At 67.6% G+C, this 56,329-nt stretch carries 52 protein-coding genes (2 of these 52 running past the window's edge); 25 read left to right on the top strand and 27 right to left on the bottom strand.

Annotation, left to right across the window (positions count from 1 at the left end; translation table 11 throughout):
* The 6 genes from QM789_RS15645 to QM789_RS15620 all read right to left on the bottom strand — a co-directional run.
* Positions 1 to 268, bottom strand: partial view of an ABC transporter ATP-binding protein gene (locus QM789_RS15645; protein ID WP_420353324.1) — the start only. The gene continues 458 nt to the left of window position 1, outside the view; only the first 268 of its 726 coding nucleotides appear in the window; its start codon is at positions 266 to 268; its stop codon lies off the left edge, out of view.
* A complete protein-coding gene (locus tag QM789_RS15640) occupies positions 258 to 974 on the bottom strand; it encodes an ABC transporter ATP-binding protein (RefSeq protein ID WP_420352773.1) in 717 nt (238 codons plus the stop codon). Before QM789_RS15640 ends, QM789_RS15645 begins: the two co-directional genes overlap by 11 nt.
* Positions 958 to 1,917 carry a branched-chain amino acid ABC transporter permease gene (locus tag QM789_RS15635; protein WP_420352772.1) on the bottom strand — a complete coding sequence of 320 codons (960 nt, stop codon included), beginning with the start codon at positions 1,915 to 1,917 and terminating at the stop codon, positions 958 to 960. Before QM789_RS15635 ends, QM789_RS15640 begins: the two co-directional genes overlap by 17 nt.
* Positions 1,917 to 2,792, bottom strand: a complete 876-nt coding sequence (locus QM789_RS15630) for a branched-chain amino acid ABC transporter permease (RefSeq protein ID WP_420352771.1) — start codon at positions 2,790 to 2,792, stop codon at positions 1,917 to 1,919. Before QM789_RS15630 ends, QM789_RS15635 begins: the two co-directional genes overlap by 1 nt.
* A gap of 22 nt (positions 2,793 to 2,814) precedes the next feature.
* A complete protein-coding gene (locus tag QM789_RS15625; RefSeq protein ID WP_420352770.1) occupies positions 2,815 to 3,972 on the bottom strand; it encodes an ABC transporter substrate-binding protein in 1,158 nt (385 codons plus the stop codon).
* Between the two features lie 385 nt (positions 3,973 to 4,357).
* Positions 4,358 to 5,134, bottom strand: coding sequence for an IclR family transcriptional regulator (locus QM789_RS15620; protein ID WP_420352769.1), 777 nt, complete (start codon positions 5,132 to 5,134; stop codon positions 4,358 to 4,360).
* 354 nt (positions 5,135 to 5,488) lie between these two features.
* On the opposite strand from QM789_RS15620, the gene QM789_RS15615 reads away from it, so the two are divergent.
* The 9 genes from QM789_RS15615 to QM789_RS15575 are packed head-to-tail and all read left to right on the top strand — an operon-like array spanning position 5,489 to position 16,420.
* Complete coding sequence (locus QM789_RS15615) at positions 5,489 to 6,985, top strand: class I adenylate-forming enzyme family protein (protein ID WP_420352768.1); 1,497 nt, start codon at positions 5,489 to 5,491, stop codon at positions 6,983 to 6,985.
* Positions 6,985 to 8,172 carry an acetyl-CoA C-acyltransferase gene (locus QM789_RS15610; protein WP_420352767.1) on the top strand — a complete coding sequence of 396 codons (1,188 nt, stop codon included), beginning with the start codon at positions 6,985 to 6,987 and terminating at the stop codon, positions 8,170 to 8,172. The genes QM789_RS15615 and QM789_RS15610 overlap by 1 nt, the downstream gene beginning before the upstream one ends.
* An 11-nt stretch (positions 8,173 to 8,183) precedes the next feature.
* Positions 8,184 to 10,262, top strand: a complete 2,079-nt coding sequence (locus QM789_RS15605; protein WP_420352766.1) for a 3-hydroxyacyl-CoA dehydrogenase NAD-binding domain-containing protein — start codon at positions 8,184 to 8,186, stop codon at positions 10,260 to 10,262.
* A 4-nt stretch (positions 10,263 to 10,266) separates the two neighbouring features.
* Positions 10,267 to 11,451: an acyl-CoA dehydrogenase family protein gene (locus tag QM789_RS15600; protein ID WP_420352765.1), complete on the top strand. Its 1,185-nt coding sequence runs from the start codon at positions 10,267 to 10,269 to the stop codon at positions 11,449 to 11,451.
* Positions 11,452 to 11,456: 5 nt separating this feature from the next.
* Positions 11,457 to 12,536, top strand: a complete 1,080-nt coding sequence (locus QM789_RS15595; RefSeq protein WP_420352764.1) for an acyl-CoA dehydrogenase family protein — start codon at positions 11,457 to 11,459, stop codon at positions 12,534 to 12,536.
* Positions 12,536 to 12,949 carry a PaaI family thioesterase gene (locus QM789_RS15590; RefSeq protein WP_420352763.1) on the top strand — a complete coding sequence of 138 codons (414 nt, stop codon included), beginning with the start codon at positions 12,536 to 12,538 and terminating at the stop codon, positions 12,947 to 12,949. The genes QM789_RS15595 and QM789_RS15590 overlap by 1 nt, the downstream gene beginning before the upstream one ends.
* The gene (locus QM789_RS15585; RefSeq protein ID WP_420352762.1) at positions 12,946 to 14,760 is read left to right on the top strand and encodes an enoyl-CoA hydratase family protein; all 1,815 of its coding nucleotides are present in this window, start codon (positions 12,946 to 12,948) and stop codon (positions 14,758 to 14,760) included. The genes QM789_RS15590 and QM789_RS15585 overlap by 4 nt, the downstream gene beginning before the upstream one ends.
* 5 nt (positions 14,761 to 14,765) lie before the next feature.
* The gene (locus QM789_RS15580; protein WP_420350338.1) at positions 14,766 to 15,524 is read left to right on the top strand and encodes an electron transfer flavoprotein subunit beta/FixA family protein; all 759 of its coding nucleotides are present in this window, start codon (positions 14,766 to 14,768) and stop codon (positions 15,522 to 15,524) included.
* Entirely contained in the window at positions 15,524 to 16,420 is an 897-nt protein-coding gene (locus QM789_RS15575; RefSeq protein ID WP_420350339.1) for an electron transfer flavoprotein subunit alpha/FixB family protein, read from the top strand. Before QM789_RS15580 ends, QM789_RS15575 begins: the two co-directional genes overlap by 1 nt.
* A 300-nt stretch (positions 16,421 to 16,720) precedes the next feature.
* Here QM789_RS15575 and QM789_RS15570 read toward each other — a convergent pair whose 3' ends face one another.
* On the bottom strand, positions 16,721 to 19,510 hold the full coding sequence (locus tag QM789_RS15570; protein ID WP_420352761.1) for a bifunctional aconitate hydratase 2/2-methylisocitrate dehydratase: 2,790 nt from the start codon (positions 19,508 to 19,510) through the stop codon (positions 16,721 to 16,723).
* 585 nt (positions 19,511 to 20,095) lie between these two features.
* On the opposite strand from QM789_RS15570, the gene QM789_RS15565 reads away from it, so the two are divergent.
* A complete protein-coding gene (locus QM789_RS15565; protein ID WP_420352760.1) occupies positions 20,096 to 21,007 on the top strand; it encodes an AEC family transporter in 912 nt (303 codons plus the stop codon).
* 121 nt (positions 21,008 to 21,128) lie between these two features.
* On the opposite strand, the gene tpiA is transcribed toward QM789_RS15565, so the two are convergent.
* The 4 genes from tpiA to QM789_RS15545 form a co-directional block, all read right to left on the bottom strand.
* The gene (gene tpiA / locus QM789_RS15560; RefSeq protein WP_420352759.1) at positions 21,129 to 21,866 is read right to left on the bottom strand and encodes a triose-phosphate isomerase; all 738 of its coding nucleotides are present in this window, start codon (positions 21,864 to 21,866) and stop codon (positions 21,129 to 21,131) included.
* A gap of 94 nt (positions 21,867 to 21,960) precedes the next feature.
* Entirely contained in the window at positions 21,961 to 22,311 is a 351-nt protein-coding gene (locus QM789_RS15555; protein ID WP_420352758.1) for a HesB/IscA family protein, read from the bottom strand.
* Positions 22,312 to 22,341: 30 nt separating this feature from the next.
* Positions 22,342 to 23,436 (bottom strand): alkene reductase, encoded by a 1,095-nt coding sequence (locus tag QM789_RS15550; RefSeq protein WP_420352757.1) that lies wholly within the window; start codon positions 23,434 to 23,436, stop codon positions 22,342 to 22,344.
* A 15-nt stretch (positions 23,437 to 23,451) separates the two neighbouring features.
* Positions 23,452 to 23,817, bottom strand: a complete 366-nt coding sequence (locus tag QM789_RS15545; protein ID WP_420352756.1) for an SUF system Fe-S cluster assembly protein — start codon at positions 23,815 to 23,817, stop codon at positions 23,452 to 23,454.
* A 111-nt stretch (positions 23,818 to 23,928) separates the two neighbouring features.
* Here QM789_RS15545 and prfA point away from each other — a divergent pair, with 111 nt between their 5' ends.
* From prfA to QM789_RS15530, 3 genes are all read left to right on the top strand, one after another.
* A complete protein-coding gene (gene prfA, locus QM789_RS15540) occupies positions 23,929 to 24,984 on the top strand; it encodes a peptide chain release factor 1 (RefSeq protein WP_420352755.1) in 1,056 nt (351 codons plus the stop codon).
* Positions 24,981 to 25,826 (top strand): peptide chain release factor N(5)-glutamine methyltransferase, encoded by an 846-nt coding sequence (gene prmC / locus QM789_RS15535; RefSeq protein WP_420352754.1) that lies wholly within the window; start codon positions 24,981 to 24,983, stop codon positions 25,824 to 25,826. Before prfA ends, prmC begins: the two co-directional genes overlap by 4 nt.
* A gap of 256 nt (positions 25,827 to 26,082) precedes the next feature.
* On the top strand, positions 26,083 to 26,754 hold the full coding sequence (locus tag QM789_RS15530; RefSeq protein WP_420352753.1) for a DUF4167 domain-containing protein: 672 nt from the start codon (positions 26,083 to 26,085) through the stop codon (positions 26,752 to 26,754).
* 560 nt (positions 26,755 to 27,314) lie between these two features.
* Here the strand turns inward: QM789_RS15530 and QM789_RS15525 are convergent.
* Genes QM789_RS15525 through lptF form a run of 7 tightly spaced genes read right to left on the bottom strand, consistent with a single transcriptional unit; the run spans position 27,315 to position 35,111 of the window.
* Positions 27,315 to 27,605 carry an alkylphosphonate utilization protein gene (locus QM789_RS15525; protein WP_420352752.1) on the bottom strand — a complete coding sequence of 97 codons (291 nt, stop codon included), beginning with the start codon at positions 27,603 to 27,605 and terminating at the stop codon, positions 27,315 to 27,317.
* Positions 27,606 to 27,620: 15 nt separating this feature from the next.
* Positions 27,621 to 28,460 (bottom strand): 16S rRNA (adenine(1518)-N(6)/adenine(1519)-N(6))-dimethyltransferase RsmA, encoded by an 840-nt coding sequence (rsmA, locus tag QM789_RS15520; RefSeq protein ID WP_420352751.1) that lies wholly within the window; start codon positions 28,458 to 28,460, stop codon positions 27,621 to 27,623.
* Positions 28,460 to 29,449 (bottom strand): 4-hydroxythreonine-4-phosphate dehydrogenase PdxA, encoded by a 990-nt coding sequence (gene pdxA, locus QM789_RS15515; RefSeq protein WP_420352750.1) that lies wholly within the window; start codon positions 29,447 to 29,449, stop codon positions 28,460 to 28,462. The genes rsmA and pdxA overlap by 1 nt, the downstream gene beginning before the upstream one ends.
* Entirely contained in the window at positions 29,446 to 30,681 is a 1,236-nt protein-coding gene (locus QM789_RS15510; protein ID WP_420352749.1) for a peptidylprolyl isomerase, read from the bottom strand. Before QM789_RS15510 ends, pdxA begins: the two co-directional genes overlap by 4 nt.
* A 34-nt stretch (positions 30,682 to 30,715) precedes the next feature.
* On the bottom strand, positions 30,716 to 32,896 hold the full coding sequence (locus QM789_RS15505) for an LPS-assembly protein LptD (protein ID WP_420352748.1): 2,181 nt from the start codon (positions 32,894 to 32,896) through the stop codon (positions 30,716 to 30,718).
* On the bottom strand, positions 32,896 to 33,999 hold the full coding sequence (lptG, locus tag QM789_RS15500) for an LPS export ABC transporter permease LptG (protein WP_420352747.1): 1,104 nt from the start codon (positions 33,997 to 33,999) through the stop codon (positions 32,896 to 32,898). Before lptG ends, QM789_RS15505 begins: the two co-directional genes overlap by 1 nt.
* Entirely contained in the window at positions 33,996 to 35,111 is a 1,116-nt protein-coding gene (lptF, locus tag QM789_RS15495; protein WP_420352746.1) for an LPS export ABC transporter permease LptF, read from the bottom strand. The genes lptG and lptF overlap by 4 nt, the downstream gene beginning before the upstream one ends.
* Positions 35,112 to 35,377: 266 nt before the next feature.
* Between lptF and QM789_RS15490 the strand changes: the two genes are divergently transcribed.
* Positions 35,378 to 36,829 (top strand): leucyl aminopeptidase, encoded by a 1,452-nt coding sequence (locus tag QM789_RS15490; RefSeq protein ID WP_420352745.1) that lies wholly within the window; start codon positions 35,378 to 35,380, stop codon positions 36,827 to 36,829.
* On the top strand, positions 36,829 to 37,281 hold the full coding sequence (locus QM789_RS15485; protein ID WP_420352744.1) for a DNA polymerase III subunit chi: 453 nt from the start codon (positions 36,829 to 36,831) through the stop codon (positions 37,279 to 37,281). Before QM789_RS15490 ends, QM789_RS15485 begins: the two co-directional genes overlap by 1 nt.
* Before the next feature lie 6 nt (positions 37,282 to 37,287).
* On the opposite strand, the gene QM789_RS15480 is transcribed toward QM789_RS15485, so the two are convergent.
* Positions 37,288 to 37,863, bottom strand: coding sequence for a hypothetical protein (locus QM789_RS15480; RefSeq protein WP_420352743.1), 576 nt, complete (start codon positions 37,861 to 37,863; stop codon positions 37,288 to 37,290).
* A 130-nt stretch (positions 37,864 to 37,993) separates the two neighbouring features.
* Between QM789_RS15480 and tgt the strand changes: the two genes are divergently transcribed.
* The gene (gene tgt / locus QM789_RS15475) at positions 37,994 to 39,121 is read left to right on the top strand and encodes a tRNA guanosine(34) transglycosylase Tgt (RefSeq protein ID WP_420352742.1); all 1,128 of its coding nucleotides are present in this window, start codon (positions 37,994 to 37,996) and stop codon (positions 39,119 to 39,121) included.
* On the opposite strand, the gene QM789_RS15470 is transcribed toward tgt, so the two are convergent.
* Entirely contained in the window at positions 39,118 to 39,813 is a 696-nt protein-coding gene (locus QM789_RS15470) for a hypothetical protein (protein WP_420352741.1), read from the bottom strand. The two genes, tgt and QM789_RS15470, sit on opposite strands and share 4 nt — an antisense overlap.
* Complete coding sequence (locus QM789_RS15465; RefSeq protein ID WP_420352740.1) at positions 39,813 to 40,430, bottom strand: thiamine phosphate synthase; 618 nt, start codon at positions 40,428 to 40,430, stop codon at positions 39,813 to 39,815. Before QM789_RS15465 ends, QM789_RS15470 begins: the two co-directional genes overlap by 1 nt.
* 93 nt (positions 40,431 to 40,523) lie before the next feature.
* Here QM789_RS15465 and QM789_RS15460 point away from each other — a divergent pair, with 93 nt between their 5' ends.
* Positions 40,524 to 41,264 (top strand): RNA methyltransferase, encoded by a 741-nt coding sequence (locus QM789_RS15460; RefSeq protein ID WP_420352739.1) that lies wholly within the window; start codon positions 40,524 to 40,526, stop codon positions 41,262 to 41,264.
* 211 nt (positions 41,265 to 41,475) lie between these two features.
* On the opposite strand, the gene metH is transcribed toward QM789_RS15460, so the two are convergent.
* The 4 genes from metH to QM789_RS15440 form a co-directional block, all read right to left on the bottom strand.
* Positions 41,476 to 44,184 carry a methionine synthase gene (metH, locus tag QM789_RS15455; protein ID WP_420352738.1) on the bottom strand — a complete coding sequence of 903 codons (2,709 nt, stop codon included), beginning with the start codon at positions 44,182 to 44,184 and terminating at the stop codon, positions 41,476 to 41,478.
* Positions 44,181 to 45,212: a homocysteine S-methyltransferase family protein gene (locus tag QM789_RS15450; RefSeq protein ID WP_420352737.1), complete on the bottom strand. Its 1,032-nt coding sequence runs from the start codon at positions 45,210 to 45,212 to the stop codon at positions 44,181 to 44,183. Before QM789_RS15450 ends, metH begins: the two co-directional genes overlap by 4 nt.
* A gap of 97 nt (positions 45,213 to 45,309) precedes the next feature.
* Positions 45,310 to 45,975: an adenosylcobinamide amidohydrolase gene (locus QM789_RS15445; protein ID WP_420352736.1), complete on the bottom strand. Its 666-nt coding sequence runs from the start codon at positions 45,973 to 45,975 to the stop codon at positions 45,310 to 45,312.
* Positions 45,972 to 46,769: an ABC transporter substrate-binding protein gene (locus tag QM789_RS15440; protein ID WP_420352735.1), complete on the bottom strand. Its 798-nt coding sequence runs from the start codon at positions 46,767 to 46,769 to the stop codon at positions 45,972 to 45,974. Before QM789_RS15440 ends, QM789_RS15445 begins: the two co-directional genes overlap by 4 nt.
* 380 nt (positions 46,770 to 47,149) lie before the next feature.
* On the opposite strand from QM789_RS15440, the gene rpsD reads away from it, so the two are divergent.
* From rpsD to QM789_RS15420, 4 genes are all read left to right on the top strand, one after another.
* Complete coding sequence (gene rpsD / locus QM789_RS15435; protein ID WP_420352734.1) at positions 47,150 to 47,770, top strand: 30S ribosomal protein S4; 621 nt, start codon at positions 47,150 to 47,152, stop codon at positions 47,768 to 47,770.
* 145 nt (positions 47,771 to 47,915) lie between these two features.
* On the top strand, positions 47,916 to 49,004 hold the full coding sequence (gene hisC, locus QM789_RS15430) for a histidinol-phosphate transaminase (protein ID WP_420352733.1): 1,089 nt from the start codon (positions 47,916 to 47,918) through the stop codon (positions 49,002 to 49,004).
* Positions 49,001 to 49,918 (top strand): prephenate/arogenate dehydrogenase family protein, encoded by a 918-nt coding sequence (locus QM789_RS15425; protein WP_420352732.1) that lies wholly within the window; start codon positions 49,001 to 49,003, stop codon positions 49,916 to 49,918. Before hisC ends, QM789_RS15425 begins: the two co-directional genes overlap by 4 nt.
* Positions 49,918 to 50,616: an extensin family protein gene (locus tag QM789_RS15420; RefSeq protein WP_420352731.1), complete on the top strand. Its 699-nt coding sequence runs from the start codon at positions 49,918 to 49,920 to the stop codon at positions 50,614 to 50,616. The genes QM789_RS15425 and QM789_RS15420 overlap by 1 nt, the downstream gene beginning before the upstream one ends.
* Here QM789_RS15420 and QM789_RS15415 read toward each other — a convergent pair.
* The gene (locus QM789_RS15415; protein ID WP_420352730.1) at positions 50,604 to 51,518 is read right to left on the bottom strand and encodes a DUF2125 domain-containing protein; all 915 of its coding nucleotides are present in this window, start codon (positions 51,516 to 51,518) and stop codon (positions 50,604 to 50,606) included. The genes QM789_RS15420 and QM789_RS15415 overlap by 13 nt on opposite strands.
* Positions 51,519 to 51,580: 62 nt before the next feature.
* Between QM789_RS15415 and QM789_RS15410 the strand changes: the two genes are divergently transcribed.
* From QM789_RS15410 to QM789_RS15400, 3 genes are read left to right on the top strand one after another with little or no spacing between them, the layout of a single operon-like run.
* On the top strand, positions 51,581 to 52,156 hold the full coding sequence (locus QM789_RS15410; protein ID WP_420352729.1) for a gamma-glutamylcyclotransferase: 576 nt from the start codon (positions 51,581 to 51,583) through the stop codon (positions 52,154 to 52,156).
* A gap of 8 nt (positions 52,157 to 52,164) precedes the next feature.
* Positions 52,165 to 53,346, top strand: a complete 1,182-nt coding sequence (locus tag QM789_RS15405) for a biopolymer transporter ExbB (RefSeq protein WP_420352728.1) — start codon at positions 52,165 to 52,167, stop codon at positions 53,344 to 53,346.
* A gap of 1 nt (position 53,347) precedes the next feature.
* On the top strand, positions 53,348 to 54,715 hold the full coding sequence (locus QM789_RS15400; protein ID WP_420352727.1) for a peptidoglycan -binding protein: 1,368 nt from the start codon (positions 53,348 to 53,350) through the stop codon (positions 54,713 to 54,715).
* On the opposite strand, the gene QM789_RS15395 is transcribed toward QM789_RS15400, so the two are convergent.
* Positions 54,712 to 55,599, bottom strand: coding sequence for a hydrogen peroxide-inducible genes activator (locus tag QM789_RS15395; protein WP_420352726.1), 888 nt, complete (start codon positions 55,597 to 55,599; stop codon positions 54,712 to 54,714). The genes QM789_RS15400 and QM789_RS15395 overlap by 4 nt on opposite strands.
* A gap of 103 nt (positions 55,600 to 55,702) precedes the next feature.
* On the opposite strand from QM789_RS15395, the gene katG reads away from it, so the two are divergent.
* On the top strand, positions 55,703 to 56,329 hold the start of the coding sequence (gene katG / locus QM789_RS15390) for a catalase/peroxidase HPI (protein WP_420352725.1). It continues 1,524 nt past the right edge of the window; the window shows 627 of its 2,151 coding nt (coding positions 1-627); it begins with the start codon at positions 55,703 to 55,705; the stop codon falls past the right edge of the window.

Genomic DNA, 56,329 nt, shown 5'->3' with positions numbered 1-56,329 from the left:
GAAAGATCATCCGGCCCTCGGGGATCATCGTCACCCCGTCCTCGACCAGCTTCCAGGTCTTCATGTTGGTCGTGGGTTGCCCGGCAAAGCGGATCTGCCCCTGCTTGACCGGGATCAGCCCGGTGATGGCGCGCAGAAGCGTCGTCTTGCCGCCGCCGTTCGGGCCGAGGATGCAGGTCACCTTGCCTTCCTCGGCGCTCAGCGAGATGTCCCAAAGCACGTTGATCGCGTCATATCCGGCGCGAACCTTGTCGATTTCAAGCAGCATCGCCACCGGTATAGCTCCTGATAACTTCGGGATTGCGGAAAACCTCGTCCGGGCTGCCATCGGCAATCAGCTTGCCGAAGTTCAGCACCAGCACGCGCGGGCAACTGTTGGAGATCGTCTCGATGTCGTGTTCCACCATCAGCAGCGCAACGCCGAAACGTTCCCGCGCGGCGTTCAGCGTCTTCATGAAGGCGCGCTTGCCGGTGGTCTCCAGCCCGCCCAGAACCTCGTCGAGCATCAGCAGTTTCGGCGAAGTGGCCAGTGCCTTGCCGACCTCCAGCGCCTTCTGCTCCGTCAGCGCGAGAGAGGTCGCCGCATCGCGGTTCGCCTTGTGGCCAAGCTGCGTCAGGTCGAGGATCTCGTCGATCCGCTCCGGGTCGCTGTGGCCGGTGCCGAAGCGCTGCGCGACGATCAGGTTCTCGCGCACCGTCAGTTCGTGCATCGGCTGCGGCACCTGAAACGCCCGGCCGATGCCAAGGCGCGCGCGCTTGTAGATCGGCGTGCCGGTCAGGTCGTGGTCGAGGAAGGTGACCTTGCCTTTGCTCGGCCGCGCAAGGCCGGAGACGACGTTGAAGAGCGTCGTCTTGCCCGCGCCATTCGGGCCGACCAGCCCCATCACCTCGTGTTCCTTCAGCGCGAAGCTGACATCGGAAACCGCGACCAGCCCGCCGAAGGTGACGGTCACATGATCAAGGGTGAGCAGCATGTCCGGCCTCCTTGGTGAAGCGGCGCACGAGCCAGGGCAGCAGGCCGCTCGGCGAGAAGATGACGATGGCGACGAGCAGCGCGCCGAGGATCAGCTGATGACCCGAGGGCATGATCGCCTTGAACACGAACTGATCCACCAGATAGACGACCACCGCCCCCGCCGCCGGACCCCAGAGCGTCCGGTAGCCGCCGAAGATCGCCGAGACGATCGCGAGCGTCGTCCAGCTGCCGTGGAAGGCGTAATCGGGTTCGAGGAAGTTGATGTAATGCGCGTTGAACGCCCCCATCGTCCCGGTGAGGAAGGCCGAGAGCATCAGCACCGCCGCCTTCATCCAGGTTGCGTTGACGCCGACGACAAGGGTCGCATCCTCGCTGTCGTGCATCGCGCGCAGCGCCAGCCCGCCCGCGCTGCGCCGGATCGCCCAGTAGATCAGCACCATCAGCAGCACGAGCGTCAGCACGACGAAATACCCGCCGAGCCGGGAGCCGAAATCGACGCCGAACACCGTGGGCAGCCGCGGGATCGACAAAAGCCCGCCCGCGCCATTGGTCAGCCAGCGCATTTCGATGGCGAGGATGCGGAAGATCTCGGCGAAGGCCAGCATGGCCAGCGCGAAATAGGGCCCGCGCAGCCGCAGCGTCGGCATCGTCAGGACGGAAACCGCCCCCGCCACGATCCCGCCCGCGAGGATCGCCGGGAACACCGGCAGCCCGAGCCGCATCACCAGCAGCGCCGAGGCATAGCCGCCGACCCCGAAGAACGCCGCATGACCAAAGGACACCATGCCGCCGAGGTTGCCCAGCATCGCCCAGGCCACGGCCACCCCCGCCACGGTCAGCGCCGAGACGATGATGCCGATGACATAGGTATTGCTCCCGAAGGCGAGGGGCACCGCCAGATAGGCCAGCGCCAGAAGAACGATCAGGGAAAGATGTTTCATCATCCGCGCCTCTTTGCACGCCCGAACAGGCCCGAGGGCATGACGAGCAGGACGACCAGGAACAGGACCATCGCGACCAGCCCTTGCAGCGCCGAGGACCACAGCGTCGCCGTCAGGCTTTCGGCCACCGCGATCAGGATTGCGCCGACCAGCACGCCGGGAACAGAGCCCAGACCCGCCAGCACCGTGATGATGAAGGCCTTGACCGTCAGCGCATGGCCCAGCGAGGGTTCGATCACCTTGCCGGTATAAAGGGCGATCCCCGCGATGGCGGCCAGCAGACCGGCCAGCGCGAAGGACAGGATTTCCGTCATGCGCGGGTCGATGCCCATCAGTTTGGCCGCGTCGCGGTTCGACGCAACCGCGCGCAGCGCCCGGCCATACCAGCTTTTCGACAGCCACCACCAGATCGCGCCGATGACCAGCACGCCGACGATGCCGAACAGGATTTCGGAATTCATCGCGAACAGCGTATCGCCGATGATCACCGCGTCCAGATACCAGCTCGAACTGGTCGAACGGATATCGGCGGACCAGGCCATCAGGATGCCATTGGTCAGGATGATCGCGATGCCGAAGGTGAGGATCAGGGAGTTGATCTCCCGGTCGGTCTTGATCCGGGTCAGCAGCAGATAGACGATCACGCTGGTCAGCGAAACGATCGCCACCGCCAGCGGCAGCGCCGCGACCGGATCCAGCCCGAACCGCGATTCAGCCGTATAGGCGATATATCCGGCCAGCAGCACCAGTTCGCCATGGGCCATGTTGATGATGCGCATGGTCCCGAAGACCAGCGCCAGGCCCAGGGCGATCAGCGCGTAATAGGCGCCCGCCAGCAGCCCGGAAAAGATGGATTGAGCAACGAGGTCGAACATTCGGCATATCCCGGTTGTGGGGTTACCAGGGCACGGCCGGGAAAAGCGGCTTTGCGGTGGCGTTTTCCTCGGGCCAGACGATGGCGATGGCGCCGTTCTGATGCTGGGCCATGCGGTGGGCGAAATTGGCGTTGTCGCCGGTTTCGTCGAAGATGACCTGACCGATCAGCGTGTCATGCGGCCCCTTGCGCAGCGCCTCCTGTACCCCGCCGGAGTTCAGCGTGCCCGCGTCATAGGCCTCGGCGACGGCGTTATACAGCAACAGCCCCTGCACATAGCCGAAGGTGCCCAGATAGTCGGGTTCCTTGTCGAACATCGCCTTGTAGGCATCGGCGAAGGTCTGTTCCTCGGGCTTGGTGAACTGCGTCGGGAAGGGCAGGGTGGCGGTGCCGTAGGTGGTGTTCACCAGATCGGGGAAATCCTGCCACATTTTCGGCGTGGCCAGCGACCAGGTGCCGATCACCGCCTTCACCCCGGGCTTCAGAACCTTGGCGGCGCGGATGATGCCGACATAATCGTTTTCATAGCCGACCATGACCAGCGCGTCGGAGCGGTCCTGGAGCTTGATCTTGTGCAGGATCGGCTTGAAATCGGTGATCGCCGGGTCGAAGGAATGCACCGTGACCTTCTTGCCCTGCGCTTCCCAGGCCTCCTGCATGATCTGGCCGACTTCCTGCGTCGCCTCGCGGGTGGAGACGACGAGCGAGATCTTTTCGACGCCCAGATCATTGACAAGCCCGATCACCGCCTTGGCATAGCCCGTGGCATTGCTGATCCGGAAGAAGGTCTTCAACCCGCGATGCGCCAGTTCCGTCGCCACGCCGCCCGAGGTCATGTAGACCTTGCCCAGCCGTTCCGCCGCCTCCGAGGCCGGGCCGATGATGTTCGAGCCGTAGCCGCCGGTAAACGCGACCGCGCCCTCGGCATCCAGCTTCTCGATCGCGGCGACGGCCTTCGCGGGCTGGCTTTCGTCGTCGATGGTGATGATCTTGATGGTGTGCTTGCCGTTGGTCTCGTTGAAGACCTTGGCCGCGACCTGAAGGCCCTCGTTCATCCCGGTGCCGACCCGGGCAAGCGCGCCGGTCAGCGGGATCTGCGAGCCGATGACCAGTTCCGCCGCCTGGGCGCCGCCGATCCCCACCGCAAGGGCCAAAACAGAGGCCGCCATTCTTTTCAACATCGGAGTCTCCCCACCTCTCTGGATGTGACGGAGTGCGCCCGGGCCGATGCCCGCTGTTCCTCCGCCCATGTCGTCCCATGCCCCGCACGGCAAGGTGCGGGCCATTCTCGTCACATCGAAAGAAAGATCACTTTGCCCCCAAAGGGGTTTCGCCACGCGGACCTTGCCTGTTGATTTTGGCGTCCCTTCCGCTCGGCGGCCTCCCAAAGCGCGCCTCTCTCCCCACCTGATGCCTGCCATGGCGAAAAGGCTGAGTCAACAAAATTGAACCATCCGTCCGCATTGCGAACGGATGAATGTCTGGCCGCCATCGCTGCCGTGAATGCGAAAATGGGGCCGGCGCCGCGGGCGCCGACCGGATGCGGGGCGTAGGGGTCCGGTTGGGTTATTGCGGGCCGATGTCGGCAAGGGCGTCGAGCAGCCGCGGGCCATATTCCGTGTGCAGCTCCTCGGGCGTCACCAGAAACGACGGCCCGCCGACGTTGACGCCATAGAGCGTGGTGCCATCGGCCGAGATCAGCGGCGCGGCGATGGCGTTGCTCTCCGGTTTCCAGGATCCGAAACTGGTGCAATATCCATAGGTTGCGTAATCCCGCAGGGCGTCGCGCACGCCCTGTTCCATGCGCTCGCGCTGGCCGGGGAATTCGCGGATGCCCTGTGCCAGGATCCGGGCGCGCTTCGCCTCGCTCATCGCCGCCAGGATCGCCCGCCCGATCGCGGAATAGAACAGCGGCAGACGCGCGCCCACCGAGACGGACAGCGAGATCGCCTGATGCGAGCGCAATGCCGCAAGGTAAACCGCCCGCGTGCCGGACTGTTCGGCCAGCGCCACGGTGACATAGGGGTTCGGGCCCTTCGACAGCGCCTGCATGTCCAGCGCGAAGCGTTCGGAAATATCGACCGCCGCCAGAACGCTGAACCCGAGCCGCAGGGCCTTCGGGCTCAGCCGGTATTCGCCGCTGTTCTCGTCACGAATCAGATGCCCGGTCTTCGTGAGCGTATAGGTCAGCCGCGATACGGTCGGCCGTGCCAGCCCGGTGCGGCGCGCCAGTTCCTGATTCGACAGGAAACGATCGCCCTTCTTGTAGCAACTCAGGATATCCAGCCCGCGCGCCAGCGCGGTGACGAACTGCCGGTCGCCGCTTTCGTTTTCTTCGGTCATCCCGCGCTCTGTCGTTCGGTCGGTCATGGTGGGTTCGGTTCCAACTCTCCTGCAAAGGTGCCGATTAGACAACCTTCGTTCGCAGTGCAAACCGCAAATTTGCCCCGTTTTCCGGGGGTGGTGGAAATTTCTTGACTGAAATTTGCTATGCGCATACTCCGTTCGCTATGCAGACTAACCGTTCGCATAGGCTCCGGCCTGTGTCTGGATCGGGATCCGGGCGTGGTGGAGGCAACGCGACGGGCTGGCTGCTGGGGGATCTGATCGGGAATCGGTCACGCGACCGCCGCGCGCCCAGCCGTGAGGGTGCGGTGCTCCGGGCCGGAACCTGACGAAAACGGAAGGGGGGAGGCTTTGAAGCGTATACATGAATTGTTGCGCAACGGTGATCCGTCGCATGTCGCGATCCGGGATCACGATGGCGCCGATTATACCTATGCGGAGCTTGATGCGCTGGCCGGAGACATGGCCGCGCATCTGTCGGCGCATGGCGTGCGGGGCGGCGACCGGGTGATGTTACTCAGCGAAAACAGCGTGACCTATCTGGTGGGGATCCTGGCGCTCAGCCGGCTCGACGCCTGGGTGCTTCTGGCCAATGCGCGGCTGACCGAACCCGAAGTCGAGCGCCTGACCGAGGTCGCCGGTGTCCGCTGCATTCTCTTCACGCCCGAGGCGTCGAAGGCTGCGCGTGACCATGCGGCGCGCCTGAACGCGCTGTCGCTCGGGCATCTGCGCTGTGGCGACGTGCTGGTCACGCCGGTCGCCGATGTCCCCCCCGAGCCGGTGGATCCGGGGCCGGAGCAGACCGCCGTGCTGATCTATACCAGCGGCACGGTGGGAGAGCCGAAGGGTGTCATGCTGAGCCATGCGAACCTGCTGTTCATGGCGGAAACCTCGTCCTCGCTGCGCCGCTTCGTGCCGCAGGACACGACGCTCGCGGTTCTGCCGGGGACGCATATCTTCGGGCTGAGTTCGGTGTTCCTCGCCGCGCTGGCGAAGGGGTCGCGGCTGATCTGCATGCCGCGCTTCGACCCGGACAAGGTGCTGGAGGACATCCGCGAGGAGGTGACGATCCTGCCCGCGGTGCCGCAGATCTTTGCCGCGCTGCTGCGCCGGTTGGGGAAGCTTGGCATCGCCAGCCCCGAACACAGGAACCTGCGCTACATCTACGCCGGGGGCGCGCCGCTCGATCTGGGCCTGAAGCACCGGGTGGAGCGGGTGTTCGGCCTGCCGCTGCACAACGGTTACGGTCAGACCGAGGCCTCGCCCGGGATCGCCACGACACGGCTGGACAACCCGCGCGACGATTCTTCGGTGGGCATCGCGGTTCCGGGGGTGGAGGTCGTGATCCACAACCCGGACGAACACGGCGTGGGCGAGCTTTGGGCGCGCGGGCCGAACGTGATGAAGGGCTATTACCGCAACCCCGAGGCGACGCGCGCCGCGCTGACCGAGGACGGCTTCCTGCGCACCGGTGACCTCGCGCGGCAGGATCCGGATGGCGCGGTGCATATCGCCGGGCGACTCAAGGAACTGATCGTCCATTCCGGCTTCAACATCTATCCGCCCGAGGTGGAGGCGGTGCTGAGCCTGCATCCGGCGGTGTCGACCTGTGCCGTGGTGGGCCGGACCAGTGGCGGCGACGAGCATGTGATTGCCTTCGTCACCGCCCATGACCCGGTGACCGAGGCGGAGTTGCGCGACTGGGTGCATGCCCGCATGGCGGCCTACAAGGTGCCGGAGCGGGTGATCATCGCCGAGGCGCTGCCGCAGGCGGCGACCGGGAAAATCCTGAAGAACAAACTTCTCGAACATTTCCGCAAGGACCTTGAGGAAAAGGAAACGCATTGATGCTGCAAGGGTATATCTACGACGGGCTGCGCAGCCCCTTCGGCCGTCACGCGGGCGCGCTTTCGGGGATCCGGCCGGACGATCTGGCGGTGCAGGTGGTGCGGGCGCTGGTGCAGCGCTCCGAACTGCCGGTGGAGAAGATCGAGGACGTGATCCTTGGCAACGTCTGCCAATCGGGCGAGGACAGCCGCAACGTCGCGCGCTTCGTGGGCCTTCTGGCCGGGGTGCGGATGGAGGCGGGCGGGCTGACCGTCAACCGGCTGTGCGGATCGGCGATGGCGGCGGTGCTGGATGCCGCGCGCTCGGTCACCGTGGGCGAGGCGGAACTGTATGTCGCAGGCGGGACCGAGAGCATGACGCGGGCGCCCTTCGTCGTGTCGAAATCCCCCGCCGCCTGGGACCGTAATCCGCAGATCTTCGATTCCACCATCGGCACCCGCTTCCCGAACAAGGAATTCGGCGAGATCTTCGGCGATTTCTCGATGCCGCAGACGGCGGACAACCTCGCGGCGGATTATGGCATCACGCGCGAGGAATGCGACGCCTTCGCCTATGCCAGCCAGCAGAAGTTCGAGGCCGCCCGCGCCGAGGGCTTCTTCAAGGACGAGATCCAGCCGATTGAGATCGCGACCCGCAAGGGTGTGACCGTGGTCGATACCGACGAGCATCCCCGGCCGGAAACCTCGCTCGAAAAGATGGCCGCGCTGAAGCCGCTGTTCAAGGGCGGCGTGGTGACGGCGGCGAATGCCTCGGGCGTGAACGACGGGGCGGCGGCGCTGATGATCGGGTCGAAGACGCTGGGTCCGAAGCCGCGCGCGCGGATCGTGTCGGGTGCCATCGCGGGCGTGCCGCCGCGGATCATGGGCATTGGCCCGGCCTTCGCGGTGCCGAAGGCGCTGGAACGGGCCGGGCTGACGCTGAAGGACATGGACCTGATCGAGATCAACGAGGCTTTCGCGAGCCAGGCGCTCGGCTGCTGCAAGGAACTGGGGCTCGACCCGAACGACAGCAGGCTGAACCCGAACGGCGGGGCGATCGCGGTGGGCCATCCGCTCGGTGCGTCCGGCGGGCGGATCGTGCTGACCGCGATGCGGCAACTGGAACGGACGGGCGGGCGCTATGCCTGTCTGTCGATGTGCATCGGCGTGGGCCAGGGTATTGCCATGGTCATCGAGCGGCTGGACTGAGGAGTGATGGGATGACGGACGTGACACAGCTTGCGGTCGAAAACGGGATCGGCCTGATCGGGCTCAACAATCCGCCGGTGAATGCGCTTGGCGCGGCGCTGCGGCAGGGGCTGGTGGATGCGATTGCTGCGCTCAACGCCGATCCGGCGGTGAAGGTGATCGCGATCTATGGCGAGGGCCGGGCGTTTTCGGCGGGCGCGGATATCCGCGAATTCGGCAAGCCGCTGGTGCCGCCCCGCCTGCCCGATGTGCTGGACGCGATGGAAGCCAGCGCGAAGCCGGTGGTCGCGGTGGTGCATGGCACGGCGCTTGGCGGCGGGCTGGAACTGGCGCTGGCCTGCCATGCGCGGGTCGGCCTGCCCGGGGCGCGGCTGGGTCTGCCGGAAGTGACGCTGGGGATCCTGCCGGGTGCGGGCGGGACGCAGCGCCTGCCACGGCTGATCGCGCTCGACAAGGCGATCGACATCATCACCACGGGCCGGTTCGTTGCGGCGGATGAGGCGGTGGAGCTGGGCCTTCTGGACCGGATGGGCGAAGGCTCCCCGCGCGAAGCGGCGCTGATCGCGGGGGCGCAGGTGCTGGACGGCAGCCTGCCCACCCGGCGTACCGGCGACATCGTGATCACGCCCGATGCGGCGGTGATCGCGGCGGCGGATGCGCGGCTGCGGGCGAAGCGCCCGGCGCTGGCGGCGCCGATCAAGGCGGTCGAGGCGATCGGCCATGCGGGCGCACCGCTGGCCGAGGGGTTGAAGGCGGAACGTGCGCTGTTCCTCGAACTGATGGACGGGCCGGATCGTCAGGGGCTGATCCATGCCTTCGATGCCGAACGGGTGGCGAAGACCTTCCCCGAGGCCAAGGAGACGCCGCGTCCGGTGAACAAGACGGGCGTGATCGGCGGCGGCACGATGGGCGTCGGCATTGCGACGGCGATGTTGCAGGCGGGTCTGCCGGTCACGCTGGTCGAAATGGCGCCGGAGCGGGCGGAGGCGGCAAAGGCCGCGGTGGCGAAGAACTTCGACGGTGCGGTGAAGCGCGGCAAGATGACCGCCGAGGCGCGCGACGAAATGCTCGGGCGGCTGACGGCGACGGTGGGGCTCGAAAGCCTCGCCGATGTGGATGTGGTGGTCGAGGCCGTGTTCGAGGATATGGCGGTGAAGACCGACATCTTCGGCAAGCTGGATCAGATCTGCAAGCCAGGCGCGGTGCTGGGCTCGAATACCTCTTATCTGGACGTCAACGCCATCGCGGCGGCGACCTCGCGGCCGCAGGACGTGATCGGGCTGCACTTCTTCTCGCCCGCGCATCTGATGCGGCTGCTGGAAGTCGTGGTGGCCGAGAAGACCGCGCCGGATGTGGTGGCCACGGCGCTCGCGCTGGCGGCGAAGATGAAGAAGGTCGCGGTGCGTTCGGGCGTCTGTGACGGCTTCATCGGCAACCGGATCCTCGCGCATTACCGCAAGGTGGCGGATTACATGGTGCTGGACGGTGCGGCGTTCGAGCAGGTGGACCGCGCGCTGGAGGAGTTCGGCTTTGCCATGGGGCCCTTCGCGGTGGGCGACCTCGCCGGGCAGGATATCGGCTGGGCCACCCGCAAGCGCAAGGCGCCGACCCGCCCCGCCGAGGAACGCTACAGCCCGATTTCCGACCGGATCTGTGAACAGGGCTGGTTCGGGCGCAAGACCGGGCGCGGCTACTACCTTTACGACGATCCGAAACACCGCAAGGTGAACCCCGAGGCGGTCGCCATCGTGGAGGCCGAGCGCAAGGCCGAGGGCATCACGCCGCGCACCTTCACGGATGAGGAAATCGTCGCCCGCTACATGACGGCGATGATCTCCGAGGCCGCCCGCGTGGTCGAGGAAAAGATCGCGCTGCGCCCGCTGGACGTGGATGCGGTGTTCCTGTTCGGCTACGGCTTTCCGCGCCATCTGGGCGGGCCGCTGAACTATGCCGACCGGATCGGCGCGAAGGTTCTGGTCGCGCGGATCGAGAGCTATGCCAAGGAAGATCCCCATTACTGGCAGGTTCCCGCGCTCCTGCGCGAGATGGCGGCCACGGGCCGCAGCTTTGCCGACATGAACAAGGAGTGAGCGGATGGATCTCGACTTCACCGACGAAGAACGCGCCTTCCGCGACGAAGTGCGCAGCTTCCTGACGGAGAACCTGCCGCGCGACATCGCCGAAAAGGTTTCGGCGGGCAAGGAACTGGAGCGGGCGGATTTCCTGCGCTGGCAGGCGATCCTGAACGCGAAGGGCTGGCTCGCCACCACCTGGCCCGCGGAATACGGCGGGCCGGGCTGGACGCCGACGCAACGGCATATCTTCTCCGAGGAATGCGCGCTTCTGGGCGCGCCCCGGATGCCGCCCTTCGGGTTGAACATGCTTGGCCCGGTGCTGATCAAATTCGGCACCGAGGAACAGCGGCGCGAGATCCTGCCGCGCATCCTGTCGGGCGAGGACTGGTGGTGTCAGGGCTATTCGGAACCCGGCGCCGGGTCCGACCTTGCCAGTCTGAAGACCCGCGCGGTGCGTGACGGGGACGTTTATGTGGTGAACGGCCAGAAGACCTGGACCACGCTCGGTCAGCACGCCAACAGGATCTTCTGCCTCGTGCGCACGGCGACCGAGGGCAAGCCGCAGGAGGGCATCAGCTTCCTGCTGGTCGATCTCGACACCCCCGGCGTGGAGATGCGGCCGATCAGGCTGATCGAAGGCGGCCATGAGGTGAACGAGGTCTTCTTCACCGACGCGCGCATCCCCGTTGCCAATCTGGTGGGCGCGGAGAACGAAGGCTGGACCATCGCGAAATATCTGCTGACGCATGAGCGCACCAATATCGCGGGCGTCGGCTATGCGATCCGCGATCTGGAGCGGTTCCGCGATCTGGCGGCGCAGATCACCCGCGACGGGCGGTCGCTGGCGGAAAACCCGGTCTATGCCGCCCGCGCGGCGGAGATCGAGGCGGATCTTGAGGCGCTGCGGATCACCAACCTGCGGATGCTGGCCAATACCAAGGACGGCGCGGCGGGAGGGATCGAAAGCTCGCTGCTGAAGCTCAAGGGCACGCAGGTCCGGCAGGCGTTGCAGGATCTGTATCGCTCGGCGCTCGGGCCGCTGGCGGCGCCGAATGCGGATGATCTGTCGGAAAACGAACTGGCGGTTCCGCCGGATGCCGCGCGCGCCGCGCCGGTCTATTTCAACCACCGCAAGCTGTCGATCTTCGGCGGCTCCAACGAAATCCAGCGCAACATCGTTGCCAAAGAACTTTTCCGGGGGTGAGGGCGATGGATTTCAACCTGTCCGAAGACCACAAGATGCTGTCCGACACGCTGCGCCGCTTTCTGGCGGATAAATGCAGCGTCGAGGAGCGCAACAAGGTCGCCTATGCCGCGCCTTATCACTCGGCGGAAGCCTGGGCGGGGCTGGCGGAACTGGGCACGCTGTCGGCCTTTCTGAGCGAGGATGAGGGCGGCTTCGGCGGCACCGCCGAGGATGCGATGGTCGTGTTCGAGGAACTGGGCCGCGCGTTGTGCGTCGAGCCGATGCTGGGCGCGCTGATGGGGCTGCGGCTCTTGGCGGCGTTCGGGCGCAGTGAGCTGACCGAGGCGGTGGCCTCGGGTGCGGCGCGCTGTGCGCTGGCGGTTTACGAGCCGCATGTGGCCTGCGACCTGAGCTATATCGAGGCGAGCGCCCGCAAGGAGGGCGATGCCTGGGCACTGTCGGGCCGGAAATCCGCCGTCTATGGCGCGCCGGGGGCGGATCATGTCCTGATCGTGGCGAAGACGGCGGAGGGGCTGGGCCTGTTCCTCGCCGAAAAGCCCGCGCTGATCGCGGCGGCGGCGGTGGATGGCGGCGGCATCGCCGATATCGTTCTGGATGGGTTGGCGGTGGACTGCCTCTCGACCGATGCGCGGGCGCAGATCGAGGATGCGCTGGACCTTGGCCGGATCGCGCTTTGCGCCGAGGCGGTGGGTGCGATGGCGGTTCTGATCGACATGACGGTCGATTACCTTAAGCAGCGCAAGCAGTTCGGCCGCGCCATCGCGACCTTTCAGGCGTTGCAGCACCGGGTTGTGGATATGGTCGTCGAACTGGAACAGTGCCGCTCGATCACCATCGCGGCGGCGGCGGGCTATGGCACGCCGGATCAGGCGCGGCTGGTGTCGATGGCAAAGAACCTGATCGGGCGGATGGGCACGAAGATCGCCGAAGAGGCGATCCAGATGCACGGCGGCATCGGCATGACCTGGGAATATCCGGGTTCGCATTACGCCAAGCGCCTGGTGATGATCGACCATCAACTGGGCGACCGGGCGGACCATGCGCTGCGGATGGTGCGGCTGAAACCCGTCGAGGCCGCCTGATGCAGGACCCGTCCGAAGACGATCTGCTGCCGATCGACCGTTCCGGATCGCGCAGGCTGGTGGGCTATCGCTCGTCGGTTCCGGACGATCAGACCGGAGTCTGCGCGTTGGAGATCGGGCCGCAGCACCTGAACCGGCTGGGGCTGCTGCATGGCGGCTTCGTGTCGATGCTGCTCGATAACGGCTGTGGCATTGCCGTGCGCGCGGCGATGGGCGACATCGACGGGGCGGCGGTCACGGTGACGCTTGCGGTGAACTTCATCGCCAGCGTAAGCTCCGGCCGGGTAACCGCAACGGGGCGGGTCACCGGTGGCGGGCGCAGCCTGAAATTCGCCGAAAGCGAGCTGCGCGATGAAACGGGGCGGTTGCTGGCAACGGCGACCGCGACCTTCCGGATCCTGGAGAAACGATGACAGAGACTGTTTCCGAGGCTGTGCTGTCTGAACGGCGGGGTCCGAGCCTGATCCTGACCCTGAACCTGCCGCGCAAGCGCAATGTTCTGGGGCAGGATGTCTATGACGGGCTGCATGCGGGGTTCGATCTGGCCCTGTCCACGCCGGAGATCGCCAATATCGTCCTGCAAGGGGCGGGCGGGTTCTTCTGCGCGGGTGGCGACCTGAACCAGCTTGCCACCCGCGCGGCCCTGCCGCCGGAGGGGCGCGCGGAGCGGATCGAGGCGCTGCATGCGGTGGTGCGGCGGATCCGGTCCTGCCCGAAGCCGGTGATCGCCGCCATTGAGGGGGGCGCCGCCGGGGCGGGGGCGTCGATCGCGCTGGCCGCCGACATGATCGTCGCGGCGGACGACAGCTATATGTCGATGGCCTATGTCAAGGCGGGGCTGGTGCCGGACGGGGGGGCGACGGCTTCGCTGCTGCGCGCGCTGCCGCCGCAATTCGCGAGTGAGATCGCGCTTCTGGGCGGGCGGATCCCGGCGCAGCGGCTGGCCGATCTGGGCGTGGTCAACCGGATCGTTCCGGCGGGCGGGGCGCTCGATGCCGCGCTGGCGCTTGGGGCGGAACTGGCGGGCGGCGCACGGGCGGCGCAATCGGCGATCCTGTCGCTGATCGACCGGGCCTCCGAGTGCAGCTTCGACGGCCAGTTGGAGAATGAAAAACGCGCGATGGCCGTGGCCCTTGGCGCGCCCGAGGCGGCGGAGGGTATCGCCGCCTTCCGCGAACGCCGCGCGCCCGCCTTTCCCGCCATGCCGGTCGCGCCTGCGCCCGTGCCGCTGCCCGCGCCGCTGATCGACACGCCGGTGACGCGGATGTTCGGCACCCGGCTGCCGATCGTTGCGGGCGGGCTGATGTGGCTGGCGAATGCCGATTACGTCGCCGCTGCGGCCAAAGCCGGGATCATCGGCTTCATCACCGCCGCGAGCTTCCCGGACTCCGCCGCGCTGCGCGCCGAGATCCGCCGCTGCCGCGAGATGGTGGGGGGGCTGCCCTTCGGGGTGAATGTCTCGATGCTGCCGAAGCTGGTCGAGGGCGAGCGCACCGAAGAGGTCTTTCGCCTGATCGCCGAAGAAGGCGTGCGCTTCGTCGAGACCTCGGGCCGCAGCCCGGAACCCTGGCTGCCGATCCTGCGCGACGCTGGCATCAAGGTGCTGCACAAGGTCGCCAGCCTGCGCCATGCGGTCAAGGCCGAGGCGGTGGGCGTCGATGCGGTCACCATCGTCGGCGCGGAATGCGGCGGGCATCCGGGGCTCGACATGATCGGCAGCTTCGTCAACGCGGGGCTGGCCGGGTCGCGGCTGACGATCCCGTGGCTGATCGGCGGCGGCGTCGGCACCGGCGGACAGGTGGCGGCGATCCTCACCATGGGCGGCGCGGGGGCGGTGGTCGGCACGCGCTTTCTGGTGGCCGATGAGATCTGGGCGCATGCGGGCTACAAGCAGGCGCTGATCCGCGCGAGCGAGAATGACACCGCGCTTGGCATGCACACGATCCGCAACACGGTGCGCGCGCTCGCCAATGACACGATGCGGGAACTGGCCGCGCTTGAGGCTGCAAAGCCCGATGCCACGATCGCCGATCTGATGCCGCTGGTCAGCGGCGCGATCGGGCGGCTGGCCTATGAAACCGGGGACGCCAGCCGGGGCGTTCTGTCCGCGGGCCAGAGCCTGGGTGCGGTCGACCGCGCCGAGCCGCTGGCCGCCATCGTTGTCCGGATGCAGGAGGAGTTGTTCGTGGCCCTGCGCCGCGCAGCTCAGATGACACAGAGGTGAAAGCAATGAAAGTCCTGGTGCCAGTCAAGCGAGTTATTGACTACAACGTGAAGGTTCGCGTGAAGGGGGATGGGAGTGGGGTTGATCTTGCGAATGTGAAGATGTCGATGAATCCTTTTGACGAGATCGCGGTCGAGGAGGCGATCCGGCTGAAGGAGGCGGGCGTTGCGAGCGAGGTTGTCGTTGTTTCGATCGGCGTGAAGCAGGCGCAGGAGACGCTGCGGACGGCGCTGGCGATGGGGGCGGACCGGGCGATTCTGGTGGTGGCGTCCGAGGATGTCGCGACGGATATCGAGCCGCTGGCGGTGGCGAAGATCCTGGCGGCGGTGGCGCGGGACGAACAGCCGGGGCTGATCATCGCGGGCAAGCAGGCGATCGACAACGACATGAACGCGACGGGGCAGATGCTGGCGGCGCTGCTGGGCTGGCCGCAGGCGACCTTCGCGTCGGAGGTGGTGGTCGCGGGCGACCGGGCGAAGGTCACGCGCGAGGTCGACGGCGGCTTGCAGGTGATCGAGGTCGCTCTGCCGGCGATCGTCACGGCGGATCTGCGGCTCAATGAACCGCGCTATGCGTCTTTGCCCAACATCATGAAAGCAAAGAAGAAACCGCTCGACGAAAAGACCGCGGCCGATTACGGCGTGGATGTGACGCCGCGGCTGACGGTGGTGAAGACGGCCGAGCCCGCGGGGCGTTCGGCCGGGGTCAAGGTCGGCTCGGTCGATGAGCTGGTCGCGAAACTGAAGGAAGTGGGGGCGCTCTGATGTCGGTTCTTCTGATTGCGGATGTGGGTCTGGACGCGACGGCAAAGGCGCTGACGGCGGCGGCGAAGCTCGGCCCGGTGACGGTGCTTGCGGCGGGGGTGGACCCGGCGCCGGTGGCGGCGCTGGCGGGCGTGACGAAGGTGCTGGCGGTGGAGGACGCGGCCTGCGCGCATGGCCTGGCGGAGCCTCTGGCCGCGCTGATCGTGTCGCTTTCGGGCTACAGCCACATCGTCGCGCCGGCGACGGCGGTGGCGAAGAACGTGCTGCCGCGGGTGGCGGCACTGCTCGACGTGATGGTGATTTCGGACGTGACCGGGGTGGTCGACGGCGAGACGTTCGAGCGCCCGATCTATGCCGGCAACGCGATCCAGACGGTGCGGTCGTCGGATCCGGTGAAGGTTCTGACGGTGCGCACGACGGCGTTCGAGGCGGCGGGCGCGGGCGGCCCGGCGCCGGTCGAGGCGGTGGCGCCCGCGGCGGACACGGGCGTTTCCGCCTGGGTCGAGGACCGGGTGGCGAAGTCCGACCGGCCCGAGCTGACCTCGGCCAAGGTCGTGGTTTCGGGTGGCCGCGGCGTCGGGTCGGAGGAGAATTTCGCGCTGATCGAAGGGCTTGCGGATAAATTGGGCGCCGCCGTCGGCGCGTCGCGCGCCGCGGTGGACAGCGGCTATGCGCCGAACGACCGCCAGGTCGGCCAGACCGGCAAGGTCGTCGCCCCCGAGCTCTATGTCGCCGTCGGCATCTCCGGCGCGATCCAGCACCTCGCCGGCATGAAGGACTCCAAGGTCATCGTCGCCATCAACAAGGACGAAGAAGCCCCCATCTTCCAGGTCGCAGACTACGGCCTGGTCGCGGATCTCTTCACCGCCGTCCCGGAATTGACCGCGAAGATCTGAGGGCCTGCGCCCGGAAAAACAGGCCCCGCCGGAAACGGCGGGGCCTTTTGCATCGCCGACCGCGCGGCACCACAGGCACTGGCGGACCTTTTGCCCGGCCGACCGGGCTGCACGGTATTCCAGGCGCCGGCGGACCTTCTGCCCGACCGACCGGACCGCGCGGCACAACAAACGGCAGGCCGGGCCGGACGCCCAAGGCCCCGCCGACACGGGCGCCCGCACCATCCCGAAACAGGATCCCCCAGAGCGTGAGAGCCAGGAAGCCCCCTCCGCCCGAGACGGAAGGGGCCATATGTGTCCTCAGAAATGCACCGAATGCGAAACCGCGGGCTTTTCCAGCGGCGGCGCAAAACGCGTCAGGTCAATCCCCTCCACCGCAGCCCGATACTCCTCCGCCGTCGGCGTCCGACCAAGAATCGCGGACAGAACAACGACCGGGGTCGAAGCCAGCAGGGATTCGCCCTTCTTCTCGGCGGAATCCTCGACCACACGGCCCTGGAACAGCCGGGTTGAGGTGGCCAGAACGGTATCGCCCTTCTCCGCCTTTTCCTGGTTGCCCATGCACAGGTTGCAACCGGGGCGTTCGAGATAAAGGATGTTCTCGTATTCCGTGCGCGCCGTGTTCTTCGGGAACATGTCGTCGAATTCGAAGCCGGAGTAGCGCTGGAGGATCTCCCAGTCGCCCTCGGCCTTCAACTCGTCGATGATGTTGTAGGTCGGCGCGGCGACGACCAGCGGCGCCTTGAACTCGACTTTGCCCTGCGCCTTTTCGAGGTTCTTCAGCATCTGCGCGACGATCTTCATGTCGCCCTTGTGCACCATGCAGGAGCCGACGAAGCCCAGATCCACCTTCTTCGTCCCGCCGTAGTAGGAAACCGGGCGGATCGTGTCATGGGTGTAGCGGCGCGACACATCGGCGTTGTTCACATCCGGGTCGGCGATCATCGGTTCGTCGATCAGATCCAGATCCACGACGACCTCGGCGAAGTATTTCGCGTTGTCGTCGGGGGCCAGCGCCGGTTTTTCGCCCGAACGGATTTCGGCGATGCGCTTGTCCGCCTTGGCGATCAGGCCCTTCAGCGTCTGCGCGGCATTGTCCATGCCCTTGTCGATCATGATCTGGATGCGGTGTTTCGCGATTTCCAGCGATTCGATCAGGGTGTCGTCCTGGCTGATGCAGATCGACGCCTTGGCCTTCATCTCCGCCGTCCAGTCGGTGAAGGTGAACGCCTGGTCGGCCAGCAGCGTGCCGATATGGACCTCGATGATCCGGCCCTGGAACACGTTGTCGCCATGCTGTTTCAGCATCTGCGCCTGCGTCGCATGCACCACGTCGCGGAAGTCCATCCAGGGCTTCATCTTGCCCTTGAAGGTGACCTTCACCGATTGCGGGATCGGCATCGTCGCCTCGCCGGTGGCCAGCGCCAGCGCCACGGTGCCAGAGTCCGCGCCAAAGGCCACGCCCTTCGACATCCGGGTGTGGCTGTCGCCGCCGATGATGATGGCCCAGTCATCCACGGTGATGTCGTTCAGCACCTTGTGGATCACGTCCGTCATCGAATGATAGACGCCCTTCGGGTCGCGCGCGGTGATGACGCCGAAGTTGTTCATGAAGGACATCAGCTTCGGGATGTTCACCTGCGCCTTCTTGTCCCAGACGGAGGCCGTGTGACAGCCCGACTGATAGGCGCCGTCGAGGATGGGGGAGATGACGGTGGCCGCCATCGCCTCAAGCTCCTGCGCCGTCATCAGGCCGGTGGTGTCCTGCGAGCCGACGATATTCACCCGCACCCGCACGTCGGACCCGGCATGCAGCACCTTGCCCGGGGTCACGCCCACGGCGTTGCGGTTGAAGATCTTTTCGACCGCGGTCAGGCCCTGGCCCTCGGCGGTGATTTCCTTGTTCGGCGCGAAGACCGGGGTGGCCTCGACCCCCAGCGTTTCCGCCGCGAAGGTTTGCAGCTTCTTGCCGAAGACGATGGCGTAGGAGCTGCCCGCCTTCATGAATTCCATCTTCTGCGGCGTGAAGGCCGCCGAGACATCCACCAGTTCGTTGCCATCCGCATCGCGGAGCTTCTTGTTCTTCACGTCGATGGTCAGAACGGTGCCGGTCGCGACCGAATATTTCTGCTCAAGAACCGGGTTGCCGTCGGCGTTCAGGACCGGCTTGCCCTCGGCATCCGTCTTCTTCACCCAGTTCTTCAGGTTGATGCCGATGCCGCCGGTCACATCGACCGTGGTGGCGAAGATCGGCGAGATGCCGTTCGTGCCCGCAACCACCGGGGCGACGTTGACGAAGGGCACATAGGGGCTGGCCTGCCGCCCGGTCCAGAGCGCGACGTTGTTCACCCCGGACATCCGCGACGAGCCAACGCCCATCGTGCCCTTCTCGGCGATCATCATCACGCGCGCGTCGGGATGCGCGGCCTTCAGCGCCACGATTTCCTTCTGCGCCTCGGGCGAGATCATGCACAGCCCATGCAGTTCCCGGTCCGAGCGCGAATGTGCCTGATTGCCCGGCGACAGCAGGTCGGTCGAAATATCGCCCTCGGCGGCGATATAGGTCACGACCTTGATTTCGTCTTCGACATCCGGGAGCTTGGTGAAGAATTCGGCCTTGGCGTAGCTTTCCAGCACATCCTTCGCCACCGCATTCCCGGCCTTGTAGGCGTCGCGCAGGCGGAACATGTCGGCGTCATACAGGAACACCTGCGTCTTGAGCACCTCCGCCGCCTGCGCCGCGATCGCGGCATCCGTGCCGAGCGCGAGGTCGATCAGCACCTCGACCGAGGGCCCGCCCTTCATATGCGACAGCAGTTCGAGCGCGAAGGCCGGGGTGATTTCCGGCACCACCGCTTCGCCCAGCACGATCTTCTTGAGGAAGGCGGCCTTGACGCCGGCGGCGCTGGTCGTGCCCGGCAGGACGTTGTAGATGAAGAAATTCAGCGAAGCGGCCCGGTGCGGGCTCCCGGCGTCCTCGATCTGGGCGATCAGTTCCTGCACCAGTGCGCCATCGTCGATGGGCTTGGGGTGGAGGCCCTGTTCCTTGCGGGTTTCGATCTCGGTGAGGTAGTCGCTATACAGGCTCATGAGTATCCCTACAATCCGGTGCCGGCTTGCGCTTGGACGCCGAAAGGCAGAAGGTTGGCGAGCGGCGGCAAGCTATTGTATGCACAGGTATGCCGAATAACCGCCGGTGGCAAGAGGTCCGGTGCCCCTGCGCCGCTCCGGCATGATGAAAATCCGGATTATTCCGCGCCGGACCGGGTGAAAACCCTCCTGGGCGCGCGGATCGGATGCCGCCGTGCCTGCGCTGTGGCCGAAAGCCGGGACCGTCCCGACCCGGAACGATGCGGGCTGGGCACTCTGTCGGCGCCGCACTGCGGGGCAGGGCGCCTTCGTCAGGATCGCCGCTAATCCCGCGCGGGGCAAAACGTTGCTCCGGAAGGTAGGTGCCTTCGGAACCGGCCCCTGTCCTCGCGGCGTGGGGCAAAGCGAACCGGCAATCTGGTGCGATCCCCCGGCGATAAGTGCCTCGGCCTGTCGGTGGGGCTGCATGCACACCCTTGGTCCCTGCGCCCCCTTGGGGGCGCGTAGTGACCCGATGGGACATGTCGCCCTTGCCCCGCGCGCGGGAAACGGGGAAGCTGCGCCGTCACCCGCGGGATTCTCATCGTGTCCGACATTTTCCTGGCCCTCCTGCCGATTGCGCTGCTGCTCGCGGCGGGGCAGGTGTTGCGGCGGCGCCGGTTCCTGGCCGAAGGATTCTGGCCGCAGGCGGAGCGGCTGGGCTATTTCATCCTGCTGCCCTCGCTGTTCCTGCATGGCCTTGCCACGGCGGAATTCGGCCGGATTCCGGTGCTCCGTTTCGCCGCCGTTCTGGTGGCCGCGTTGGTCATGGTCGCGGCGCTGATGGTGGTGATGCGGCCTTTCCTGCGGGTGGATGGGCCGGGGTTCACCTCGGTGTTTCAGGGCGCGATCCGGTTCAACAATTACATCGGCGTCACGCTCGCCACCGGCCTCTTCGGCGCGGAGGGGCTGGCCTATGCGGCGCTGTGCAATGCGGTCATCGTGCCGACCGTCAACCTGCTCAGCGTGCTGGTCTTCGCGCGCTATGGGGCGATGCCGGTCAGTGCCCGGGGCGCGCTGGTCAATGTGGCGCGCAACCCGCTGCTCCTGGCCTGTGCCGGGGGGATCGTGTTGCGGCTGACGGGGTTGGGCCTGCCGCCGGGGGTGGATATGGCGCTGAAGGCGCTTGGCGCGGCGGCACTGCCGCTCGGGCTGTTGTGCGTGGGCGCGGCGCTGGAGTTCCGGGGCGCGCGCGGCTGGGGCGTGCCGGTGGCGGTGTCCTCGCTGGCGAAGTTCGGGCTGATGCCGGGGGTGACATGGGCCCTCGCGCGGGGCTTCGGGCTGGACGCGGATGTCACCTTCGCGCTCCTGATGTTCCAGAGCCTGCCGACCGCCTCGTCCTCCTATATCCTTGCGCGGCAGCTGGGAGGCGACGCGCCGATGATGGCCGGGATCATCGCGGCGCAGACGCTGATCGCGGTCGTCGCGATGCCGGTGGTTCTTGGTCTGGCGGGTTAGCTGCGGATCGCCGCCATGCCCCACTTCGTCGGCACGACGATCCGGCCGTTCTTTGGAAAGCGCATGCGTCCGGGCATCGGCAGACGCTCGGACGACAGGCATAGGGCGCGTTGCCCGGGGATCAGCCCAAGGCGGCGATGATCGCGCCGAAATCGGCGGCCTTCAGCGAGGCCCCGCCCACCAGCGCGCCATCGACGTTGGAAACGGCAAAGATCTCGGCCGCATTCGACGGTTTCACCGAGCCGCCGTAGAGCAGCCGGAACCCTTCGGCCTCGGTCCCGAAGCGTTTCACCAATTCGCCGCGGATGAAGTCATGAACCTCGGCGATCTGGTCAAGCGTGGGCGTGCGCCCGGTGCCGATGGCCCAGACCGGCTCATAGGCGATGACAACGGTGGCGCCCGTCGCCGCCTCCGGCACCGAACCGGCCAGTTGCGCGCCGATCACCGTGAGCGTCGCGCCCGAATCGCGTTCCGCCTCGGTTTCGCCCAGGCAGACGACCGCGATCAGCCCCTCGGCCAGCGCGGCGGCGGCCTTGGCGCAGACGATGGCGTCCGTCTCGCCATGGTCGGCGCGGCGCTCCGAATGGCCGACGATGACATGGCTCGCGCCCGCATCCTTCAGCATCTGCGCGGAAATGTCGCCGGTATGTGCGCCCGAGACCTTGGCATGGCAATCCTGCCCGCCGACCGCGATCCGGCCCTTCGCCACCCCGGCCATCGCCGCGACCAGCGTTGCGGGCGGGCACAGCAGCACCTCGCAGCCCGGTGCGGGATGCGCGGCAATCAGCGCCTCCACCTCGGTCAGGCTGGCCGTCAGCCCATTCATTTTCCAGTTACCCGCCGCGAGTTTCTTGCGCATCCGTCCCTCCAGGATTTTCCGGGCAAGATTAGGCGAAGCGGCGCCCGCCCGCAAAGGGCAAAGCGCCGCAGAATTTCTGATAACGCTAGCGGAGTCAGCTGTCGCGGAACTTCACCGATTCGCCGCAGCCGCAGCTTTCGACGACATTCGGGTTGTGGAACTTGAAGCCCGATTCCAGCACGCCGATTTCATAGTCGATCTCGGTGCCGATCATGAACATCTGCGCCGTGGGGGCGATGAGCACGCGGGCAGGGCCGTCTTCGACCACCAGATCGGCAGGTCCGGCCTCCTGCGCGATCTCCATCGTGTATTCCATCCCCGCGCAACCGCCCTTCTTCACCCCGATCCGGAAGCCCGCCGCGTTTTCGCGCGCCATCAGCGCCGCGATCTGCGCGATGGCGGCGGGGGTCAGCGTGACGGGGGGCTTGCCGGGCATGGCGAACATGGGCGGTCTCCTTTTCGCGTCAAGATAGGCTCAGGCCCGGCCCACCGCAACAGGCAGCACGGGATAATCGGTATAGCCCTCGGCGCCGCCGCCGTAGAAGAATTCCTTGCGCGGGGGCGTCAGCGGCACATCGGCCCGCAGTCGCGCCGGAAGGTCGGGGTTCGCGATGAAGGCCCGTCCGAAGGCCACCGCATCGGCCCGGCCCGAGGCGACGGCGGAAACCGCCATCTCGCGCGTATAGCCGTTGTTGGCGATATAGGGCGCCTTGAGCGAGGCCCGGAACGCCGCCAACGTGGCGTCCGGCGTGTCGCGCGGCCCGCCGGTCTGGCCCTCGACGACATGGACGAAAGCGAGGTCATGGGCGTTCAGCACCTCGGCCACGGCGGCGCATAGGGCGGGGGTGTCGCTGTCGAGCCCCACGGCATTCGCATTCGACCAGGGCGAGACCCGGATCCCGGTGCGGTCCGCGCCGATCGCGCCGGTCACCGCGGCCAGCACCTCGCGCAGGAACCGCACCCGGTTGGCGATCGGCCCGCCATAGGCATCCGTCCGGGCGTTGGAGGTATCGCGCAGGAACTGGTCGATCAGATAGCCGTTGGCGGCGTGGATCTCGACCCCATCAAAGCCCGCCTCCACCGCGCAGGCGGCGGCGTGGGCATAATCGGCCAGCGTCGCCTCGATTTCCGGGAGGGTCAGGGCATGAGGCACGCCGGTTTCGGCGAAATTCGTACCGTCAAAGGTCTTCGCCCGCGCGGCGATGGCCGAAGGCGCGACCGGCGTCAGCCCACCCTCGATGATCGCGGGCAGGGAAATCCGCCCGACATGCCAGATCTGGCACACGATCCTGCCGCCTTCGGCATGGACCGCATCGGTGACCCTGCGCCAACCCGCGACCTGCGCGGGCGTGTGGATCCCCGGCGTCCAGGCATAGCCCTGACCCACCGGCGAAATCTGCGTGCCCTCCGAGACGATCAGCCCCGCCCCGGCGCGCTGGCGGTAATATTCCACCATCAGATCGGTGGGTACCCGGTCAAAGGCGCGGTTGCGCGTCAGCGGCGCCATCACGACGCGGTTGGCGATCTCGATCCGGCCAAGGCGGCCCGGGGTGAACAGCTTGTCCGTCATCGGATCCTCCGCAGGTTACATGAAGCCCAGTTCGAGCCGCGCCTCGTCCGACATCATGTCCATCCCCCATTGCGGGTCGAAGGTCATGGTGACGTTGACCGACCGCACACCCGGCACGGATTCGATGGCGTTCTGCACCCATTCGGGCATCTCGCCCGCCACCGGACAGCCCGGCGCGGTCAGGGTCATGATGATGTCGACGTCATTCTCATCGCTGATGGTGACGGTGTAGATCAGGCCGAGGTCATAGATATTCACCGGGATTTCCGGGTCGAAGACCGTCCGGCAGGCGTCGGCGATCGCGTCATACAACGGATGCTCGGTGGTCGAGGGCTTGATCAGCGGCGTGCCTTCGGCTGGCTGCTCGGTTTCGGTGGTCATGGGGTCCGCTCCGGCAAGGGTGACAATTCATATAAGAATACCCGCCGCGCAGGTAAACCCCGCCCCGCGCGGGTCTTGACCCGCAGACGCGAAACCGCCACAGGGTTTGGCATGGTTCCGATGGATAAACTCGCCCAGATCGCGCAGCGCTTCGATTATGTCGGGGCGAAGCTGAACGCGACCACGGCGCCCGCCGAGATCGCCGCCCTGTCGCGCGAATATTCCGAGCTGAAGCCCGTGGTGGACGAAATCGCCGCCTATCGGCAGGCGCTGGAAGATGTGGCGGAGGCCGAGGGCTGGCTTGCCGACCCCGAAATGAAGGCGCTGGCGGAGGAGGAACTGCCCCGCCTGCGCGCCCGCATTCCGGAGATGGAACAGGCGTTGCGGCTGGCGCTTCTGCCGAAGGATGCCGCCGATGCCCGGCCCGCGATTCTGGAAATCCGCCCCGGCACCGGGGGGGAGGAGGCGGCGCTCTTCGCGGGCGATCTGCTGCGGATGTATCAGCGCCATGCCGAGGCGCAGGGCTGGCGGTTCGAGATGATGGAGTTCACGCCCTCCGAGCTTGGCGGGGTGAAGGAAGCCGTCGCGCGGATCGAGGGGGAGGGCGTCTTCGCCCGGCTGAAATACGAATCCGGTGTGCATCGGGTCCAGCGCGTGCCGGAGACCGAGGCGGGCGGGCGGATCCATACCTCCGCCGCCACCGTCGCCGTCCTGCCCGAGGCCGAGGAGGTCGACATCGACATCCCCGCCAGCGACATTCGGATCGACACGATGCGGTCGTCCGGCGCGGGTGGGCAGCACGTCAACACCACCGATTCGGCGGTGCGGATCACCCACCTGCCCACCGGGATCGTCGTGACCTCTTCGGAGAAGAGCCAGCACCAGAACCGGGCGAACGCCATGGCCGTGCTGCGCGCGCGGCTGTATGAGATGGAGCGCGAACGGCTCGCCGATGCCCGCGCCGCCGACCGCAAATCGCAGGTCGGCTCCGGCGACCGGTCGGAACGGATCCGTACCTACAACTTTCCACAGGGGCGGATGACGGATCACCGGATCAACCTGACGCTTTACGCCCTGCCGCAGATCATGAACGGCGACTTGAGCGAAGTGATCGACGCGCTGGTCGCCGACGATCAGGCGCGGAAGCTGGCGGAGATGGAGGGGTGAGGGCGCAGGAGGCGCTGGTTCTCGGCACGCGGGCGCTGCTTGCGGCCGGGATCGCGGGGGCGGCCACCGATGCGCGGCGGCTGATGGCGCATGCGATGGGCGTGCCGCCGGAGCGGCTGACGCTCGCCTTGCAGGACGATCTGAGCGATGCGCAGCGGGCGGTGTTCGATGCTGCGCTGGCCGCGCGTGCGGCGCATCAGCCGGTGGCGCAGATCACCGGCACACGCCGCTTCTGGGGCCATGAATTCCGGGTGACGCGCGCGACGCTGGACCCGCGGCCCGAGACCGAGATTTTGGTGGAACTGGCGCTGGCGGAGCCTTTCGCCAATGTGCTGGATCTGGGCACCGGCACGGGCTGCATCCTGATCAGCCTGCTGAAGGGGATGCCCGATGCGATGGGCACCGGCACCGACATTTCGCCCGAGGCGCTTGCCGTCGCGCGGGACAATGCCGCCCGGCTGGGCGTGGCGGAGCGCGCGCGCTTCGTGCCCTCGGACTGGTTCGCGGCGGTGCCGGGGCGGTTCGACCTGATCGTGTCGAACCCGCCCTATATCGCCGCCGACGAAATGGCGGGGCTCGCGCCCGATGTGCGCGACTGGGAGCCTCTGGCCGCGCTGACGCCGGGGGGCGACGGCCTCGATGCCTATCGCGCGATCAGCCGGGGCGCGCTGGCGCGGCTGCTGCCGGGGGGGCGGATCGTGCTGGAAATCGGCCCGACTCAGGGGGAGGCCGTGTCGGGGATGCTCGCCGCGCAGGGATTCGCCGAGATTGCCGTCCATCCCGATCTGGACGGTCGTTCACGCACAGTTTTCGCGCGCAAGCCCGGCCATGATGATGCCTGATCGCCGCACTTCTGGCGGCTTCAGGCCGAAAACCCGGGGAAAACCGCGAATTCTTTGGATTTCGACCTTGCACGCTGCGGCCCGAAATGCTTAGTCCCTGTTGTGCGGCAGGAAATTCATTTCACCGCACGGCTCAGCTCACAGTGCGGGTCATGGGGTCTCGGCGGAAGATTTCCGCGGCGTAGTCCCTGACCATGGTGCGGGTCCATATTCGACCCGAATTCAGCGCCCGGAAGGGCACAACCGACGAAGGCCCATGAGATCTTCCAAATCCCGTTCGCGCAACAAGTCGAACCGCCAGCGCTCGATCGGCAACATCATCAACCGCGTCTTCGACAGCTCCGGCCCCGAGGGCAAGGTGCGTGGAACGCCGCAGCAAATCATTGACAAATATCTCGCGCTGGCGCGGGACGCGCAGCTTGGCAACGACCGCGTGGCCGAGCAGAATTTCCTGCAACATGCCGAGCATTACACCCGGATGCTGGGCGAGGCGCAGCGCGAAATGGCGCGCGAGCAGGAAGAGCGTCAGCGCAGCTATCAGCAGAATGGCCGCGAGCGGCCGGAGCGTGGCGAGCGCGACGATCAGCCCCGCTACGAAGAGGCGCCGATCGCCGAGCCTCTGGTGACCGAGGACGAAGGCCCGGGCCTGGTCGAAACGCCCGAGGCGCGTGCCCCGCAACCGGTAGAGCCGGAAGCCGAGGCGGCGCCCGAACCCCGGCCGTCCCGCCGCCGCGCGTCCGAACCCACGCCGGAACCGGGCCTGTCCGAGCCGGTCGAAACCGCGGAACAGGCGGCCCCGGTCGCCGAACTCCCCGAGGACGAGGCGGCGCGCCCAAGGCCCCGCACCCGCCGCGGCCCGCGCAAGCCCCGCGTCCCGAAGGGCGAAGAGGCCACCGCCGAAGCTCCGGGCGAAGCCGCCGGCGAATGAAAAAAGGCCGCCTCCGGGCGGCCTTGATCCTATCCGGGGGCAGGTTTCCCCCGCAACGGAAGACCGTTCCCCGCGCGGGCGGGGATGAACCGGCGAGACCTGCGCCCAGATCCCAACCGATGACCCGTTCCCCGCGCGCGCGGGGATGAACCGGTGGCCGACAACATGTCAGAATCGCCGTCGACCCGTTCCCCGCGCGCGCGGGGATGAACCGGCGAGTGCGGCGGCGTTGCAGGCGCTGACCTCCCGTTCCCCGCGCGCGTGGGGATGAACCGCAGTCCGGAATTCCGGCGTCGGTTTGGGCGGGCCCTTCCCCGCACGCGCGGGAATAAACCGGGTGAAATCCAACAGGATGGCACCTGCCTACTCTGTTCCCCGCGCGCGGGGATGAACCGAAATAGGCACCGTGGAGGCCGGATAGGTGGCGCCCGTTGTCCGTCCTCCTCGCGGGGGTGGGGAACGGTAAACTGAGATCGGCTCTGGCGTTGTCCCCCTTGTGGGAGTGGACCGGGGGCGCGGTCCGGCGTGCCGTCTGCAAGCCGGATACGCCTTCGCCGGAGTTACCGCTTGCGGACGAATTCGGTGCGCAGCACCAGACCCTTGATCGTGTCGTGGCGGCAGTCGATCAGATCCGGGTCGTCGGTCAGGCGGATCGCGCGGATCACGGTGCCCTGTTTCAGCGTGGTGCTGGTGCCCTTGACCTTCAGATCCTTGACCAGAACGACCTGATCGCCATCGGCCAGTTCGTTGCCCGACGCATCGCGCACCGTCACCCTGGCCGCGGCCTGCATTTCCGACGCCGGGCGCCATTCGCCGCTGGCCTCGTCGTAGACATATTCCTCGTCGGACATTTTCCCTCCCCGGAGTCAGCGCGCCAGAAGCCGCGCCAGATGGCAGAATTGTTCGAGCGTCACCCGCTCGGCGCGCTCGGTCGGCGGGATGCCGGCTTCGTCGAGCAGCTCTTCGATCCGGGGATGCAGCCCCTTCAGCGAAGAGCGCAGCATCTTGCGCCGCTGGTTGAAGCCCGCCGCCACCACCCGTTCGAGAACCTTCGGATCGGCCGGGTAGCGCGGCGCGGGCAGGGCCTTCAGATGCACCACCGCGGAATGGACCTTGGGCGCGGGGGTGAAGGCTTCGGGCGGCAGGATCATCACGATCCGCGCCTCGCAGCGCCATTGCGCCAGCAGCGCCAGCCGCCCGTAATGGTTGGAGCCGGGCTTCGCCACGATCCGCTCGGCCACCTCTTTCTGGAACATCAGCGTCAGGCTGTCCCAGAACGGTGGCCAGTCGGGCGGGGTCAGCCAGCGCACCAGCAGTTCGGTCCCGACGTTATAGGGCAGGTTCGCCGCGATCCGGATCGGCGGGGTCAGATGCGCGCGGGTATCGACCTCCAGCGCGTCGCCCTGAATCACCTCCAGCCGCCCGGGGTAATGCGCGGCGATCTCGGCCAGCGCGGGCAGGCAGCGGGGGTCCTTCTCGACCGCCAGCACCCGCCGCGCCCCTTCGGCCAAAAGCCCGCGCGTCAGCCCGCCGGGGCCGGGGCCGACCTCCAGCACATCGCAGCCCGACAGATCCCCCGCCGCCCGCGCGATCTTGGCGGTCAGGTTCAGGTCCAGCAGGAAGTTCTGGCCGAGGCTCTTCTTCGCCACCAGATCATGGTCGCGGATCACCTCGCGCAGCGGCGGCAGGCCGTCGATCGCCGCCATCAGCCGCGCCTCGCCGTGCCCATCCGCGCGGCCATCTTCAGCGCGGCGATCAGGCTGGCGGGGTCGGCCCGGCCGGTGCCCGCGATGTCATAGGCGGTGCCGTGGTCGGGAGAGGTCCGCACGAAGGGCAGGCCCAGCGTCACGTTCACCCCGCCGTCGAAATCCAGCGTCTTGATCGGGATCAGCGCCTGATCGTGATAGGCGCAGACGGCGGCGTCATAGCGCGCCCGCGCCGCCGGGTGGAACATCGTATCGGCGGGCAGGGGGCCGGAAACGGCAAAGCCCTCGGCCCGCATCCCCTCCAGAACGTCGCGCATCCAGTCGATTTCCTCGCGCCCCATCGCGCCGCCTTCGCCCGCATGGGGGTTCAGCCCGGCGACGGCGATGCGCGGATTGTCGATGGCGAAATCGCGGCGCAGCCCCTCGGCGGTGATGCGGATCGTGTCGCGCAGCACCTCGGGCGTGAAGGCGCGGGACACGTCTGCCAGCGCGATGTGGATGGTTGCGGGCACGACGCGCAGCGGCGGCTGCGGGCCTTCGGCGGCGAGCATCATCACCACCTCGGCCCCGCCCGCCAGATGCGCCAGGAATTCGGTATGGCCCGGAAAGGCAAAGCCCGCCCCGTCCTTTAGCGCCTTCTTGTGGATCGGCGCGGTGGTCAGGGCCAGCGCCGCGCCCGCCTGCACCAGCCGCACCGCGCGTTCGATCACGGCGATGACAGCCGCCGCATTGGCCGGGTCCGGCTGGCCCGGAATGGCGGCAGCGGGGAAGGGGTGGGGCAGCACCGGCAGGGCCGAGCCCGCATGCAGCATCGCCTCCGCCGGATCGGCGATCTCGCGCAGAGGCGTGCCCTTCGGCAGATGCGCGGGATCCCCCAGCCAGACGAAGGGCAGCGCCGCGCCCAGCACCTCCCACGCCTTGGCGGCGATTTCGGGGCCGATGCCCGAAGGGTCGCCGCAGCTTACGATCACCGGCAGGTCGCGCGTCATGGCCGGGTGATCACCGCATCCGAGACCAGATCGGCCAGGAAATTCTCCGAATAATTGGACAGCCGTTCGTTCAGCAGGTTGTTGCGGATCTGGTCGTCGGTCGGCATCTGCGCTTCGTCCCCGGCATGTTCGCGCGAGCAGAGCATGATCAGATCCTGCTGCCCGCCGCGTTGCAGGGTCGTCGTCTCGCCGATGTCGAGATGCGAGAGCGCCACGGCGATGTCCTGCGGAATGGCGCCCTGCGCCGCCGGTTCCACCCGGCTCAGCACCGAGGCGGGCAGATCCTTCGCGACGGTATACAGATCGTCGCAGCGCTTCGCCCCCGCCGCCACCCGCGCCGCCAGATCGGCGGCCTGCTGCGAGCCCGGCGTGCCAAGCGCCAGCACCGCATAGCCCAGCTTTTGCGGCTGTCCGCCCACCGCGCCGCGCTCATCCAGCGCGCGCAGCATGAAGATCCCCCAGGCGCCGCCCAGTTCGATCGGCTGCGTCGCCTCGCCGGGTTTCAGCGCCAGAATCACCGGGCGCAGCGCCGGGGGCAGGTTCTGCAACGGAACCCAGTCGAGCCGCCCGCCCTGTTCGCGCGATGCGGTGGCCGAAACCTGCCGCGCCGCATTGCCGAATTCGCCCTCGCCGCGCAGGTGCGACACCTGTTCGGCCAGTGCGCGCGCCTCGGCGGCATGTTCGGGCGGGTTGGGAATGATGATTTCCGACATCAGCACCCGCGTCCCGCGCCCGCGTTCGGATTCGACCAGCTTCGCGCGCGCCACATCGGCAGCCGAAACCTGCACCCGGCCCATGTAGCGCGCCCGGATCACCTCGCGCCACAGCATCCCGGATTGCACGAAATCGCGGAAGGTCTGTTCCGAAACGCCCGCCTGCGTCAGTTCCGCCACGAACTGCTCGCGCGTCAGCTTCGCACGACCGGCGAATTCCTCCATCCCCTCCTGGATCTGCTCGGGCTTCAGGGTAACGCCGTCGCGCTTCGCCTGCCATTGCCGCAGGCGGTCCTCGATCAGGGATTTCTCGGCGGCTGCGCGCACATCGCCCGGCTGGCGCAGCAGCTGCATGAAGCGGGCCCGCTGCTCCAGTTCGTAACGCGATATGCCCATGCCGTTCACCGTCACCACCGGGGCGAACAGTCCGGATTGCGCCTGTGCCATGGGTGCCGCCGCCGACATTCCGATCGCCAGAGCCGCGGCCAGCAGCGGGGAGAAACGCACTTTCTTCGTCATTCGTCGTCCGTTCGTCTTGTCCTGCGCCCTCGGATCAGCGGCAGACCTGTTGCGCCGCGCCCGCCCTCGTGCCGCCGCCGAAACCGGCAAGCTGCACCGAGATCCCCACGCTCGTTTCCGGCTCCACACTAGAGGAGGACGTGAACCGACGCGAGAGGGAAAGATCGACCGCCAGGCACTCGTTGGCATATTCAAGCCCGAAGGCCGCCTTCGCGGCGCGTTCGGCGGTGAAGTCGTAGCGGGTGTTGAGCGAACTGCGCCAGCCGTCCGTCCATTTCCAGCCCGCTTCCAGCAGCAATTCGCTGGTCGCGTCGGGCCGGCCTTCCAATGCGTTCTCGCGCATCCACAGATAGCCGAGCGCCAGCTGATAGTCATCGGCCATGTAGCCGATGCGCATCTCCTCGCGCGAGAAGTCGAAATCGTCGTCGAACAGCGCCCGGTTCGCCAGCGTGAAGCCATTCGCCGCCGTCAGCGTGGTGCCCAGAAGCCAGTCGGAACGCGTGCCCGACAGCCCCGAGCCTTCGGGGAACTGGCGCAGGTTCTTTGCCCGCAGCACGCGCCCCCCCGTCACGCCCAGCGACCACCCGGCCGCATCCAGCCGGGTCCAGCTTGCCCCGAGGTTCGCCCGCAGCCCCTGTTCGCGCGCATCCGCCCCCGGAAAGCGCGAGATCGCGAACATGTTGCCTTCGTCGAATTCGGTCAGCAGGCTGTCCTCGTTCGGGACGCGGCGGATGTTGTTCGGGCTCCACAGCACCTGTGCCACGGGTTCGATCACGTTGCTTGCGCGGCCGGAGGCGGCGACCCAGGGCCAGCGGACCTCCGCCCCGAGCGTGGGCAGCACCCGGATCCGGTCGCCGTGCCAGTCGTCATCCTGCCTCACCGAGATCACGTCGGTCGCGACATTGCCCAGTGTCGCCCCGAGGATCCCCCCCGGCAGCAGCCATTGCCGCCGCCAGTCCGCTTCGAGCGAGGTGCGCAGCATGTCGCGCCCATCGGCCACCAGATCGTCATCCCGCGAGGTGTCGAACGGGTCGGTCGAGGACCGGCGGTGCATGTGGATGCCCCAGTCGAGCGCCATCTCCCCGCCGATCCAGTTCGGGCGGAACACCCGCGTCCAGGCGAAATCGCCCGAGGCCATCGGCTGGGTCGCGTTGCTTTCGCCTTCGCGGATCGAATGGGTGTTGCCGATCCGCAGCCAGATCATCTCCTGCCGCTGCACCTTTTCCAGCGTGAGGCCGGACCACAGCCGGTCGTCGTCGGTGATGTCGTAATCGGTCAGGTAGCCGCCATCCGTCGCCATCTGCACCTGCACGCCCAGCGTGAAGTCATCCGGCATCGCGAAGCTGCCGTTGGCGAAGAGGTAGCCGCGGGTGTCGCCTTCGCGGATCGAATCGTTCGAGACCGCGCCCTCGACCGTCAGCATCCCGGGCGCGAAGGCCTGCCGGTAGCGCATCCCCATCGTCCGGGTCCAGTTCGCCGACAGATAGGGCGTCAGCGTCAGGTCCGCCGAAGGGCCGAGCGCGAAGAAATACGGGATCTTCACCCCGGGGCCGAGGTTCGTCGTCGTCCGGAATTCGGGGCGCAGCACGCCGCTCATGCGCTCGACCGTCGGATCGGGCAGGCGCAGCGCGGGGGTCCACATCAGCGGCACGCCCATGAAGCGGAACTGCGCATCCCGGAAATGGAGCTGTTGCGTGGCGGCGTCATGGGTGATGTGCCGGGCGCGGATCTCCCACAGCGGGGTCGGGTCGGAGGCGCAGACCTGGCACGACGAGGCGACCACATTGTCCAGCGTAGTGACGGTGCCGTCCTGCCGTTCGATCCGCGCCGCCGCCAGTTGCAGTTCGCGCGCCATCACCATGCGCGCCCCGGTCATCACCCCATGTTGCAGGTCGCGCGACAGTTCGGCCTGATCGGCGACCAGCACCGAACCGGCCTGCCCGGGCTGTTCGAGCCGCAGCGGCCCCTCGATCACCAGCCGGTCGGCGGACATGTCATAGACCACCCGCCGCGCCGTCAGGTGGTTGTCCTTCCACCAGACCTCGACCCCGCCTTCGGCGGTCAGCCGGTCCTGCCCGGTCAGCACGATCCGGTCGGCGGTGAGGGTTGCGGCCTCGTCCGCCTGACCGGCGGTATAGCCGCCCGGCGGCTCGGCCCTGAGCGGCGCGACCAGCGCCGTCGTCATCAGGGAAGCCAGCAGGATCTTGCGCAGCATCAGCCGTCCTCCCGTGCCAGAACCAGAGCAAGCGCCAACATCAGCGCGATCGCCGGTGGCGCCCAGGCCGCCAGCGCCACCGGAATCTGTCCATTATCACCCAGAACCTGCGCGATATTGCGCAGGAAAAACGCCGCGAGCCCCGCCCCGAGCGTCAGCAGCACCATCGCCCCGGTCTGTCCGAAGCGCACATGCGCCATGTTGAACCCCGCCGCGATCAGCACCATCGCCGCCAGAATCAGCGGCAGCGCCAGTTCCATCTGGAACCACAGCATATGCCGCCGGGCGGAGAAACCGGCGTTCTCCAGCCCCTTGATGAAGCCCGGCAGCTTCCACACCGGCACCGCCGAGGGGGTGCCGAAACTGTCGCGGATCCGCTCCGCCGTCAGGTCGGAGGGCAGGGAAAGACTGTCCGTCCGCACCGCATCGCGTTCGGGGTTGGTCGAGGCGCCGAGCGGCCAGTCCTTCACCCCGGTCAGCTGCCAGGTCCGGCCGGTCAGAACCGCCGCATCCGCGTCGATCCGGCGCACCAGCCCATGTTCGGGCGAGAAGATCAGGAAGGTCACCCCGTTCAGATGCGTGGCATCAAGGCTCGCGCGCGTGGCGCGGATCACCGCCTGTTCGCCGCTGTCGTCCGCCATGCCCTGCCGCATCCAGATCCCCTCGGAGCCGATCGACACGGTTTCCGCCCCGCCCGAACGGTAGCGCCCGGCGAGTTCCTCATAGCGTTTCGAGGTGGCCGAGACGATCGGATTGCCCGCCGCCACCGCCACCACCCCGATCAGGAAGGCGACCAGCACCGGCGAGATCAGCATCCGCAGCGCGGGCATCCCCGCGGCCCGGATCACCACCAGTTCCGACGACCGCGCCATGCCGACGAAGAGCAGCACCGCCGCCAGCACCGTCAGGATCGGCAGGATGGTGTAAAGCGACTGCGGCACCGCCAGCGCCGCCAGATGCGCCGCCTGGCCAAGCGTGATCTGGGCGCCGAAGGAGCGGATCTTCTCGACCATCTCGATCAGGAACAGAATGCCCCAGAAGGTCGCCAGCACGATCAGAAAGGCGCGCAGGAAGCGCCGCGCGATGTAGATGGCCAGTGTCATGGCGCCACCCTCCGCACCGGGCGCGGACGTCCGGCCCACCACAGCATCCCCGCCACCGCCGCAAGACCCACCGCCGCCGGCAGATAGGCCAGCGCCCAGAGCCCCGGATTGTCCCGGATCGTGCCCTGCACCGCATTCGACAGGAATTGCAGCACGATCAACCCAAGCACGGCGGTCAGGATCTGCCATGTCATGCCGAAGCGCGAAAAGCCCCCGAGCATCAGCGCCGCCGCCCCGATCAGCGCCGCGACGGGCGCGATCAGCGGCCGCGCCGCCCGGTCGTTCAACTCGTAAAGCGCTTCGGTCGCCGTCGATCCGGTCTGTTCCAGAAGCGCGTCCGAAGGCGCGATCAGCCGCCAGCTCGGCACTTCCTCCCAACTGATCCGGCTGCGCCCCCGGCTGCCGATCAGCGCGCCGATGTCATAGGTCAGATCGGCGAAGCGGGTGATGGAGAGGCTCTCGTCCGCGACCCGCAGCGTCTGCGCCATGCCGTTCAGCATGATCAGCTTCGGCCCGGTGTCCGAGCGCACGATCAGCGCCTTTTCGGCGGTATAGGTGGTGCGCGCGGCCCCGTCGCGGGCATCGGACAGGAACAGGTCGAGCAATTCGCCCCGGGCCGAAATCTGCCGGATGTAGATCGTCACATCCTTCGCGGGATGCTGGAAGCTGCCCTCGCTGAGGAAGCTCGCGGTGACGTTCTCGGCCACCTCGGCCTGCCGCTCGGCCAGCTTCGCGCGCGAGGCCGGCACCAGCACATGCACCAGCACCATCATCAGCACCGCCACCATGATCCCGAACAGCGCCACCGGCCGCGCCAGCCGCCAGGGCGAAGCCCCCGTCGCCTGCATCACCACCAGTTCGGAATCCGCGCTCAGCCGGTTGATCGCATAGATCGTCGCCGCGAATCCCGCGATCGGCAGCACCAGCCGGACCACATTGGGCAGCGTCAGCAGGGTGAATTCCAGCACAACCCAGGCGGTCTGCCCGTCACCGATCAGCCGGTCGAACAGCGACACCGCCCGGTTCACCCAATAGACCGAGACCAGCACCAGCGCGAAAAAGCCGAAAAGCGCCGTCAGCCGGGTAAAAAGGTATCGGTCGAGCTGAGTCACTGTCCGGTCCGGGGTTTGCCTGTTTCCCCCTGTCTACCCCGCGGCGCGGGCGCGCGAAAGCCCCGGGTTTCGCGCGCCCGCGCCGGGTCGCCGGTCGGGCCTGCCCCGCGCGCGAAAGCCGCGCCAGCCCGCCCGCCTGCGTTGGCGCCGATCCGCATACGCTCGGGCTTCCCTGTGCGAAAGCGCCGGACACGGGATCGGGCGTGCTTTTCATTTCGATGCGGGCTCGCTAGGCTCGGCGGGAATTTGCCCGCAGGATAGGTACCATGACCCACCCCGTCGCCATTGCTTTCGTTCAGACCGATCCGGAGGCGTTCGCCACCCAAAGGGGGCGCATCGCGCTGATCGTCGGGGCGGCGCTGTCGCCCGCGGGGCGCCGGCTGGACAAGCTGACGCGGGGCGCCGTTTCGCGCGCGCTGGCGTCGGAGGCCTGGGGCAAGGTGAAGCCGGGCGAGTCGCTCGTGCTGGGCTTTCCGGCGGGGCTTGCGGCGGAGGCGCTGGAACTGATCGCGCTCGACCGCAAGGCCGGGCAGGAGGAGGCGCGCAAGGCGGGCGCCCGCATCGGCAAGACGCTTGGCCCCGAGGGCGCGTTGGTCATCGCCGAGGGCCATCCCCGGGCGGCGGAACTGGCCTTCGGGCTGGCACTCAGGGCCTATCGCTTCGATTATCACACCGCGCAGAAACCCGCGCCGGGGGCGGTGACGCTGATGGTGGCGAAGCCCGAGGAGGTCGCCCGCGCCGCCGCGCCCCATGCCGCGCTGGCCGAGGGGGTGTTCTTCACCCGCGATCTGGTGAACGAACCGGCGAATATCCTCACGACCGGGGATTTCGCGGCGCGGCTGGCGGCGATGCAGGAAATCGGGCTGGACGTCGAAATCCTGGAGGAGGCGGAGCTGGCGGAACTCGGGCTCAGGGCGCTTCTGGCGGTGGGGCAGGGGTCGGAAAGCCCGTCGAAAGTGGTCGTCATGCGCTGGAACGGCGGCGAGGGCGCGCCGCTCGCGCTCGTCGGCAAGGGGGTCTGCTTCGACAGCGGCGGCATTTCCATCAAGCCCGCCGCCGGGATGGAAGAGATGACGATGGACATGGGCGGCGCGGGCGTGGTGGCGGGCGTGATGCGCACGCTCGCGCTGCGCAAGGCGCGGGCCAATGTCGTCGGTCTGGTCGGTCTGGTCGAGAACATGCCCGACGGGCGGGCGCAGCGGCCGGGGGATATCGTGCGCTCGATGAAGGGCGACACGATCGAGGTGGTGAACACCGATGCCGAGGGGCGGCTCGTTTTGGCCGATGTGCTGTGGTATGCGCAGCAGCGGTTCAAGCCGCGCGCGATCATCGACCTCGCGACGCTGACCGGGGCGATCATCGTCGCGCTCGGCCATGAACGCGCCGGGGTGTTCACCAATGACGACGCGCTGTGCGATGCCGTGCTGAAGGCCGCGAAGGCGGAGGGCGAGGGTGCCTGGCCGATGCCGCTCGATCCGGCCTATGACGCGCTGATCACCTCGCGGCTGGCCGATATCAAGAACACCGGCGGCCGCTGGGGCGGGTCGATCACCGCCGCCGCCTTCCTGAAGAAATTCGTGGTGGATGTGCCCTGGTGCCATATCGACATCGCGGGGGTGGCGCTGCCGCCCGGGGAAACCATGCTGGCGCCGAAGGGCGCGACCGGCTGGGGGGTGATGACGCTCGACCGGCTGATCCGGGAGCAGTTCGAGGCCTGATGCCCGCGCTGTTCTATCACGTCACGCAATCGGCGGTGGAGGATGTCGTCGCCAGCCTGCTGAGCCGCGCGCTGTCGCAGGGCTGGCGGGTGGAACTGCGCGGGCGCACGCCGGAGCGGATGGACTGGTATGACCAGAAGCTCTGGCTCGGGCCGGAGGAGGGCTTCCTGCCGCATGGCCTTGCGGGCGGGCCGCATGACGCGCTGCAACCCGTGCTGCTGACCCACGCCCCCCGGCCCGAGGGGCGGCAGGCGGTGATGGCGGTCGAGGGCGCGGAGGTGACGGCGGAGGAGGTCGCCGCCACGGAACGGGTCTGGATCCTGTTCGATGGCCGCGACCCGATGGCGGTGGACCACGCGCGCGGCCAGTGGCGCGCGCTGACCGGAGCGGGGGCCTCGGCGCAATACTGGTCCGAAGAGGGCGGCCGCTGGGAGAAGAAGGCGGAAAAATAGCGCGCCTCAGCGCCGGCAGACTCCATATCCGGGGTCCGGGCGGGGCATCGGGTCCGGCAGGTCGCAGCTCCGCCGCACATAGGGAACGAGCCCGCGCGACAGCCTGAACACGTCGCCCTTCGCGACGGAAACCACGCCGTTCTGGTATCCACGGATCATCGCCGGCTCCCAGCTTCCGCCGGGTCGGCCGTCCATCCCGCGCGAAGTGGAGGGATAGCGGAATTCTACCGCCGCGACCTCTCCCGGCCCGCCTGCCCTGGGGAAGGCGACCTGATAGCGATATTCGCCGGGTACCGCGAGCAGATTGCCCGGAAACCAGAGCCAGCTCCGCCCGTTCGGGTCGAAATATTCAATCTGGATCGGTCCCCGGTCGGTCGCATAGGTGTAGCCCGGGCGGGGCGCCTGAAGATCTAGGACCGGGCGGCCGAAGGTGTATTTGTCAGGAGATAGCGGAACGACCTTGCCTGCCTTCATCGCGCTGTCGAGTTCGGCCGGTGTCATCGCGATCCAGTCGGAGGGCGGGGCGCATCCGGCGCACAGGGTGAAGACGGTGAAGGCAAGGGCGTAAAGCCGGAGCAGCATTGAAATCACCTGCTATGCAAAGGTGGGTGCACCTTTGCCCGGCTGTGCAGGAAAGGCAAGCGCCAAAGCCGGCCTTCCCTTTCCTGCGGGGGCGGTTTAAACCCCGGCGCCGACAGAGCAGGAGCATCCGGTGACCAAATTCAGCTTCACCCTGACGGCGACCGACGGCAAGGCCCGCACCGGCGTGATCCACACCCCGCGCGGCGAAATCCGCACCCCGGCCTTCATGCCGGTGGGCACGGCGGCGACGGTGAAGGCGATGATGCCCGAAAGCGTCGCGGCGACCGGGGCGGACATCCTTCTGGGCAATACCTATCACCTGATGCTGCGCCCGACGGCGGAGCGGATCGACCGGCTGGGCGGGCTGCACCGCTTCATGAACTGGGAAAAGCCGATCCTGACGGATTCGGGCGGGTTTCAGGTGATGTCGCTCGCCGATCTGCGCAAGATGACCGAGGACGGCGTGACCTTCCGCAGCCATGTGGACGGCTCGAAACATTTCCTGTCGCCGGAACGCTCGATGGAGATCCAGCGGCTGCTGGGGTCGGATATCGTCATGGCGTTCGATGAATGCCCGGCGCTGCCCGCGACGGATGAGGCGGTGGCGAAGTCGATGCGGCTGTCGATGCGGTGGGCGCAGCGCTCGCGCGATGCCTTTGGCGACCGGCCGGGCCATGCGCTGTTCGGCATTCAGCAGGGCGGCGTCACCCGCGAACTGCGCGAGGAAAGCGCCGAGGCGCTAAGGGCGATCGGCTTCGAGGGCTATGCGATCGGCGGCCTTGCCGTGGGCGAGGGGCAGGAGGCGATGTTCGGCGTGCTCGACTACGCCCCCGGTTTCCTGCCCGAGGACAAGCCGCGCTACCTGATGGGCGTGGGCAAGCCCGATGACATCGTGGGCGCGGTCGAACGCGGCGTGGACATGATGGATTGCGTGCTGCCCTCGCGCTCGGGCCGCACCGGGCAGGCCTGGACCCGGCGCGGGCAGATCAACATCAAGAACGCCCGGCATCAGGAGGACCCGCGCCCGCTCGACGAAAACTGCACCTGCCCGGCCTGCCGCAACTACAGCCGGGCCTATCTGCACCATGTGTTCAAGTCGCAGGAGATCATCGCCTCGATGCTGCTGACCTGGCACAACCTGCATTATTATCAGGAGCTGATGCAGGGGCTGCGCGATGCGATCGCGGCGGGGCGGCTGTCGGAGTTCGTGGCCGATTTCCACGCACAGCGCGCGATGGGCGACATCGAGCCGCTTTAAGCGAGGAGCAGATCCGCGGCCCGGCCCTCCTGCCGCAGCAGGCGCCCGTTCGGCAGGTCGTTTTCCTCGACCCGGCGGCGGGCCTCGGCGTCAGACAGGTCGCGCCAGCGGTGCATCAGCCGCTCGCGCAGCGTGGCCTCCGGCACCGCGATCCGCACCGACAGGTCGAACAGCGGGAACAGGTCGCGCCAGCCGGGGCGGGTCAGCAGCAGGTAGTTGCCCTCGACCAGAACGAAGCGCGCCCGGCCGGGGATGACCTCCGCCGCCGGGATCACCGTATCGGTGGCGCGGTCGAACACCGGCACCGGCAGGTCGTGTTCCGCATGTTTCAGTGCGAGGATCTGCGCATGCAGTCCGGCCACGTCAAACGTTTCGGGCGCACCCTTGCGGGGCCGGAGCCCGCGCGCGTCCAGCGTGGCATTGTCGAGGTGAAACCCGTCCATCGCCAGCACCGCCGCCGAACCCGGCGCGCCCGCGTTCAGCGCGGCGCATAGCTCCGCCGCCAGCCGCGATTTCCCCGCCCCCGACGCGCCGACAATGGCGATCAGGTTGCGCGGGCCGTCCAGCTGCCGGATATGGCCGGGCAGGTCGGCGCGGTCGACGCGCAATTCGCTCGACATGAAGGCCCCGGCATCGCCCATCGGCCCGTCGGAATCGCCCAGCCAGGTTTCGCCGGTCTCGCTCTCGCGCATCAGCCCATCGCCGCGATCAGCCGGCCAAGCGCCGCCGCCGGGTCTTCGTCGCGCCAGATTTCCTCGCCGATGGCGAAGAAATCGGTGACGGGGGCGAGGCCCTGCACCAGCGTTTCGGACAGCGCGCCCTCGGCGACCACCGGCACTTCGATCATCTCGCTCCACCAGGCGAAGAGGTCGCGTTCCGCGCGCGGCCCGGCGCCCAGCCCGGTTTCGCCGACCGGGCCGAAACAGACGTAATCCGCCCCCGCCTCGCCCGCATTCATCCCGTCATGCCGCGAGGCACCGCAGAAGGCGCCGACAATGGCGTCCTGACCCAGTTCCTTGCGCGCGGCCCGCACCGAGCGCGCCCCATCCGTCAGATGCACGCCATCAAGCCCGTGGCGTTCCACCAGATGGATGTGGTTCTCGATCACCAGCGCCACGTCATGGTCATGCGCGACGACCCGCACCGCATCGGCGGCGCGCATCACGGCGTCTTCGTCCTTGGTCGCCAGCGCGAGCCGGATGCAGGCGACGTCCTGCGCCGCCAGCACCCGCGCCAGCACCGCCGGGAAGACAGCCGGGTCGAAGCTCGGCGGGGTGAGCAGATAGATCTGCGGGCGGTCCTCGGCCATGGGGCATCCTTTCGTTTCCGGCCTTTTACCGCAGGCCACGGCGCCTTGCCAGAGGCCGCGCGCGGGGGTAAGCGGGCGCGGAAAGGAACCCTGATGACCGATCTGATCCGCAATCCCGTTTTCGTGCTGGTCCGCCCGCAGATGGGCGAGAATATCGGCGCGGCGGCGCGCGCGATGCTGAACTTCAGCCTGACGAGCCTGCGGCTGGTCGATCCGCGCGACGGCTGGCCGAATCCGAAGGCGGTGGCGATGGCCTCGGGCGCGGCGGCGCAGGTGCTCGACCATGCCGGGGTGTTTCCGGAAACCGCGCGGGCGGTGGAGGATTGCGATTTCGTCTTTGCCACCACGGCGCGCGGGCGCGAACTGACGAAGCCGATCTACACCCCCGAAGCCGCGATGGCGGAGGCCCATGCCCGGATCCGCGCGGGGCAGAGGGTCGCCGTGCTGTTCGGGCCGGAGCGCACCGGGCTGGAGAATGACGACATCGCCCGGGCGAATGCGATCATCACCGTGCCGGTGAACCGGGAGTTCTTCTCGCTCAACCTCGCGCAGGCGGTGCTGCTGACGGCCTATGAATTCTCGCGCGGGGTGCATGGGGCGCCGGCGGTGGATCCGGGGCTGGCCGGGGCGGATGTGGCCAGCGCGATCGAGGTCGAGAAGCTGGGCGACCATTACGAGGAAAAGCTCGACGCGGCGGGGTTCTTCTTCCCGGAGGACAAGGCGCCCTCGATGAAGCGCAACCTGCGCAACATGTGGTCGCGCTTCGGCCTGACGCGGGCGGATGTGCAGACGCTGCACGGCATGCTGCGGCAGATCACCCGGCGGCGGGACTGATCCCGGCCCGTTGGGGGGCGCATGACGGAAGGCCCGGCTGAAGGGGTCACCCCCCGCAACGCTGATCGTGGCTTCGGCCGGTCACTCCCCCGCAGGGGAGGGATGCAGGTCAACCAGCCCCCGAACGTGACCAACTCCCGCGGGTGGGGTGGCGGCCCCTGCACCCGCGGATGGGGGATATACCGGCGTCGGCAGAGCCCAAAGGGGGGTGTCAGGCCGCCACCGACTGACCCGGCGTATAGTTCAGGATCGGCGCCAGCCAGCGTTCCGCCTCTTCGAGCGGCATGCCCTTGCGGCGCGCGTAATCCTCGACCTGATCGCGCTCGACCTTGGCCACGCCGAAGTAATAGGCCTCCGGATGGCCGATGTAGATCCCCGACACCGACGAGCCCGGCCACATCGCCATGCTTTCGGTCAGTGTCACGCCGGTCGTCGCCTCGGCATCCAGCAGCTTGAACAGCGTCACCTTTTCCGTGTGGTCGGGCTGCGCCGGATAGCCCGGGGCGGGGCGGATGCCGCGATAGGGTTCGCCGATCAGCTCCGTGGGCGCAAAGGTCTCGTCCGCCGCATAGCCCCAGTATTCCTTGCGCACCCGTTCGTGCAGCAGTTCGGCCATCGCCTCCGCCACCCGGTCGGCCAGCGCCTTGACCATGATCGAACCGTAATCGTCATTCGCCCGTTCGTAGCGCGCGGCGATCTCGTTCTCCTCCGGCCCCGCCGTCACGACGAAGCCGCCGACCCAATCGCGCACCGTGCCCTCGGGCGCGACGAAATCCGACAGCGCCACATTCGGCCGCCCGTCGCGTTTCGAGGTCTGCTGCCGCAGCGTGTGCAGCGTGGCGAGCGGATGCACCCGGGTTTCGTCCGAGAACAGCACGATGTCGTCGCCCACCGTATTCGCGGGCCAGAAGCCCACCACGGCGCGCGGGCGGAACCACTTCTCGGCGACGATCTTCGCCAGCATCGCCTGCGCATCGTCATACAATTGCCGCGCCGCCGCGCCCTGCTTTTCATCGTCCAGAATGCGCGGGTAGACGCCCTTCAACTCCCAGGTCTGGAAGAACGGGGTCCAGTCGATATAGCGCGCGATCTCGGCCAGATCCCAATCGTCGATCACCTTCAGCCCGCTGATCGCCGGGGCGGGGATGTCGTAAGCCGACCAGTCGATCCTGAGCGCATTGGCCCGCGCCTGCGCCAGCGTGATCCGGCGTTTCGCCGCCTCGGCCCGTTCGTGGCGCTCGGCCACGTCGCGGTATTCGGCGCGGATCTGGTCGATATACGAAACCTTGTTGTCGGCGCTGAGCAGCTGGCTCACCACGCCGACCGCGCGCGAGGCATCGGTGACATAGACCGCCTGGCTATGGGTGTAGCGCGGCGCGATCTTCACCGCCGTGTGGATCTTCGACGTGGTGGCGCCACCGATCAGCAGCGGAATGTCGAAGCCCTCGCGCTCCATCTCCGCCGCCATATGCACCATTTCATCGAGCGAGGGCGTGATCAGGCCGGAGAGCCCGATCGCATCCACCTTCTCGGCCTTGGCGACCTCAAGGATCTTCTGCGGCGGGACCATCACGCCAAGGTCGATGATCTCGTAATTGTTGCAGGCCAGCACGACGCCGACGATGTTCTTGCCGATGTCATGCACATCGCCCTTCACCGTCGCCATCAGCACCTTGCCCGCGCTTTCGCGGCCCTCGCCCCCCGAAGCGGCCTTTTCCTCTTCCATATAGGGCAGCAGGACGGCCACCGCCTGTTTCATCACGCGAGCGGATTTCACCACCTGCGGCAGGAACATCTTGCCCGCGCCGAACAGATCGCCGACCACGTTCATCCCGGCCATCAGCGGCCCTTCGATGACATGCAGCGGGCGTTCGGCGGCAAGGCGCGCCTCTTCGGTGTCTTCCTCGATGAATTCGGTGATGCCGTTGACCAGCGCATGTTCCAGCCGTTTCGCCACCGGCCATTCGCGCCAGCTCAGATCGCGGGCCTTTTCCTCCCGCGCGCCGCCCTTGAACCGTTCGGCGATCTCCAGCATCCGGTCCGTCGCATCGGAGCGGCGGTTGAGGACCACATCCTCGCAGGCCTCGCGCAGGTCCGGTTCGATCTGGTCGTAAACCGCCAGCTGCCCGGCGTTGACGATGCCCATGTCCATCCCGGCCTGAATCGCGTGATAGAGGAAGACGGCGTGCATCGCTTCGCGCACCGGTTCATTGCCGCGGAAGCTGAACGACAGGTTCGAGACCCCGCCCGAGATGTGGCAATAGGGCAGGTTCGCGCGGATCCAGCGGGTGGCCTCGATGAAATCGACGCCGTAGTTGTTGTGTTCCTCGATCCCCGTCGCGACGGCGAAGATGTTCGGGTCGAAGATGATGTCTTCCGGCGGGAAGCCGACCTGATCGACCAGGATCCGATAGGCGCGCTCGCAGATCTTCGTCTTGCGCTCGAAGCTGTCGGCCTGTCCGGTTTCGTCGAAGGCCATCACCACCACCGCCGCGCCATAGGCGAGGCAGAGCGTCGCGTGGTGGATGAACGCCTCCTCGCCTTCCTTGAGCGAGATCGAATTGACGATCGGCTTGCCCTGCACGCATTTCAGCCCGGCCTCGATCACCTCCCATTTAGAGCTGTCGATCATCACCGGCACCCGGGCGATGTCGGGTTCCGCCGCGAGCAGGTTCAGGTATTCGACCATCGCGGCCTTTGAGTCGATCAGGCCCTCGTCCATGTTGATGTCGATGACCTGCGCGCCGTTCTCCACCTGCTGGCGCGCGACTTCGAGCGCGGCGGCATAATCGCGGTTGGTGATCAGCTTGCGGAACCGGGCGGAGCCGGTGACATTGGTCCGTTCGCCGACGTTCACGAAGGGAATATCGGGCGTCAGCGTGAAGGGTTCGAGGCCGGACAGGCGCAGATAGTGGTTCATTTCAGCTTCCTCGGCGCGAAGGGCCGGACGGCTTCGGCAATGGCGCGGATATGGTCGGGCGTGGTGCCGCAGCAGCCGCCGGTGACGTTGATCAGCCCTTCGCGGGCGAATTCGGCAACCTGCCGGGCGGTGTCTTCGGGGCCCTCGTCATATTGGCCGAAGGCATTGGGCAGGCCGGCGTTCGGATAGGCGCAGATCCGGCTGCTCGACACATTCGACAGTTCCGCCAGATGCGGGCGCATCGCGGCGGCGCCGAGCGCGCAGTTCAGCCCTACGGTGAAGGGCCGGGCATGGGCGACCGAATACCAGAAGGCGGTGGGCGTCTGGCCGGAAAGCGTCCGCCCCGAGGCATCGGTGATCGTGCCCGAAATCATCAGCGGCAGTTGCGTGCCATGTTCCGCGAAAGCCTCAAGACAGGCGAAGATCGCGGCCTTGGCGTTCAGCGTGTCGAAGATCGTTTCGATCAGGATCAGATCGGCGCCGCCCGCGATCAGCCCGCGCACCTGCTCGCCATAGGCGATGCGCAGATCGTCGAAGGTCACGGCGCGGTAGCCCGGATCGTTCACGTCGGGGCTGATGGATGCGGTGCGGTTCGTCGGCCCTACGGCCCCGGCCACGAAGCGCGGCCGCCCGTCCTCCGCCGTTGCCCGGTCCAGCGCCCGGCGCACGATCCGCGCGCCTTCGACGTTCAGATCGAACACCCGCGATTCCATCGCGTAATCCGCCTGCGCGATGGTGGTCGAGGAAAAGGTGTTGGTCTCGACGATATCCGCCCCGGCCTTGGCGTAGCGGTAATGGATTTCCTCGATCGCCCGCGGCTGCGTCAGGATCAGCAGGTCGTTGTTGCCCTTCTGCGGATGGTCGGACACGATGTGACAGGGCAGGCCCGCGCCGGTATAGTCTTCCTCGGTCAGGCCGAGGTTCTGGATCTGCGTGCCCATCGCGCCGTCGAGGATCAGGATGCGCTCCCGCGCCAGCGCGTCGAGCGTGGCGAAGGCCTTGGACTGGGGCAGGCGGAAACTGAGCATGGCGGACCTCTGGCTTGTGCCCCGCAACCTAGTGCCTCCGTCCATGTGGTTCAAACTCATATTTCTCCAGAAGATCATGAGCCGGATCGAAGATGGCTCAGAGCCCGCGCCCCGGTTTCAGCCGCCCGAGGGCCTCCCAGTCCGCAACCCATTCCGCCGCTGCCCGCGCCACGCCGCGCCGTACGGCGGCCCCCACCGCCTCGCCAAGCGCGGTGTGCAGGCCCGCGTGGCGGTGGTCCGGGCCGGGCAGGGCGGCGAGCGCGATGCAATCGGTGCCGGTCCCCGTCGCCATGCCGGTGGGCAGGCGCAGCGCGCAGTCGATCACCGCGGCGGTGCGGGCCTGTGTGGCGATGCTCAGCGCCTCGATCTGCGCGGATTGCGTAAGATGGGCGTGGATCTGCACCGCAATGTTGATCGTGCCCCAGTCACCCGCCTGCCAGTCGCGCCGCGCGCCGACGGCCTCGGCATTCGACAGCCCGGCGGTGGTGAGCGCCTCGGCGGTGATGCCCTCCACCTCGGCGCGGGTCAGGACATGGCGGGTGACATCGCGCGAGGTCAGCAGGCAGACGGCCTCCGGTTCGGTCACCTCCCCGGCGAGCCAGCGTTCGACGTCCCGCCCCTCGGGCAGGTCGGCGTTGCGGACCTCGCGCCACAGGATCCGGCGGGCGGTGGTGATGCCGCCGTTGTGGACCGCCCAGGACATCACCCGATGCGGCGCGCCCAGATCCGCCGCAAGCCAGGGCCGGTTGCAGGTGACGATCATGGCGCCCTCAGTGCCGCGAGCGCGCGCAGCACAAAGGGCGTGCCGCAGATCCAATCGCGATCCGCCATTTCCACCCGCCGCGCCGGGCTGGCGGCAAGTGCGGGATGGGTCAGGATCTCTTCGGAGCGCGACGGCGTGGCGTGGCGTTCGCCCTGCACGATCAGGTCGGGGTGGGCCATCACCAGCACCTCCAGCGGCAGCGTGCCGCCCGCGCTCAGCCCGGCTTCACCGGCGATGTTGCGATACCCGGCGGCGGCGAGGATCTGTCCCGACAGCGTGGCATCGCCCAGGCTGTAGCCATTCGCATAATAAAGAGCGGCGCGCGGACCCCCGGCCGGGTCGCGGCGCAGGCGGGCCAGATCGGCGCCGAACCGTGTGGCCAGCGCTTCGCCCTCGGCCGCGCGGCCAAGCGCCCGGCCCATGGCGCGGATCCCGGCGGCGACTCCCTCCATATCCTGCGCGGCGGCGAAGGTTTCCACCCGCACCCCCATCCGGCGCAGCAGCGCAACCGTCTCGCGATGGGTATATTCCCCCGCGAGCACAAGGTCCGGGCGCAGGGCAAAGACCTCTTCCGCCAGGCCGTGGTTGACCGGATGGCGCGCGGCCTCAGCCGCCATTGCCGAGGACAGCGGATCGCGCGCGATATGCGAGACAGAAACCAGTTGCCCCGGCGCCGCCAGCAGCATCGCCAGCTGATCGGTGCACAGGTTGATCGACACCACGCGCGCGGGTTCCGCCTGCACCGGCAGGGTCAGACAGGCCAGAAGGATCGCGGTCAGCACGGATCGGGTCATGCCCGGTTCATAGCCCGCGCCGCAGGGTTCCGCCAGCACGGCGCGGAAAAGCCGGAACGCCCGCGAAAAGGGGATTCACACGGCGAATCACCCATGTTACGGTCCCGGTTAATCAAGGGTAAAGACCCATCCCGGAGGATCGGGATCATACAGGCAAACACCGCAAACGGGCCCGGCGGGGCCCGTTTCACTTTGTCGCCGCACGCCGTTGACACCCGCGCCCCGCCCTGTATAAGCCCCGCAACCCGGGGTTTGCGCCCCGGTTTGGTGTTGGTGGCCCCCGCAAGGGGATGCCTGTCGCCCCTCGGGGAAAGGACAACGCCCTTCGCCGGGCATCCGCCCAACAAAAACGGCCGCAGGGCCAGTGAAGGAGATCAGCCGTGACCAAACGCACGTCTGCCAAGTATAAAATCGACCGCCGCATGGGCGAGAACATCTGGGGCCGCGCCAAGTCGCCGCTGAACAAGCGTGACTACGGCCCGGGCCAGCACGGCCAGCGCCGCAAGAACAAGCTGTCGGACTTCGGTACCCAGCTCCGCGCGAAGCAGAAACTGAAGGGCTATTACGGCGACCTGACCGAAAAGCAGTTCCGCCGGATCTACGGTGAAGCCGAGCGCGTCAAGGGCGACACCGGCGAAAACCTGATCGGCCTGCTGGAGCGCCGCCTGGATGCGGTCGTCTACCGCGCCAAATTCGTGCCGACGATCTTCGCCGCGCGTCAGTTCGTGAACCACGGCCATGTGACCGTGAACGGCGCCCGGGTGAACATCGCTTCGTATCGCGTCAAGGAAGGCGACGTCATCGCCATCCGCGACAAGTCGAAGCAACTCGCCATCGTGCTCGAAGCCGTGCAACTGGCCGAGCGTGACGTTCCGGACTATCTGGAAGTCGACCACCACAAGATGACCGCGACCTTCGTGCGCACCCCGGCCCTGGGCGACGTGCCCTATCCGGTGGTGATGGAACCGAACCTGGTCGTCGAATTCTACGCCAAGAACTGATCCTTCGCGGATCGCGGAAAGGGCCGGGGTTTCCCGGCCCTTTTGCATATGTGGCGGGAGGGCTTTCCCGGAGCAGGGGCAAGTTGCCGCTGGCGTTGTGGGCGGGGCTTGGCTAGAACCGGCCCGACATCGTGAGGAATGCGCCATGAACGACATCCGCCCGCAACCCGGCATCCTGGAGATCGCGCTGTATGAAGGCGGCCAGTCGCATGTGGCCGGGGTCAGCGATGCGGTGAAGCTCAGTTCCAACGAAAATCCCTTCGGCCCGTCGGACAAGGCGAAGGAGGCGTTTTCGCGCGCGGTCCACAAGCTGCACCGCTATCCCTCGACCGACCATGCCGCGCTGCGTCAGGCGATCGGCGAGGTGCACGGGCTGGATCCCGACCGGATCATCTGCGGCGTGGGCTCGGACGAGATCATCAATTTCCTCTGTCAGGCCTATGCGGGCCCGAAGGATGAGGTCGTGTTCACCGAACACGGCTTCCTGATGTATCGGATCTATTCCCATGCGGCGGGGGCGACGCCGGTGCAGGTGCCCGAACGCGAGCGCACGACCGATGTGGATGCGATCCTCGCGGCCTGCAACAAGAAGACGAAGCTGGTGTTCCTGGCCAATCCGAACAATCCGACCGGCACGATGATCGGCCTGTCGGAACTGGAGCGGCTGGCGAACGGGCTGCCGAAACAGGTGCTGCTGGTGATCGACGGCGCCTATGCGGAATATGTCGAGGGCTATGACGGCGGGGCGGATCTGGCGACGCGGCTGCCGAATGTGTTCATGACCCGGACGTTTTCCAAGATCTACGGGCTGGGCGGGCTGCGGATCGGCTGGGGCTATGGCCCGAAGGCGATCATCGACGTGCTGAACCGGGTGCGCGGGCCGTTCAACCTCTCGACCGCGCAGATGGAGACCGCCGAGGCCGCCGTGCGCGATCAGGATTGGGTGGCGCGCTGCCGCACCGACAACGCCCGCCTGCGCGGCTGGCTGGCCGAGGCGCTGGCGGAGAAGGGCGTGCCTTCGGATGTTTCGACCGCGAATTTCATCCTCGCGCGGTTCGGGTCGGAGGAAGAGGCGGCGGCCTGCGATGCGTTCCTCAAGAGCGAGGGGCTGATCGTGCGCCGTGTCGGGGGCTATGGCCTGCCGAACTGCCTGCGGATCACGGTGGGGGATGAACCGTCCTGCCGCCGGGTCGCGCATCTGATCGGGCTGTTCAAATCGGGCGGGGCGCGATGATCTACCAGCGGGTCGCGCTGATCGGCCTTGGGCTGATCGCTTCGTCTATGGCGCATGCGCTGCGTCAGCACGGGCTGGCGGGCGAGATCGTTGGCCATGCGCGTTCGGCCGAAACCCGGGCCACCGCGCTCGAAATCGGGCTGGTCGACCGGGTGTTCGAGACCGCGGCCGAGGCCGTTGCGGGTGCCGATCTGGTGGTGCTGGCGGTGCCGGTGGGGGCGATGGGCGCGATTGCCGCCGAAATCGCCCCGCATCTGGCCGAGGGCGCGACGGTGACCGATGTCGGCTCGGTCAAGCAGGCGGTGATCGAGGCTGTGGCCCCGCATCTGCCCGGCCATGTCCAGTTCATCCCGGGCCATCCGCTGGCGGGGACGGAACATTCCGGGCCGCGTTCGGGCTTTGCCACGCTGTTCGTGAACCGCTGGTGGCTGCTGACGCCGCTCGAAAACACCGCGCCGGAGGCGGTTGCCCGGCTGCGGCGGTTGCTGGAGGCGATGGGCGCCAATGTCGACACGATGGAGCCGTTGCGCCATGACCTCGTGCTGGCGGTGGTGTCGCATACGCCGCACCTCATTGCCTATACGATGGTCGGCGTGGCCGATCACCTGCGCCGCGTCACCCATGAGGAAGTGATCAAATATTCCGCCTCGGGGTTTCGGGATTTCACCCGGATCGCGGCCTCGGATCCGACGATGTGGCGCGACGTCTTCCTGACCAACAAGGAGGCGACGCTCGACATCCTGGGCCGCTTCACCGAAGAGTTGTTCATGCTTCAGCGCGCGATCCGGATGGGCGACGGCGATATGTTGTTCGACTATTTCACCCGGACCCGCGCGATCCGGCGCGGCATCATCGAGGCCGGGCAGGACACCGCCGCCCCCGATTTCGGTCGCACCCCGACGGGGCCGGTCTGATGCGGGGGCTGGCTCTGGCGCTGATGCTTCTGGCCGGGGCCGCGCAGGCCGGGCCGGACCAGTCGCCGCGCCCGATGTCGCGCCCGGACGAGGCTTCGCTGCGGCCCCTGCCACGGCCCGGCGGGGTACAACTGGCCGCCCTGCCGCCGGCGCGGGTGACGCAGCCCGCGCTGCGCAAGGCGGCGCTATGCGGGATCGAGGGGCTGGCCGGGCGGAAGATCGCGCCGATCACCTCGCGCATTCCGGGCTGCGGGCTGGAGGATGGGGTCGAGGTGACGCATGTCTCGGGCATTCCACTGTCGATCCCGGCGCAGGTGGATTGCGGCACGGCGGCGGCGCTTAAACGCTGGGTCGATCGCGGCATCCTGCCCGCCGTGGGCAACCGGGGCGGCGGTGTCGCGCGGCTGGAGATCGCGGGCTCCTATGCCTGCCGCCCGCGCAACAATCAGAGCGGCGGGAAAGTGTCGGAACACGGGCGGGGCCATGCGCTGGACCTTGCCGGGCTGAAGCTGCGCTCGGGCGAGGTGATCACCGTCGCGCAGGGCTGGCGTTCGCGCAACGGGGCGGTGCTGCACCGGATCCACGCCTCGGCCTGCGGCACGTTCGGCACTGTGCTGGGGCCGGAGGCCGACCGCTTCCATCAGGACCATATCCACGTCGATACGGCGCAGAACCGCGGCGGCGCCTACTGCCGCTGATCCAGCCGGGGCGCGGGGCCGAGCGGCACCGGCCCAAGCGTCATCCGCCCATCGCGGAACACCAGCGGCAGCGCCAGCACCCCATCGGGCGATTGTTGCGCGAGCAGCGTGCCCATCGTCGTCAGGATCTGTTCCAGCCCCGGATCGACCAGCCGCCCGCCGATCGCCAGATGCAGCCAGTCCAGCCAGTCGCGGCTGGTGAAGGTCAGCGTGCCGTCCAGATTGCCGTCGGGCCGCACCGTTACCGCCCCCGCCACTTTCAGCGCCCGCCCGCCCGAGAACAGTTCCCCCGCGTCGATGCGCAGCCCGGTCAGCCGGGCCGGAGCGGTCAGCGCCAGCGGATGGTCAAACTCCAGCCCGCCGGTCAGGGTGAGGCTGTCGATCCGGGTCTCTGGTGGCAGGGTCAGCCCCGCCAGCCGCGCCGCGAGCCGGTAGCGGGCGCCGTCATCCCGGGTCAGGGTCGCGTCGAGATCGCTGGCCGCGATCCAGGGCGCCCCGTCGAGCGCCAGCGCCGGATCGGTCAGCCGCGCCTGCGCCGCCGCCACCGACAGCCCGGGCGTCACGGTCACCTGACCCTCTGCCGGGCCGCTCAGCGTGAGGGGGAGGCCGCCAAGGATCAGGCCCTGCGGCTGCGCGGGCGTGATGGTCCAGCGCAGCGGGTTCCACAGCGGCGCGCTGGCCCGCAGATGGGGGGCGGTCCAGCGGCCGCCTTCGAGCGGCACATCAAGCCCGGTGATCTCGACGCCGATCCGCGTGGGAAAGCCGCTGGCCGTCACCGCTTCGGCCCGCGCGGGGCCTTCGGTGAGCGCGGCGGCCAGCCGCCCGGCGATCATCTGCCCCGCGCCCCAGCCCGCCGCCACCGCGATGAGCGCCAGAACCGCAATCCATTTCACAATCCGCACGCCGCCCCCCTTTCGTGGCCTTTGCACCAGATGTATCCCCTTCGCAAAAGGAGGGCCAGACGATGTGGATCTTTGGCTATGGCTCGCTGATCTGGGATCCGGGTTTTACGCCCGCCGAGGTGCGCCGCGCGACGCTCGCGGGCTGGCGGCGGAGCTTCTGCATGCGTTCGATCCATTTTCGCGGCACGGCGGAGGCGCCGGGGCTGGTGCTGGCGCTGGACGCGGCCGAGGGCGCGCACTGCACCGGCCTCGCGCTGCGGGTGGCGGAGGCGGAGGCCGAAAGGGTTCTGGCCGAGACGCGCGCGCGGGAACTGATCTCCGACGCCTATCTGGAACGCCGGGTCACGCTGACCTGTGAGCGGGGCGAGGAAATCCCCGCGCTGGCCTATGTGATCGACCGCAACGGCCCGCAATATTGCACCGTCCCGCCCGAGGAACAGGCCCGGATCATCGCCACCGCCCATGGCACGCGCGGGCCGAACACCGAATACCTGTGGAACACCGCCCGGCATCTGGCCACGCTCGGCATCGCGGATGCGGAACTCGACGCGCTTTCCGCAAGGGTCAGGGAATTGACCGGCGGGGGCTTGGCACGGGACGACGCGCCGCCTATCGTGGCGCGCGACACAAACCCATGAGGCAGCCCATGCGCGCGCCGGTCCGACAGCCCGAACCGCATTTCTCCCAGCCCGTGCGGCAGATCGTGATGATGCTGATCGTGCTCGCGCTGGTCGTGGTGGGGGGTGTCCTTGCCTATGCCCCGATCTATTCGATCTTCCACATCAACCCCTGGCTGAACGGGACGATCTTCGCGGTCTTCGTCCTGGGGGTGCTGGCCTGTTTCTGGCAGGTGGTGCAACTGATCCGCGCCGTCACCTGGATCGAGAGTTTCGCCTCTGACCGACCGGGCCGTCCGCAATATCGCGCGCCGGTGCTGCTGGCGCCCTTGGCGGCGCTTCTGGGGGCGCGCGGCGGGCGGCGGACGATCGCCACGTCTTCGGGGCGGTCGATCCTCGAATCCGTCGCGACGCGGATCGACGAGGGGCGCGACTTCACCCGCTATGTCACCAGCCTGCTGATCTTCCTTGGCCTTCTGGGCACGTTCTACGGTCTGGCGACGACCGTTCCGGGGGTGGTGGATACGATCCGGGCGCTGGCGCCGAAGAATGGCGAAAGCGCGGCGGATGTGTTCTCGAACCTGATGACCGGGCTCGAATCGCAACTGGGCGGGATGGGGACGGCGTTTTCGTCCTCGCTGATCGGGCTGGCCGGGTCGCTGGTCGTCGGCCTGCTGGAACTGTTCGCGACCCATGGGCAGAACCGGTTCTACCGCGAATTAGAGGAATGGATTTCCTCGATCTCCCGGCTCAGCTTCGCCAGCGGCGAGGGGGAGGGCGAGGGGTCCATCGTGGCCGAGATCCTCGACCACATGGCCGAACAGATGGACGAGCTGAAGATGCTGTTCGCGCAGGGCGAGGCCGCGCGGAGCCAGACCGAGGCGCGGCTGTCGCAACTGTCGCAGGCCTTCGAGGGCTTTGCCCATGACGCCGCCGCCGGGGCCGAGGACCGCGCCCGGCAGAGTGCCGCCCTCGCCGGGATGGTGCAGGGGCAGGAGCGGCTGGCCGACGTGCTGACCCGTCTGGCCGATCAGGGCGCCGCGACCGAAGGCGAGGCCGAGGTCCGGATGCGGCTGCGTTCGATCGACGTGCAACTGCCCCGGCTGCTTGAGGAAATTTCCGCAGGTCGGCAGGAAAGCATGGCCGAGATGCGCACCGGGCTGGCCGCGCTGACCCGCGCGCTGATCGCCGCCAAGCGCGGGGAGGGCTGAGATGGGCCTCGCCCGGCGCGGCAATCGGTTCGGGGTCAACGTCTGGCCGGGCTTCGTCGATGCCATGGGCGCGCTGCTCATGGTGCTGATCTTCGTGCTGTCGATCTTCATGATCGTGCAATCGGTGATGCGCGACACGCTGACCAGCAAGGATCAGCAGTTGAGCGCGCTGACCTCGCAGTTATCGGGCCTCGCGCAGGCGCTGTCGCTCGAACGGTCGAAGACCGAGAGCCTGACCGGAGAACTGGACGCCGCGAAGACCCAGGCGGAGGCGCAGCAGGGGCTGATCGCCTCGCTGACCACGCAACTGACCGAGAGGCAGGCCGCGCTGGATGCGGCGGGGCAGAAGATCACCGCCTTCGAGGCGCAGGTCGCCGCGCTGATGGGGGAGGCGACGGTCCGCGCCGATGAAATCCGGCTCGACAAGGCGACGATCGAGGAATTGCGCGGCAAGCTGTTGAATTCGGGCGATGAACTGGCCGCGATGACGCTGCAACTCGAAGCGGCGCGCAAGCGGGCGGAGGAAACGCTGACCCTGCTGGCTGCGGCGGAGGCGGCGAAGCAGGATCTGCAAACGCAACTCGACACCCAGATGTCCGAAGCGGAACGCGCCGCGCTGCTCAAGGCCACGGCGCAGAAGGCGCTGGAGAACCAGAAGCAGATTTCGGACCGCAATGCGGAAAAGGTCGCGCTGCTGAATGCGCAGGTCGCCGCGTTGCGCACCCAGTTGAACGAATTGCAAGGCGTTCTGGATGCGGCGCAGGCCCGCGATACGGCGGCGAAGGTGCAGGTCGAGGCGCTTGGAACGCAGTTGAACGCCGCGCTGGCGCAGGTCGCGGCAGAGCAGAAACGCCGCGCCGCGCTGGAGGAAGCCGCCCGCCGCAAGGCCGAGGCGGAGAAGAAGGATCTGGAGAAATACCGCTCCGAATTCTTCGGCCGGATGTCGCAACTGCTGGCCGGGCGGGCGGGGGTGCGCGTGGTGGGCGACCGCTTCGTGTTCTCCTCCGAAGTGCTGTTCCAGCCGGGCAGCGCCGATCTGTCGGTGGAGGGCAAGGCGCAGATCGCCCGCGTCGCGCAGACCTTCCGCGACCTGGCCGCCGATATTCCGGGGGAAATCGACTGGCTGCTTCAGGTCAACGGCTTCACCGACGACACGCCGCTGTCGGGGCAGGGGCTGTTCAAGGACAACTGGGAGCTGAGCCAGGCCCGGGCGCTCGCCGTGGTGCGCTACATGATCGCCGATCTGGGTTTCCCACCGAGCCGTCTGGCGGCGGCGGGCTACGGCAAATTCAGCCCCGTCGCCCCCGGCAACAGCGCCGAGGCGCGCGCCGCCAACCGCCGGATCGAACTGAAGCTGACGGAGCGCTAGCCGCGCGCGGCCTTCACCGTCGCCGCGACCTGGGCCAGTTGTTCGGCGAGCGGCGTGCTGCGCCGCCAGACCATGCCGATCGTCCGGCCGGGCCGCGGCTCCGGCAGCCGCGCGATGGAAACGTCGGCCGAGCGGGTCTCGATCCCGATCGCCATTTCCGGGATCAGCGTCACGCCGATCCCCGCGCCGACCATCTGCACCAGCGTCGCCAGTGAACTGCCCTCCATCATGTCGCGCGCGACGGTGGGGGACATGTGGCAGAAGGAGAGCGCCTGATCCCGGAAGCAGTGGCCTTCCTCAAGCAACAACAGCCGCATCATCCGCAGCCCCTCCGCCCCCGGCGCGGGTTTTCCGGCATCGGTGGCGGGGCGGACGAGGACGAATTCCTCCTCGAACAGCGGCCATTCGGTCAGGGCGGGTTCCGAAACCGGCAGCGCCACCAGCGCGGCATCCAGCCCGCCTTCCATCAGGCCCTGGATCAGCTTGCCGGTCACCGCCTCGCGCGGGCGCGGCTCAAGGCCCGGGTGATGCGCCGCCAGCGCCTTGATGAGGCGCGGCAGCAGATAGGGGGCGACGGTGGGAATCACGCCGAGCCGCAGCGGCCCGGTGAACCCCCCGCGCGAGACCCGCGCCAGATCCGACAGTTCCTCGACCTCCCGCAGGATGCGGCGGGCGCGCTCCGCCAGCGCCGTGCCGAGCGGGGTCAGGCGGATCCGCCGCCCGCCGCGTTCGATCAGCGGCGCACCTAGGATTTCCTCCAGTTCCTTGATCTGCAAGGACAATGCGGGCTGCGAGATGGCGCAATCCTCCGCCGCCCGACCGAAATGCCCCTGTCGGGACAGGGCCAGAAAATAGCGCAGATGCTTCATCGAGATGCTTGTCATGATTTTTACTTATCAGATGAATTTGAAAATGAAAATTTATCTTATGAATTATTCGCTCTAACCTGCCGCACAGGAAAACCCATGCAGCGGAGAGGGAAGCAACATGGACGGGAAATGCCCGGTGATGCACGGCGCGGTGACCGAGGCCGGTCAGTCGAACACGAACTGGTGGCCGAAGGCGCTGAACTTCGACATCCTCAGCCAGCACGACAGCAAGACCAACCCGATGGGGCCGGAGTTCGACTATCGCGAAGCGGTCAAGACGCTGGATTTCGAGGCGGTGAAGGCCGATGTCCGCGCGCTGATGACCGAGAGTCAGGACTGGTGGCCGGCAGATTGGGGCCATTACGGCGGGCTGTTCATTCGCATGGCCTGGCACGCGGCGGGAACCTACCGGCTGGCCGATGGCCGGGGCGGCGGCGGCACCGGCAACCAGCGGTTCGCGCCGCTGAATTCCTGGCCCGACAATGTGAGCCTGGACAAGGCGCGGCGGCTGCTCTGGCCGGTAAAGAAGAAATACGGCAACCGGCTGAGCTGGGCCGATCTGATCGTTCTGGCGGGCACGATGGCCTATGAGACGATGGGGCTGAAGCCCTTTGGCTTCGGCTTTGGCCGGGCGGATATCTGGCACCCGGAGAAGGATATCTATTGGGGCGCGGAACGCGAATGGCTGGCGCCGTCGGATGCGCGTTACGGCAATGTCGATGCCCCCGAAACGATGGAAAACCCG

It is taken from the genome of Paenirhodobacter sp. (genome assembly GCF_047600745.1).
Lineage (GTDB): Bacteria > Pseudomonadota > Alphaproteobacteria > Rhodobacterales > Rhodobacteraceae > Rhodobacter.
This window is presented reverse-complemented; position numbering and strand designations above follow the sequence as displayed.

Coding starts and splice junctions, on each gene's coding strand:
- tpiA (WP_420352759.1), bottom strand. CDS start 21,866: ATGCGCAAGAAACTCGCGGCGGGTAACTGGAAAATGAATGGGCTGACG.
- QM789_RS15405 (WP_420352728.1), top strand. CDS start 52,165: ATGCGCGCGCCGGTCCGACAGCCCGAACCGCATTTCTCCCAGCCCGTG.
- QM789_RS15555 (WP_420352758.1), bottom strand. CDS start 22,311: ATGTTCGCCATGCCCGGCAAGCCCCCCGTCACGCTGACCCCCGCCGCC.
- QM789_RS15395 (WP_420352726.1), bottom strand. CDS start 55,599: ATGACAAGCATCTCGATGAAGCATCTGCGCTATTTTCTGGCCCTGTCC.
- QM789_RS15575 (WP_420350339.1), top strand. CDS start 15,524: ATGTCGGTTCTTCTGATTGCGGATGTGGGTCTGGACGCGACGGCAAAG.
- QM789_RS15490 (WP_420352745.1), top strand. CDS start 35,378: ATGACCCACCCCGTCGCCATTGCTTTCGTTCAGACCGATCCGGAGGCG.
- QM789_RS15630 (WP_420352771.1), bottom strand. CDS start 2,792: ATGTTCGACCTCGTTGCTCAATCCATCTTTTCCGGGCTGCTGGCGGGC.
- QM789_RS15545 (WP_420352756.1), bottom strand. CDS start 23,817: ATGACCACCGAAACCGAGCAGCCAGCCGAAGGCACGCCGCTGATCAAG.
- QM789_RS15600 (WP_420352765.1), top strand. CDS start 10,267: ATGGATCTCGACTTCACCGACGAAGAACGCGCCTTCCGCGACGAAGTG.
- QM789_RS15620 (WP_420352769.1), bottom strand. CDS start 5,134: ATGACCGAAGAAAACGAAAGCGGCGACCGGCAGTTCGTCACCGCGCTG.
- lptG (WP_420352747.1), bottom strand. CDS start 33,999: ATGACACTGGCCATCTACATCGCGCGGCGCTTCCTGCGCGCCTTTCTG.
- QM789_RS15530 (WP_420352753.1), top strand. CDS start 26,083: ATGAGATCTTCCAAATCCCGTTCGCGCAACAAGTCGAACCGCCAGCGC.
- QM789_RS15445 (WP_420352736.1), bottom strand. CDS start 45,975: ATGATCGTCACCTGCAACCGGCCCTGGCTTGCGGCGGATCTGGGCGCG.
- QM789_RS15605 (WP_420352766.1), top strand. CDS start 8,184: ATGACGGACGTGACACAGCTTGCGGTCGAAAACGGGATCGGCCTGATC.
- QM789_RS15590 (WP_420352763.1), top strand. CDS start 12,536: ATGCAGGACCCGTCCGAAGACGATCTGCTGCCGATCGACCGTTCCGGA.
- metH (WP_420352738.1), bottom strand. CDS start 44,184: ATGAACCACTATCTGCGCCTGTCCGGCCTCGAACCCTTCACGCTGACG.
- QM789_RS15505 (WP_420352748.1), bottom strand. CDS start 32,896: ATGCTGCGCAAGATCCTGCTGGCTTCCCTGATGACGACGGCGCTGGTC.
- QM789_RS15570 (WP_420352761.1), bottom strand. CDS start 19,510: ATGAGCCTGTATAGCGACTACCTCACCGAGATCGAAACCCGCAAGGAA.
- QM789_RS15485 (WP_420352744.1), top strand. CDS start 36,829: ATGCCCGCGCTGTTCTATCACGTCACGCAATCGGCGGTGGAGGATGTC.
- QM789_RS15480 (WP_420352743.1), bottom strand. CDS start 37,863: ATGCTGCTCCGGCTTTACGCCCTTGCCTTCACCGTCTTCACCCTGTGC.
- QM789_RS15440 (WP_420352735.1), bottom strand. CDS start 46,769: ATGACCCGATCCGTGCTGACCGCGATCCTTCTGGCCTGTCTGACCCTG.
- QM789_RS15595 (WP_420352764.1), top strand. CDS start 11,457: ATGGATTTCAACCTGTCCGAAGACCACAAGATGCTGTCCGACACGCTG.
- QM789_RS15625 (WP_420352770.1), bottom strand. CDS start 3,972: ATGTTGAAAAGAATGGCGGCCTCTGTTTTGGCCCTTGCGGTGGGGATC.
- QM789_RS15510 (WP_420352749.1), bottom strand. CDS start 30,681: ATGACGAAGAAAGTGCGTTTCTCCCCGCTGCTGGCCGCGGCTCTGGCG.
- QM789_RS15425 (WP_420352732.1), top strand. CDS start 49,001: ATGATCTACCAGCGGGTCGCGCTGATCGGCCTTGGGCTGATCGCTTCG.
- QM789_RS15635 (WP_420352772.1), bottom strand. CDS start 1,917: ATGAAACATCTTTCCCTGATCGTTCTTCTGGCGCTGGCCTATCTGGCG.
- QM789_RS15580 (WP_420350338.1), top strand. CDS start 14,766: ATGAAAGTCCTGGTGCCAGTCAAGCGAGTTATTGACTACAACGTGAAG.
- QM789_RS15470 (WP_420352741.1), bottom strand. CDS start 39,813: ATGCGCGAGAGCGAGACCGGCGAAACCTGGCTGGGCGATTCCGACGGG.
- QM789_RS15450 (WP_420352737.1), bottom strand. CDS start 45,212: ATGCTCAGTTTCCGCCTGCCCCAGTCCAAGGCCTTCGCCACGCTCGAC.
- QM789_RS15585 (WP_420352762.1), top strand. CDS start 12,946: ATGACAGAGACTGTTTCCGAGGCTGTGCTGTCTGAACGGCGGGGTCCG.
- pdxA (WP_420352750.1), bottom strand. CDS start 29,449: ATGACGCGCGACCTGCCGGTGATCGTAAGCTGCGGCGACCCTTCGGGC.
- prfA (WP_420352755.1), top strand. CDS start 23,929: ATGGTTCCGATGGATAAACTCGCCCAGATCGCGCAGCGCTTCGATTAT.
- QM789_RS15460 (WP_420352739.1), top strand. CDS start 40,524: ATGACCGATCTGATCCGCAATCCCGTTTTCGTGCTGGTCCGCCCGCAG.
- QM789_RS15465 (WP_420352740.1), bottom strand. CDS start 40,430: ATGGCCGAGGACCGCCCGCAGATCTATCTGCTCACCCCGCCGAGCTTC.
- QM789_RS15550 (WP_420352757.1), bottom strand. CDS start 23,436: ATGACGGACAAGCTGTTCACCCCGGGCCGCCTTGGCCGGATCGAGATC.
- rsmA (WP_420352751.1), bottom strand. CDS start 28,460: ATGGCGGCGATCGACGGCCTGCCGCCGCTGCGCGAGGTGATCCGCGAC.
- QM789_RS15640 (WP_420352773.1), bottom strand. CDS start 974: ATGCTGCTCACCCTTGATCATGTGACCGTCACCTTCGGCGGGCTGGTC.
- QM789_RS15420 (WP_420352731.1), top strand. CDS start 49,918: ATGCGGGGGCTGGCTCTGGCGCTGATGCTTCTGGCCGGGGCCGCGCAG.
- QM789_RS15610 (WP_420352767.1), top strand. CDS start 6,985: ATGCTGCAAGGGTATATCTACGACGGGCTGCGCAGCCCCTTCGGCCGT.
- QM789_RS15410 (WP_420352729.1), top strand. CDS start 51,581: ATGTGGATCTTTGGCTATGGCTCGCTGATCTGGGATCCGGGTTTTACG.
- QM789_RS15525 (WP_420352752.1), bottom strand. CDS start 27,605: ATGTCCGACGAGGAATATGTCTACGACGAGGCCAGCGGCGAATGGCGC.
- QM789_RS15400 (WP_420352727.1), top strand. CDS start 53,348: ATGGGCCTCGCCCGGCGCGGCAATCGGTTCGGGGTCAACGTCTGGCCG.
- hisC (WP_420352733.1), top strand. CDS start 47,916: ATGAACGACATCCGCCCGCAACCCGGCATCCTGGAGATCGCGCTGTAT.